Below are 46,287 nucleotides of genomic sequence, written 5' to 3'. Positions count from 1 at the left end.
GGCCGGGCGGGAAACGTCCCGTCAGAAGCCGAGGCGGCGGAGCTGCTTCGGGTCGCGCTGCCAGTCCTTGGCGACCTTGACGTGCAGGTCGAGGAAGACGGGCGTGCCCAGCAGCGCCTCGATGTGGTGGCGGGCCTTGCTGCCGACCTCCTTCAGGCGCTGGCCCTTGGGGCCGATCACGATGCCCTTCTGGCTGCTGCGCTCGATGAAGAGGTTGGCGTGGATGTCGAGCAGCGGCCGGTCCGGCGGCCGGTCCTCGCGGGGCAGCATCTCCTCGACGACGACGGCGATGGAGTGCGGCAGTTCGTCGCGTACGCCCTCCAGCGCGGCCTCGCGGATCAGCTCCGCGATCATGACCTGCTCGGGCTCGTCCGTCAGCTCGCCCTCCGGGTACAGCGGCGGGCCCTCGGGCAGCAGCGGCACCAGCAGGTCCGCGAGCAGGCCGACCTGCTGCCCGGACACGGCCGAGACGGGCACGATCTCCGCCCACTCCAGGCCGGTTTCCTTGCCGAGCTGGTCGACGGCGATCAGCCGCTCCGCGAGCGTGTCGCCATCCACCAGATCGGTCTTGGTGACGACGGCGATCTTCGGGGTGCGGGTGATGCGGGCCAGCTCGCGGGCGATGAAGCGGTCGCCGGGCCCGGTCTTCTCGTCGGCGGGCAAGCAGAAGCCGATCACGTCGACCTCGGCCCAGGTGGCGCGGACCACGTCGTTCAGCCGCTGGCCCAGCAGGGTGCGCGGCCGGTGCAGGCCCGGGGTGTCCACCAGCACGAGCTGGGCGTCGGGCCGGTGGACGATGCCGCGCACCGAGTGGCGGGTGGTCTGGGGGCGGTTGGAGGTGATCGCGACCTTGGTGCCGACGAGGACGTTGGTCAGGGTCGACTTGCCCGCGTTGGGGCGGCCGACGAAGCAGGCGAAGCCCGAGCGGTGCTCGGCGCTGGCCGGAGGGGGAATGGTCATGACCCGGTGATGGTCGCACGGAGCTGGCCGTCCGGGCCAGCCAGCAGCACGGGGGTGGCCGGGCCGCCGAGTTCGCGCACGGCGGCGAGGTCGGCGTCGGTGACCGTGTCGGCCTCGGAGACCACGGCGGCGGCCTCCAGCGAGGTGGCGCCGCTGGACACCGCCATGGCGACCGCCGCCTGGAGGGCGCTCAGCGGCAGCGAGTCGAGGGTGACGGTGCTGGCGGCGTAGGTGCGTCCGGCGCCGTCGCGCACGGCGGCGCCCTCCGGCACGCCCTGGCGGCGGGCGCGGGCGCTGCGCGCCAGCGTGATGATCTTGCGGTCCTCCGAGGTGATGTCCGTCATGAGGGCGAGCCTATGCGGTGGTCAGCGCCGCCCCGGCGGCGCCTCAGAGTTCCGTGGTGCCGGGCTGGTGGGGCTCGGGGGTGGGGGTGTGGCCGTCGCAGACCTGCTGGAGCTTCTCCACGGCCCGGGCGGCGATCGCCGCCACGCTGCCGGTGCCCGCGTCGTCGCGCCCGGCCTGGGCCACGCGCACGGTGTGGGAGCCGACGCGGACGATCACGACCTCGGCGATGACGGGCGTGCCGCCGGTGCCGCCGTCGAGGCGGCGGTGGTAGCGCAGGGCCGCGCTGTCCTCGGCGTCCGCGCCGAGGCGTTCCAGCTCGGGCCGCATCTCGGCGGGCTCGCCCGCCTCGTAGGCGACGGTGAGGGAGTTGCCCTCGGGCCCCTCGCGGGTGTGGAAGGTGGCGCAGTCCGTGGCCGCCCGCTGCCGGAACGCCGCGACCGCGCGCCGCGCGTCGGCCGGGCCGGCGTGGGCGGCGGCGACGGTGGTGACGAACGGCCCCGTCTCGGTCCGGGCGAACCCGGCGCGCGCCGTGGTCTCCTCCCCGCTCTCGAAGAGCTGCCGGCACGCCTCCTCGTCGGGCCGGGGAACGCCGATCCCGCGCTCGGCGGCCGTGCGCCTGCTGTCGCTGGCCCAGCCGGCGGGAAAGTCCATGTGATCCAGCAGTGCGGCGCGCAGCCCCCGCTCGTCGAGAACGCGCCCGCCGGCGTCGTCCCGACCCGCGGCGGCGCGGGCACCGATGGCCCGCAGCAGTGCGTCGGCGGCCGAGGCCGCCGTGGCGTCCGCGACGCCGGGCGAACGCCCGGCACCATCAGCGGACGCCGGGACCGGCGCGGCGGCGGCCGTCGCGGGCCCGGCGCCGAGGGCCGGGGGCCGCGGGGCCCCCGCGACCGGGAACAGCCCATCGAGAGCCGACGGCGGCGCTGCGCCGCTGGTCACCGACCCGCCACCGGGATCGGGCGGCGGCACGACGCCCATGGCCCGCAGCAGCGGGTCGTCGGCCGAGGCCGACGCGGTCTCGCGGTGGGCGGCCCTGCCGCCAAGGGCGGGAGGCCGCACGGCGCCCGACGCCGGGAACAGCGCGTCAGCGGCCGAGGGCGCCGCGGTCGCTCGATCGCGGGCCCCGTCCGACCCGTCTCCAGGGCCGGCCGGTGGCTCGGCGTTGGCGCCCGTGCGCGGCGGCGCGTCAGCCGCCCAAGGCGACACGTCAGCAGCTGCCGTCGCGGGCCCGGCGCCGAGGGCCGGGGGCCGCACGGCGTCGACGGCCGTGGCCGCCGGGGCGGCCGGCGTGGTCGGCAGCGGCAGGCAGGCCGCGGCGAGCAGGGCCGCGGCCGCGAGGCGGCGGGTGCGCGGCCGGGGGCCCGCGGGGTGGCTGGTGCTCCGGGTGGAGTACATGCGTTCCATGGCGCCACCGGGGCGGGGCCGTGGCCAGCGCCGTTCGGCCGTTCGGGTGAACGCGGGTGAGCGGGGGCGTCAGCCGTCCGGCTCGGGTTCGGCGGGCACGGGCTCGACGCGGACCCACTCGATGCGGTTGCGGCGGCCCGTGGGTGCCTCGGCCGTCAGGCGGAGCGCGGCCAGCGGGCGGCGGACGTGGCCCTGCTGGTCCTCGGGGAGGTCGACGACGGCCTCGGCGCCGGCGATGGGGACGCGGCCCAGGGCCTTGGTGAGGAAGCCGCCCACCGTCTCCACGTCCTCGTCGTCCAGCTTCAGCCCGTACAGCTCGCCCAGGTGCCCCAGGTCGAGGCGGGCGGTGACGCGGTGAACGCCGTCGCCGAGGTCCTCCACGGGCGGCAGGCCGGTGTCGTACTCGTCGGTGATCTCGCCGACGATCTCCTCCAGGATGTCCTCGATGGTGACGATGCCTGCCGTGCCGCCGTACTCGTCGATGACGACGGCGACGTGGATGCGGTCGCGCTGCATCTCGCGCAGCAGGTCCCCGGCGTTCTTGGTGTCGGGGACGAACGTCGCCGGCCGCATCCCGGTCTCCACCAGCTCCTCCTCGGCCTCCCGGCTGAGGTGCACGGCGTGCGCCACGTCCTTGAGGTAGACGATGCCGACGATGTCGTCGTCGCTCTCGCCGGTGACGGGGATGCGGGAGAAGCCGGAGCGCAGCGCGAGGCTGAGGGCCTGGCGGAGGGTCTTGTGCCGGTCGATGGAGATGACGTCCGTGCGCGGCACCATCACCTCGCGCACCAGCGTGTCCCCGAGCTCGAAGACGGAGTGGACCATGCGGCGCTCGGCGGGCTCGATCAGCGACTCCCGCTCCGCGAGGTCCACCATGGCGCGCAGCTCGGCCTCGGAGGCGAACGGGCCCTTGCGGAAGCCCCTGCCGGGGGTGACGGCGTTGCCCAGCAGGATCAGCGCCTGGGGCAGCGGGCCGAGGACGCGGGCGAGCGGGACGAGGACGTACGCCGCGGTGATGGCGGTGATGACGGGATGCTGGCGGCCGATGGTGCGGGGGGAGACGCCGACGGCGACGAAGGACAGCAGCACCATCGCGGCGAAGGCGGCGGTCAGCGCCTGCCAGACGTCGTCGAACTCCTCCAGACAGGCGTGGGTGACCAGCACCGCCGCGCCCGCCTCGCTGGCGACGCGCAGCAGCAGGGCGAGGTTGAGGTACCGGGTGGGGTCGGCGGCGAGGCTGGCCAGGCGGGACGCGCCGCGCCGCCCGGCGCGCTCCGCCTCCTCGGCGCGGTAGCTGGTGATCACGGCCAGGGCAGCCTCGGCGCAGGACGCCAGCCAGGCCGCGGCCAGCAGCGCCAGCACCGAGAGGAACAGCGCGACTGTCATCTCATGCCGTTCGTGTCTTCATGTCGTTGGTGTCGTTGGTGTCGTGTGTGTCGTTCGGGCGGGGCGCTCACGTCATCGTGGGGGCCGGGGAGGGGCCGGTCAGGCCCTGCTCCTCGCGCCAGCCGTCCACGATGGCCTTCTGCAGGTGGAACATCTCGGCCTTGGCCGCTGGCTCGTCGTGGTCGTACCCCAGCAGGTGGAGCACGCCGTGCACGGTCAGGAGCTGCAGCTCGGCGTCCATGGAGTGCCGGGTGGGGGCCTGCTCCCCCTGCCGGCGGGCGACCTCGGGGCAGAGCACGACGTCCCCGAGGAGACCCTGCGCGGGCTCCTCCTCGTCGCGGCTGGGCGGGCGCAGCTCGTCCATTGGGAAGGACATCACGTCCGTCGGCCCGGGCAGCTCCATCCACTGGAGGTGGAGCTGTTCCATGGCCGCCGGATCGACCGCGATCACCGACAGCTCGGAGAGGGGGTGGATGCGCATCCGGGCCAGGGTGTAGCGGGCGATGTCGAGCAGGGCCCGCTCGTCGATCTCCAGCCCGGATTCGTTGTTGACCTCGATCGCCATGGTCAGCGGTGGCTACTTTCCGTTCTGCCCGTCCCGGCCGTTCCCGTCCTCGTACCGGTCGTAGGCGTCGACGATGCGGCCGACCAGCTTGTGGCGGACGACGTCGTGGCTGGTGAGCCGCGAGAAGTGGACGTCGTCCACGTCGTGCAGGATCTCCTGCACCTGCTTCAGGCCGCTCTTGGTGCCGCCGGGCAGGTCGATCTGCGTGACGTCGCCGGTGACGACGACCTTGGACTCGAAGCCGAGGCGGGTGAGGAACATCTTCATCTGTTCGGCGTTCGTGTTCTGCGCCTCGTCGAGGATGATGAACGCGTCGTTCAGCGTCCGGCCGCGCATGTACGCCAGGGGAGCGACCTCGATCGTGCCCGCGCTGAGCAGGCGCGGGATGGAGTCGGGGTCGAGCATGTCGTGCAGCGCGTCGTAGAGGGGGCGCAGGTACGGGTCGATCTTCTCGTAGAGCGTGCCGGGCAGGAAGCCGAGCCGCTCCCCCGCCTCGACCGCCGGCCGGGTCAGGATGATGCGGGTGACCTGCTTGGACTGCAGGGCCTGCACCGCCTTGGCCATGGCCAGGTACGTCTTGCCGGTGCCGGCGGGGCCGATGCCGAAGACGATGGTGTGCTGGTCGATGGCGTCGACGTACCGCTTCTGATTGAGCGTCTTGGGGCGGATCGTCTTGCCGCGGTTGGACAGGATGTTCTGCGTGAGAACCTGGGCGGGGCTGGTCGGGGAGCCCGTGCCGTCGGCGCTGCCGCGCAGCATGGCGATGGACCGCTCCACCGCGTCCTCCGTCAGCGGCTGCCCGGTGCGCAGCACCAGCATCATCTCGTCGAAGAGCCGCTGCACGAGCTCCACGTCGGCGGAGGAGCCGGTGGCGCTGATCTCGTTCCCCCGGACGTGGATGTCGGTGTCCGGGAACCCCTTTTCGATGACCCGCAACAGCGCGTCACCGGAGCCGAGGACGGTGACCATCGGATGCTTGGCCGGCACGGTGAACCGGGCGGTGGCCTGTGCCTGGTGTGTCGGTGTTTGTGTCATGGGCGGCCCGCCGTGGACCTGCTCATCCCTCTCTGTACTGGACTGCCAGGATCCAAGCGTACGACGCGGGACCGACAGAGCTGTAGGAAATTCACGCCGGTCATCACGAAGAGTCAGGCCGGGGCGTCGGTCGCCGTCAGCCGCGGAAGCCGAGGGTGGGCACGGCCCGGCGCCGCGGCCAGGGCGGCGTGTCGTCGGGTAGCAGCTCCCCCAGGAAGGCGTAACGCTCCAGGGTCGGCGCCAGCGGGTGCCCGTCACCGTGCGCGAGGGTGCGCACACGCTGCCACCAGGCGGCGACCTCGCCCCAGCCCGGCGCGGAGAGCGAGCCGCCGAACTCCTGCACCGACAGCGCGGCCGTCAGCCCGGCCAGCGCCAGCCGGTCGGCCAGCGGCCAGCCCGCCAGCGTCCCGGTGACGAAGCCGGCCATGAACACGTCTCCCGCGCCCGTGGTGTCCAGCGGCTCCACCAGGATCGCCGGTACCTCGGCGCTCTCCCCCGTGCGCCCGTCCACGGCGCAGGCGCCCTCGGCGCCCATGGTGACCACGGCCAGCGGCACGTGCTCGGCCAGCGCGCGGGCGGCGTCGTGCGGCGCGTCGATGCGGGTGTAACGCCGGGCCTCGTCGGCGTTGACCAGAAAGGCGTCGCAGTGGGCGAGGCCGGGCAGCGCGGCCAGCTCCCAGGCGCCGGTGGGGTCCCAGCCGGTGCTGGCGAAGATCAGGCTGCCGGCGCGGGCGGCCTTCTCGATCCACTCCTGCGGCCGGCCCGGGCTGAGCGAGGCCACGCAGGACCGGGCCGGCGGCGGCCCTGCCGCGCCGGTCGGCACCGGCGCCTCGTGGCCGTGGGAGATCATGGTCCGCTCGCCGTCGTACGCCATCGACACGGTCACCGGCGAGTGCCAGCCGGGGACGGTGCGCGACAGCGACAGGTCGATGCCCTCGCCGCGCTCCAGGGTCTCCCAGCAGTACTCGCCGTACATGTCGTCGCCGAACGCCGCCGCGAGGCAGGTCCGCAGCCCGAGGCGGGCCAGGGCCGTCGCCATGTTCGCCACGCCGCCGGGGCTGGAGCCCATGCCCCGGGCCCAGGACTCGGTGCCGCGCACGGGCGCGGACTCCAGGCCGGTGAAGATGATGTCGAGGAAGACCGTCCCGGTCAGGTACACGTCGCACGCGGGGTCCGAGGCCGTGCGCATGGCGGCGAGCGGGTCGAGCGCGCAGCGGCGCGCCTCCCCTCTCCCGGAGCCCCCCTTGGCGCTCGCCCCGCCGCTCATGCTGTGCTCCCGGTCGTCCTGCATCGTCCTGATCTGTGCGGAATCACTCCTACGTTACGTGCTCGTGCGCGCGGGCACGCCGCCGCGGCGCCGCGACCGCACCCGCCGCCGAGGCGCCGGTACGTGACGCACCGTCAGCGCGCGTACGCACCAATGCCCATGGCCGCGCGCCGGCCGTCCCGGCAGGATCGGTGGCGTCGCCTCCCCGGCCTCCGCCATATCCCATGACACCCCTCCCTCAGGGGCGTTCCGGGCCGGGGAGGCGTTCGGCGCGGCGCTTGGGAAACGGGACGCGCGTCAGGTCCTCGGCGATGGTCAGCTCGCCGGTGAAGCCGGCTTCCCGCGCCTCCTCGGCGAAGGCGGCGGGGTCGGCGTACCGCTGCGAGAAGTGGGTGAGGACCAGGTGGCGGACGCCGGACTCGGCGGCGACGCGGGCGGCCTGACCGGCGGTGAGGTGCCCGTAGGCGCCGGCCAGGGCGGCGTCGGCGGCCAGGAAGGTGGCCTCGATGACGGCCAGGTCGCAGCCCTCGGCGAGGGCGAACGCCGCGTCGCACAGCCGCGTGTCCATGATGAACGCGAAGCGCTGCCCGGTCCGGGGCACGCTCACCTCCTCCAGCGCGACGCCGCGCAGCGAGCCGAGGCGCTGGAGCTCGGCGATATCCGGCCCGTGGATGCCGTGGGCGGCGAGGCGTTCGGGCAGCATCCGGCGGCCCTCGGGCTCGGCGAGGCGGTAGCCGACGGCGTCCAGGGTGTGGGAGAGCGGGAGCGCGGTGAGCGTGAAGCCGCCGGGCCCGTCCGTCGTCGTGGCTGCGAGGCCGCCGCCGTCGGGCACGGGCGCGGGGACGACGTGCGCGGTCTCGTGGTACGCCGTGGCGTGGCGCAGGCGTTCGAAGTACGCCTCGCCGCTGGCCGGGTAGTGCACGGCGATCGGGTGCGGCACGCGGTCGAGGCTGGCGCGCTGGAGCACCCCGGCGAGCCCGAGGGAGTGGTCGCCGTGGAAGTGGGTGACGCAGATCCGGGTCAGCTGGTGGGCGGTGATCCCGGCGTGCAGCATCTGCCGCTGGGTGCCCTCGCCGGGATCGAAGAGGATGGTCTCGGCGTCCCAGCGCAGCGCGTAGCCGTTGTGGTTGCGGTGGCGCGTGGGGACCTGGCTGGCCGTGCCGAGGATGGTCAGCTCGCGGGACGCCAAGGGATCAGCCCGGGGGCCATTCCAGGCCGCGCCCGCCCAGCACGTGCGCGTGGGCGTGGAAGACGGTCTGGCCCGCGCCGGCGCCGGTGTTGAACACCACGCGGTAGCCGGTGCCGTCCACCTTGTCCTCGGCGGCGACCTCCGCCGCCTCGCGCAGCACGTCGGCGACGAGGCCGGGCTCGGCGGTCGCGAGGGCGGCGGCGTCGGGGTAGTGGGCGCGAGGGATCACCAGAACGTGGGTCGGCGCCTGCGGGTTGATGTCCCGGAAGGCGACGGTGGTGTCGGTCTCCCGGACGATGGTGGCCGGGATGTCTCCCGAAACGATCTTGCAGAACAGGCAGTCGGCCTGGGGTTCTCCCGCCATCGGGTCGGGCTCTCCAATGCAGTGGTTTCCGGTACGCACGGGATGGTACTCCGGGGCGGGGCGGGCATCCGTTCGCCCGGCCTGAAGGGCTGACACTCCTGATGCTGGTGATCCGGGCGCTCACGCTGGACGGCGCCGCCGACGGCCTCGACGCGCTCTTCTCCCCCGACTGGGACGCGCTGGGCGAGGGCAGCGTGTGGGTCGCGGCGTACGGGCAGATCTTCTTCTCGACCTCGGTCGGCTTCGGCATCATGATCACCTACGCCTCCTACCTGCACCGCCGCGCCGATCTCTCCGGCTCCGCGCTGGTGGCCGGCTTCGCGAACAGCTCGACCGAGATCCTGGCGGGCATCGCCGTCTTCGCCACCCTCGGCTTCATGGCGGCGCAGGCCGGCGTCGGGGTGGACGAGGTCAGTGACAGCGGGATCGGGCTCGCCTTCGTCGTCTTCCCGCAGACCATCTCCGAGATGCCGGGCGGCGCCTTCTTCGGGGTGCTGTTCTTCCTCTCGCTGGTGGTCGCGGGATTCGCCTCGCTCATCAGCGTGGTGCAGGTGGTCGTGTCGGCGGTGGAGGACCGGACCGGGCTCGGCCGGCGGGCGGCGGTGCTCGGCGTGGGGGGCGCGGTGGCCGTCATCTCGGTCCTGCTCTTCGCCAACGACAGCGGGCTGTACATCCTGGACGCCGCCGATCACTTCATCAACCAGTACGGCATCGCGCTGGCCGCGCTGGCGCTGGTGGTCACCGTGAGCTGGGTGACCCGCAAGCTGGCGGCTGCTGCAGCGGGAGGCGGACGCCACCTCGGTGGTCGGCCTGCGGGGCTGGTGGCGGGTCTGCCTGGGGATCGTCACGCCGCTGGTGCTGGGCTGGATGATGTGGGACAGCCTGACGGACGAGTTCGACGAGAACTACGGCGACTACCCGACGTCGTTCCTGATCTGGTCCGGCTGGCTGGTGGCGGGCGGCACGCTGGTGGCCGGTGTGGCGCTGTCCCTGGTGCGGTGGCGGCGTACGCCGACGGCGCCCGAGGACGAGAGCGAGGAGGTCCGCTGATGTCGGGATCGGCGATCGTGATGATGATCACCGCCATGGTCATCGTGTGGGGCGGCCTCATCGCCGCGATCGTGCAGCTGGCCCGCCATCCCGACGAGCGCCCGTAGAGCGCCCGCAGACGCCCGCTGTCCCCGCCGCCGCCGTGCGGCGAAACCGCACGGCGGTTGGCGGCGTCTCCGGTGCCGGGGCCTGGGGAATCCGCTCAACTCCCTGCGCGGATCAGGGTTGTTCGCCACACTGATCACCGGCCGTCGACACGGGAGGGGCACGGGCAGATGGAGAGCGTTCGCCGGGTTCACCGGCTGGGCTTCGTGTGGGAGCGGCGGGACGCGGGCGAGCTCGTTCTGAAGAACGCCCGCCACGGCGACGACGCGCGGCCGGGGCTCGGCGAGGAGCTGACGCCCCTGCTCGGCCTGGCCGCGCCCGTTGCGGGCGGCTCCCTCAGCTACATCCGGCTGCCCGGCGGGGACGCCGTGGTGTGCCAGGCGGGCCCCGGGGACGGGGCTCCGGGGGAGCTGGAGGTGATGTATCTCCCGGGCGGCGCACGCGCGTTGGACCGGATGTGGCCCATCGACCTGTGGGAGTCCCCCTCCTGGGGAGAGGCGGGGAGCCGGGCGCCGCAGCCGGGGGTGGGCGCGTTCGGCAAGGAGCTCCTGGTGGAGTTCGCGCGGGAGAACCGGGAGCGGCTGGCGCCGTTCCTCGCCGACGTGCGGCGCCTCTTCGCGCGGCCCGCCGGGCGGCAGATCGTCCTCGCCGAGCCCGATCCGGGTGCCGTGGCGCGCTGGATCGCGCTCGCCTGCTACTCGCTGGACGAGGAACGCGCCCGGGCGCTGACCTTCACCACCCGCACCGATCGCCCGGACGACGCCCCGCAGCAGATCCTCGGCATCGATCCGGACGCAGGGCTCCCCGGGTTCGGCCGCGAGGACCCCGGCACCGTGCGGCACCGGTACCGGGTCCACGACGGCGTGGGCGGCGAGAGCAGCCCGCCGCGCGACGACGACTGGGCGAGGCGGGCGGCGGAGTGCTGGCTGGCGGGCGAGGACCCGCCGAGGTTCACGCCGCCGGGGGCCGAACCGAAGGCCGCGCCGACGGCGGAGACGACGGCGGGGACGACGGCGGGGACGACGGCGGGGACGACGGCGGGGCCGTGGCCCACGGCGGAGCCGGAGCCGCCGAGGCCTGCCGGGCCTCGGCCCGAGCCGAAGCCCGCGTGGTACCAGGATCACCAGGAGTACGCGGCGCACCCGGAGTACCCGGCGTACCCGGCGCACGCCCCCGGGCCCGCCGCCGCGCCGCCGGCTCCCCGCCCTCGGCCGGTCGATCTCCCGAGTCTCCCCGGCGAGATGGCGAGCCGCGCGCACCGGCTCCGCAGCGGGGCCCACAGGGAGCACTACGCGGACGACGTCACGCTCTACGCCGCGCTGACCAAGCAGCTCCCCCAGCACAGGCCGGTCACGGGCGGCGAGCTGCGCGCGGTGTGGGACGCGATCTGGGGGAAGCGCGACAAGCCGTCCAACGCCGCCGCGCTCGCGATCGTCACCGGCTGCCCCGTCGCCCTCGTCATCGAGGCGGGTCTGCGCGGCCCGCTCAAGCACGTGCTGAACACCGCCGTCAACGACGAGAATCGCATCCAGCTGGCCAGGGAGCTGCTGGCGCGCGACGGGCCCGGGGCGTACGACCTGAACTCCCTGGAACGAGCCCGCGCCGAACTGCTCGTCAGCTGCAAGGACGCCAAGGCGGGCACGATGATCAGCCCGGACGCCTTCCACCGCGCGCGCGAGCTCCTGGACGACCGCAGCCTGGTCTTCTCCGACGAGCTCCGCGCCTGGGCCGAGGCGATGCTCCGCTAGGCGCCGGGACCGGAGCCGGGGCCGGGGACAGGGCCGGGGACGGGACCCCTCCCGCTCCGCCGGACCACACTGCTATCCACTGCTATCCACTGCTGTCCACTGCCACCCACTGCCACTCGACGAACCCACACCCACCAGACGACCGTCTCCCGGAGAGGACCCGTGAGCGAGATACCCGGCGGCCCCATGGCCAACCGCCCGCTGCACTTCATCTGGCTGCTCGACTGCTCGACGTCCATGGCGATCGCGGGCAAGATCAACCAGCTCAACTTCGCCATCCGCGAGGCGATCCCCGAGATGCGCAGCGCCGCCGACGACAATCCGGCCGCCTCGCTGGTCGTGCGGGCCATCACCTTCTCCAGCGGCGCGTACTGGCACATCCGGACCCCGACCCCGGTCAAGGAGTTCGAGTGGCGGGACGTCCAGGCCAGCGGCGGCACGGACCTCGGCAAGGCGCTGAAGCTGGTGTCCAAGGAGCTGACCTCGCCGCCCATGCCGCAGCGGGCGCTGCGCCCGGTGCTCGCCCTGGTCTCCGACGGCCTGCCCATGGACGACTGGCGGGCCGGGCTGCGCTCGGTGGACGCCACGCCCTGGGGCAAGCGCTCGGTGCGCGTGGCGATCGGCATCGGGGACGACGCCGACAAGGGAATGCTGAAGGAGTTCCTGGGCAACCCCGAGCTGGAGCCGCTCCAGGCGAACAACCCCAAGCAGCTGGTGGCGGCGATCCGCTGGGCCTCCACGGTGGCGGTGACCACCGCGTCGACGCCGATGGCCGAGGGGGACCGGCTGCTGCACGACGCGCAGACGGTGGTGAAGTCGCCCACGAAGGTGGCCGACGACGACGATGACGTCTGGTGATGCCGGACGATGCCTGGGTGCTCCTTCACGAGGACGTCACGGGCCGGGGGAAGGAGCACAGCCAGGACTACCACTGTGCCCGCCGGAGCGCGAAGGAGCGTGCGGTGGTGCTCGCCGTCGCGGACGGCCACGGCTCGGCGGCCCACTTCCGCAGCGACCTGGGGGCCCGCTGGGCCGTTGAGGAGTTCTGCCGCTGCGCCAAGGAGTTCACCGACCGCTGGGAGCGGGACGGCGGCCCGCCGTGGCGCTGGCTCCACGACGCGCTCAGCGAGCTGCCGCGCCGCCTGGCGTGGAGCTGGCGGCGGCGGGTGGCGTTCCACGAGGCCAACTCCCCCGCCGACGGCACCCGGATCGGGGCCGTGAGGGCTGTCGGGGCCGTGAGGGCTGTCGGGGCCGTCGGGACCGTTGGGGCCGTCGGGGACGCGGCGCGGCCGCCGGAGCCGGAGTACGAGGCCTACGGCACCACCATCGTCGGCGCCGTCGTCACCAGCCGGCTGCTGATGTGCTGGCAGCTCGGCGACGGCGACATCGCGCTGGTGTGGTCAGACGGCAGCGCCGAGGCCCCCCTGGACGCGGGCCCGCAGATCGGGGACGAGACGGAGTCGCTGTGCCAGCCCAGGGCGTGGGAGCGGTTCCGCACGCACTGGCGGCCCCTGACCGGGAGCGGCCCGCCCCCGGCCGTGCTGCTCTCCACCGACGGCCTGTCCAAGAGCTTCACCGATCACTCCGGATTCCTGGGCTTCGCCAGCGGCGTACGCGAGCGGGTCGAGCGCGAGGGCATCGAGTCGGTGCGCAAGCAGCTCCCCGGCTGGCTGGCGACGGCCTCCCACCACTCCGGCGACGACACCACGCTGGTCGGCGCCTTCCCCGTGAGGAAGAAAGGGACAACGACATCATGATCGGCATGCTGGAGGCCGGGCAGGAACTGTGGACCGAGGACAACGAGCGGATCGTCGTCGGGCGGTTCCTCGGCTCGGGCGGCGAAGGCGAGGTGTACCAGGCGAGCACCCCCTCCGGCACCTGGGCGCTCAAGTGGTACCTGCCGCAGCTCGCCACGCCCTACCGGCGGAAGATCCTGGAGACCCTGGTGTACCGGGGCTGGCGGGACGATCGCTTCCTGTGGCCCCGCAGCATCGTGACCAGCCGGGCGGCCCGGGAGCCGGGGCTCGGCTACCTGATGCCGCTGCGCCCGCCGAACTTCCGGGACCTCCAGGCGCTGCTCCGCCGCGACCCCTCCGTCAAGGCCACGCCGCGCTCGCTGGTCACCGTGGCGCTGCACACCGTCGAGGCGTACCAGGCGCTGCACGCCAAGGGCATCGCCTACCGCGACATCAGCTGGGGCAACGTCTTCTTCGACCCGGGCACCGGGGACGTGCTGGTGTGCGACAACGACAACGCGGTGGTGGAGGGCGAGGCGGCGGGCATCGCGGGCACCATGACGTTCATGGCGCCGGAGCTGGTGCGCGGCCAGGCCGAGCCCCGCATCCAGACCGACCTGCACTCGCTGGCGGTGCTCCTCTTCATGATGCTGATGAACCACCACCCGCTGTGGGGCGCCATGGAGTCCCGGATCCACTGCTGGGACGAGAAGGCGGAGAAGAAGCTGTACGGCACCGACCCGGTGTTCATCTACGACCCGAGGGATGACCGCAACCGGCCGGTGCCCGGCGAGCACGAGACGGTGATCACGACCTGGGGGGTGCTGCCGCAGGTGCTGCGCGAGCTGTTCGTGCAGACCTTCACCGACGGCCTGCGGGACCCCGGCCGCCGGGTGCGCGAGGCGCAGTGGCGCGACGCGCTCAGCGCGGTGCGGGACGCCATCGTCGTGTGCGCCGCCTGCGGCAGGCAGAACCTCACCGAGCCGGGCGGCGGGGCGCCCCGCTGCTGGAGCTGCCAGCGGACGGTCGCGCTGCCGCTGCGCCTGGAGCTGGCCACCGGCACGGGCGGGCGGCGCGGGCGGCGCGACATCCGGATGCAGCGCGGCGGGGCGGTGTACGCGCACCACCTCCAGCCGGCGCCCGACCGGCACGACTTCACGGCGGTGGTGGGTGAGGTCACCGAGCACCCGACGTCGCCGGGCAGGCTGGGCCTGACCAACCGGAGCGCGGCGCCGTGGACCCTGCGGCGGCCGGACGGGGTGGAGCGCGAGATCGAGCCGGGCAGGACGGCCGCCCTGCGCCCTGGCATCATGCTGGAGTTCGGCGGCGGCGCCGAGGGCTGGGTGCGGGACAGCTGACCGCTGCCGGTGGCCCGTGGAGTGCCCGCGCGTGGCTCGCTCGCGGAGGGCTTCCCTCAGGGTCAGGGCTCACGGAGGCTCACTCAGGGCTCGCTCAGGGCTCGCTCAGGGGCTGCCGCCGCCCGCGCGCGGGGAGCCGGTCACCGAGCCGATGACCCGGGCCCATCCCCGGGTCGCGGCCATCCCGGCGCGGCGGGCCACGGGCCGGGCGAGTGTCCAGGCCCTGGCGAGCACGGCCGCGGGCAGCGGCATCGCCGGAAGGCGGACCTGGGCGGTGCCGCACTCGGCGAGGTCGGCGTCGGGCCGCGCCACCGGGGTGATCGTGACCAGGTGCTCGGCGCGGCTGACGGGGATCTCCACCAGGCCGCCACCGCCCGGGTACTGGCTGCGCGCCAGCCGGCGTTCCCCGGCCCGGTCGCCGCCGCGCCACGTCAGCCGGGCCAGCACGGCCGGCTCCGGCCACCGGAAGCGGACCTCGGCGCGGCGCGCGTCCAGGCGGCGGACGTGCAGTCCCTCGGCGGTGCCGGGGGTCTCCAGGACGACGGCCGGGCCGGCCACCGCCCGTTCGCCGAGCACGCTCACCGCCATCAGCCGGGTCACGGCGCGCGGCGGCGGGGCGAGCGTGACACGCGGCGGCGCCTCGCCGTCAACGCCGTCGGACGCCGGCCCTCGGGGCGCGGACGCCACCAGGGCGCAGACGTCCTCGCCCGGGTGGGGCGGCGGGCCGCCGGGCCAGGGCACCAGGCGGGTCTCGCCGCGCGCGGGACGTGGCCAGCTGAGCTCCACCCGGCCGTCCGGCAGGCGCCGAAGGACGAGCTTCCCCTCGATGGGCGCGGGCCACTCCTCGGCGCGCGCCACCGCCAGACGCCAGCCGGACCACAGCGTCCTTCCGTCCGGGCCCGGGTAGCCGCACCGCACCCGGTAGTGGTGGGCGCCGGCGGGCAGCGGCCGGTCCGTCAGCTCCTCCCGCCGCGAGGGCACCTCGGCCTCCGCGCGGCCAGCCCCGGCCAGCCGCATCGCCTGGCTCCGCACGGCCGCCGGGTGGGCCCGCCACGACAGCCGCACCCCGTCCGGCACGGCGTGGGAGCGGAACCCCTCGGGGGCGGGCAGCAGCGGGTCCGGGCCGGGGCCAGCCTTGGCGACGCCGGCCATGCGGTCGCCGCGCCAGGGGATGACGGCGTACCGCAGCGGGGTGGCGACGGGCGGCGCGGGGTCCTCGGCGGCGTTCTGGGTGACCATGGCGACCTCGACGGCCTCCCCGGGTGCGCCGTCGGGGAAGCGCAGCACCTGGTAGCGAACGCCGGACGCGGCGGCCGCCCGCCACGACAGCCGGACCGTCCCGGACTCCAGGACGGCGGTGACGCCGGGCCGCCGTGCGCCGGGCGGCGCCTCGTCGGCGTGCGCGGCCCCGGGCGTCCGCGGGCGCGTTTCCGCGTCGGCGGCGGAGACGGCCGTGGCGAGGAGAGCGGCTCGCGCGCGTGGCTCGTCCACGGCCTGCCTGCACGCCGCCAGGCAGGCCTTCGCGGCGGCGCGGTGCTCGCCGCGCTCCCGCAGCCGCCGCGCCTCGTCCAGGAGCCGGCCCGTGGCCTCGGCCGCGTCCCGCATCTCCTCCCGGAGCGCGGCGAGGAAGGGGTCGGCGTGCGGCGCCTCGTCCGGGAACGCCGGCAGCCGCTCGGCCAGTTCGAGGGAACGCCGCAGCCGGCCGGCGCGCCAGGCGTCGGCGATCTCCTCGGCGGCCTCGCGGGCCGGGCCGGGCCCGGGGAAGTGCGCGGCGACCGCCTCGGCCAGCGGCCGGGCCTCGGCGGCGTCCACGCCCAGCGCCACCGCCGCCGCCTCGTCCACCGCCGGGGAGTCCTTCAGGCGGCAGCAGAGCTGGTAGAGCACGAGCCGGCGCAGGGCCGCCGGATCGTCCGCCGCCACCTCGCCGAGGCGGGCGGCGAGGCGTGCGGCCCCGCCGGCCCGGGGCGCGCCCGAGCCGCGCCACGCCTCGCCCGCCGCGCGGCAGTGGCCGGCGTCGGCCCGGTGCCACAGCATGCCCCGGCCCGGGAACCACAGGCCGTCCAGCACGCGGAAGCCGTCGGCGGTCCCGCTCGCGTCCGGCTGGAGCACGTCCATGGCGTGCCGGAAGCCGAGGTGGCGCAGCTCCTCGTCGAAGTCGCGGTAGCCCGGCAGGCCGGGAAAGAGCGGCAGCGGGAACAGGGGCGGTGGGGCGCCGCCCTCGGCGCTCCGCTGTCCGGGTCGCCATCGCTCCGTCGTCGCGTACACGTGTCAGCCCCCGGTCACGTCGGTGAGGTGTAGAAGTACACCCACAGCTCGGCGGTCTGGGCCGGGTCGCTGAGGGCGTGGAAGTTCTCCGTCGTCGTGCGCTCGGGGAACATGAGCGGACGCGCCTCGTGAAGCAGCGAGTTGACGCGCTCCGCGTAGGTGGTGCCGGAGGCGCTGCCGCCGAAGGTGAGCACGATGGCGGCGACCTGCCCCTCCCACCGCTCGGTCTCGCGCCTGATCTGGCGCACCAGTGCCGCGTCGCTGTCGCCCCGCACGCTGAACTCCACGCGCTCCTGGTCCACGGAACGGGGCCGCGGTGGCTCCTCCTCCCCTTCCTCGGGCGGGGTCTCCTCCTCGGGCGGGGTGGAGGCGCAGGACGCGGACGGATCCGGCGAGGCCGAGGCCTCGGCCGGGGACGGTGACGGAGACGGGGACGGCGAGGCGAGCGGCGTACGCGGGCAGTCGTCCGGCGGGCCGATGGGGTCGGGCTGGCCGCTCATGGAGACCAGCGCCAGCATCAGCAGCAGGTCGGCGAAGAGCCAGCCCGCCAGCACCATCGGTGCGAGCCGGCTCCGGCGGGGCGGGCGCGGCGGCAGGGTCACCGACCCGCTCCCGGGTCGGCCGGCCAGCCGTCCGCCGTCGGCGGCGTCCCTGGCGCGGTCCCGGGCGCGGTCGCCGGCGGGGCGACGGGCGGCGCGGCGGGGGGCGTCGGCCCCGGCGGCAGGGGTGTCCCGTTGGGCGGCTCCGGTCCCCACGGGGGCGGGTCCCCGGTGATCCGGTGGACGCCGGTGTTCACGCGGTGCGCCGCGTCCTGCCAGTGCGCCGCCGCCACATCCCACCGGTCGGCGGCCTCCCGCATCCGGTCCACGGCGTCGTTGGTGCGGGCCGAGCTGGCCACCATCGCCTGCGCGGCCTGGTCGGTGGCGCCCACCACGTCCCGCGTGGAGCCGAGCAGCTCGCGCTGAACGCCCGTCAGCTCCTTGACGGCGTGCTCGATCTGCTGCCCGAGCAGGCCGATGCGGTCGCCGACGGACCGCACCTCGGCGGCGTTGACCCCGCTGAGGCGGGCGGTCTCGGCCTGTCCGGCCTTCACCACGGCCTCCAGCCGGTCGGTGGCCGTGCCGAGCGGGGCGCTCGCGTCGGCGACCCGCCGGCTGGCGGTCTCCAGGGCGGAGGTGGCGTCGCGCACGGCGCCGGCGGCCGTGGCTAGCTGCCGCTGGCCGTCGTCGGCCTTGCTCACCACGGACTCCAGGCGCCGGGACGCCTTGCCCAGCTCGCCCGCGAAGCGGCGCGGCGAGGCGGCCAGATGCGTGGTCAGCGCGAGCTGGGCGCGGGCCAGTACGGCGGTCAGCTCGCCGAGCAGGTACTCGCGCTCCTCGCGCTGCCGCTCGCGCTCCCGCTCCTCCCTGGCCCGTGCCCAGGCGTGCCAGACGGCGGTGATCAGGAGGGCCGAGATCGCCACGAGGGCCAGGAACGCCACGTTGTCGAACCGCCCCAGCGCCCCCGCGCGCCCCTCGAAGCCGGACTGCCACAGCTGGAGGAAGGGGCGGGTGGCCTGCTCCTCGTCCTCCTCGCGGAGCTCCGCGTAGGCCTGGCTGGCCTCCCACAGCCCCCACCAGGTGAACAGCAGCGGCGCGAACACCAGCACGCCCAGGATGCCCTCCACGAGATCCTCGCGCACGGCGCGCTTCCGCAGGCCGCTCCAGAGGCGGCCGGCCAGCGCGCGCGGCTGCTGCCAGGGGCGGGAGCTGAGGAACCGGCTCAGGCGGCGCAGCGGACCGAGGCGGGCGGGGCGCGGGCGTACGGCCAGGCTCTCGGGCCGGGCGAAGCTGGCTATCAGGTCCACCTCCGCCCACGAGGCGAGATCGTGACCCCCGCTCAGATCCTCGGCCAGGCTGTTCAGTTCGTCGCGTCTGAGTTCGAGCTCGTCCCTCCCGGCCAGCTCCCTCAGTTCGTCCGCGAGCTTGCCGGTGTTCACCAGCTCCGGCTGTGGCACGTCGTGTTCTCCCTCGCCCCTCATATGAGATGCGTCACCTTAGGGTGGCGGATCGTGAGACGCCAATTCGCCGCCCAGGGTTTCGCGTTGGGCGGGGGAGGGGTCCCGCGTACCCGCCCTCGGGGCTCCGCCCCGTCCCCCGCTGGAGGGCTCAGCCCCAGCGGCCGGTGCGGGCGAGGATGACGGCCGCGGCGGCCGTGCCGGCGGTCGAGGTGCGCAGCACCGTCGGCCCGAGGCGGTACGCCCGCGCGCCGGCGTTCGTGAACGCCGCCAGCTCCTCGTCCGTGATGCCGCCCTCGGGGCCGACGATCACCGTGATGTCGCCGGTCTCCGGCAGCTCCGCCGTCGCCAGCGGCTCGGCCGCCGCCTCGTGCAGGACGGCCACGAAGCCGCCCAGCTCGCGCGCGACCTCCCGCGTCGTGTGCGCCTCCCCCACCTGCGGAAAGCGAACACGCCGCGCCTGCTTCCCCGCCTCCCGCGCGGTCGCGCGCCACCGCGCGAGGGACTTCGCGCCGCGCTCGCCGCGCCACTGCGTCACGCAGCGCGCGGCCGCCCAGGGCACGATGGCGTCGACGCCGGTCTCGGTCATGGTCTCGACGGCCAGCTCGCCCCGGTCGCCCTTGGGCAGCGCCTGCACCACGGTCAGCCACGGCCGCGGCGACGGCTCCTGCCAGACCCGCGCGAGCGCGACCTTGAGCGCCTCGCGCCCCTCCACGGCGGCGACGGTCCCGGCGGCGGCGTTGCCCCGCCCGTCCGTCAGCACGATCTCCTCGCCCGCCCGGAGCCGCCGCACCGACGCGGCGTGACGGCCCTCGGGCCCGCCGAGGCGCAGCACGCCGCCGACGCGGGCGCCCATCAGGCCCTCGTAAACGAAAACCGGCGCCGTGGTCACGATCCCCACGCCCGCCTAGCGCCCGTTGAAGGCGTCCTTGAGGCGGGAGAACAGGCCCTGCTGGCCCGGCTGGAACTGGCCGGTGGGCCGCTCCTCGCCCCGCAGCTTCGCCAGGCGGCGCAGCAGCTCCTCCTGCTCCGGGTCCAGCTTCGCCGGCGTCTGCACCTCCACGTGCACCACGAGGTCGCCGCGCCCGTTGCTCCGCAGGTGGGTGACGCCGCGGCCGTGCAGCGGGATGGACTGCCCCGACTGGGTGCCCGGCCTGATGTCGACCTCTTCCATGCCGTCGAGCGTCTCCAGCGGCACCTTGGTGCCGAGGGCGGCGGCCGTCATCGGGATGGTGACGGTGCAGTGCAGGTCGTCGCCCCTGCGCTGGAAGACGGCGTGCGGGGTCTCGCGGATCTCCACGTACAGGTCGCCGGCGGGGCCGCCGCCGGGGCCGACCTCGCCCTCGCCCGCGAGCTGGATGCGGGTGCCGTTGTCGACGCCCGCCGGGATCTTCACCGTCAGGGTGCGGCGGGTGCGGACCCGGCCGTCGCCCGCGCACTCCGGGCACGGGTTGGGCACCACGGTGCCGAAGCCCTGGCACTGCGGGCAGGGCCGGGAGGTCATGACCTGGCCCAGGAAGGAGCGGGTCACCTGGGAGACCTCGCCGCGGCCCCGGCACATGTCGCAGGTCTGCGCGGAGGTGCCGGGCGCGGCGCCCTCCCCGTTGCACGTGCCGCAGACGGTGGCGGTGTCGACCTGGATCTCCTTGGTGGTGCCGAAGGCCGCCTCGTTGAGGTCGATCTCCAGGCGGATCATGGCGTCCTGGCCGCGCCGGGTGCGCGACTTCGGGCCGCGCTGGGTCGCGGTGCCGAAGAAGGCGTCCATGATGTCCGAGAAGTTGCCGAACCCGGCTCCGAACCCGGCGCCCGGGCCCGCGCCGGCGCCCGGACCCAGGGGGTCGCCGCCCAGGTCGTACATCTGCTTCTTCTGCGGGTCCGAGAGCACCTCGTAGGCGGTGTTGATCTCCTTGAACCGCTCCTGGGTCTTCGGATCCGGGTTCACGTCCGGATGCAGCTCGCGCGCCAGCCTGCGGAAGGCCTTCTTGATCTCCTCCTGCGAGGCGTCGCGCGGCACACCGAGGATCGCGTAGTAGTCCGCCGCCACTTAGTTCTCCGCGAGGATCTGTCCGACGTACCGTGCCACTGCGCGCACCGCTCCCATCGTTCCGGGGTAGTCCATGCGGGTCGGTCCGACCACGCCCAGCTTCGCGACCGCTTCGTCACCCGAACCGTAGCCCACCGAGACGATCGATGTTGAGGTGAGGCCCTCGTGTGCGTTCTCGTGACCGATACGCACCGTGACGCCCGAGTCGGTGGCCTCTCCCAGCAGCTTCAGGAGCACCACCTGCTCCTCCAGCGCCTCCAGCACCGGCCGGATCGTCAGCGGGAAGTCCTGGGCGAAGCGGGTCAGATTGGCGGTGCCGCCGATCATCAGCCGCTCCTCGGTCTCCTCGACGAGGGTCTCCAGCAGGGTGGAGAGCACCGTCTGCACCGTGCCGCGCTCCTCCGTGTCGAACGCCTCGGGCAGGTCCTGCACCAGCCGCGGCACGTCCGTGAACCGCTCGCCCGCGATCCTGGCGTTGAGCCGGGCCCGCAGGTCGGCCACGGAGGTCTCGCCGAACGGGGCGGGGCAGTCGATGAGGCGCTGCTCCACCCGGCCGGTGTCGGTGATCAGCACCAGCATCAGGCGGGCGGGAGCCAGCGGCAGCAGCTCGACGTGCCGCACCGTGGAGCGGGTCAGCGAGGGGTACTGCACGACGGCGGCCTGGCGGGTGAGCTGCGCGAGCAGCCGCACCGTGCGCGCCACCACGTCGTCGAGGTCGACGGCGCCGGCCAGGAAGTTCTGGATGGCGCGGCGCTCGGCGGCGGACAGCGGCTTGACGTCGGCCAGCTTGTCGACGAAGAGCCGGTACCCCTTGTCGGTCGGCACGCGGCCGGCGCTGGTGTGGGGCTGGGCGATGTACCCGTCCTCCTCCAGGGCGGCCATGTCGTTGCGCACCGTGGCCGGTGAGACGCGCAGGTTGTGCCGCTCGGTGAGGGCCTTGGAGCCGACGGGCTCCTCGGTGCCCACATAGTCCTGGACGATGGCCCGCAACACCTCAAGTCTGCGTTCGCTGAGCATGTGCGCACCTCCCGTCCCGGCCGTGTGGTTCGCCCGCCGCACTGGCACTCATCCGTGTGGAGTGCCAATCCCTGCTCCAGTGTACGGCCGGGTAGCTCGACGAGGGAAAGCGCGACGGAAACGACGGTACCGCGCGACCGGCGTGAACAGGAGGGCGCGAGGGGCGTTTAACGTCGACCTGTGGTGAGCGAACAGGGCGTTCCCGGCCAGGCCTGGGAAGACGTGGCGGCCGGGGTGTGGCGGCGGAGGCTGCCGGGGTGGGACGAGACGGTCGGGGTGGTGGCGGGCGAGGCGGGGCTGCTGCTGGTGGACGCGGGGCCCTCGCCGCGGGCGGGGGCGGCGCTGCGGCGGGAGCTTGCCGGGATCCCGGGTGCCGGCGGGCTGCCGGTGCGGTGGCTGGTGATCACCCACCCGCACTTCGACCACGTGCTCGGCGCGGCGGCGTTCGCGGGCGCCGAGGTGTACGGGGCGGCGGGCCTGTCCGGGCACCTGGCGCCGGCGGCGCTGGCGGCGGACGCGGTGCGTCACGGAATGGACGAGGCGGAGGCGGCGGAGGCGGCGGAGGCCCTCCGGGCCGCTGTGCCGGACGTCGTCGAGGTGGCGGGGGGCGGAGAGCTGGTGCTCGGCCTCGGCGGCGGCCGGGAGGTGGTGGTGGCGAACGCCGGGCCGGGGCACACGGGCCACGACCTGGCGGTGGTGGTTCCGGGGGAGCCGCGGGTGGTGTTCTGCGGCGACCTGGTCGAGGAGTCCGGCGAGCCGCAGGCGGGGGAGGACGCCCGTCCGGCGCGGTGGCCGGCGGCCCTGGACCGGCTGCTGGCCCTGGGCGGCGAGCGGGCGCGGTACGTGCCGGGCCACGGCGCGGTGGTGGACGCCGCCTTCGTCCGGGCGCAACGGGGGGCGCTGGCCCGCCGGTTCGGAGTGGTTGACTGACGCCATGCGACAGTACGACCCCGATCTGACGCCGCCGTGGAAGCGGCCCAGGCCCGTCCCGGAGGTGGCGGCCGAGCCGGGCATGGTGGTGGAGGAGGTCACCACCGGCTTCTGCGGGGCGGTGATCCGCTGCGAGAAGACGGCGCAGGGCCCGACCGTCACGCTGGAGGACCGCTTCGGCAAGCCGCGGGCGTTCCCCATGGACCCGCGGGGCTTCCTGCTGGAGGGCAGGGTCGTCACGCTGGTCCCGCCGCGCCCGCGACCCGGGGAGGGCTCCGGCGGCGGCCGCGCCCGGACGGCGTCCGGATCGCTCGCCGTGCCGGGGGCCCGCGCCCGCGTGGCACGCGCCGGGCGCATCTACGTCGAGGGGCGCCACGACGCGGAGCTGGTCGAGAAGGTGTGGGGCGACGACCTGCGCGTCGAGGGCGTGGTCGTCGAGTACCTGGAGGGCATCGACGACCTCCCGGCGGTGGTGCGCGCCTTCGGCCCCTCCCCCGGGGCCCGGCTCGGGGTTCTCGTGGACCACCTGGTGCCCGGCTCCAAGGAGTCGCGGATCGCGGCGGAGGCCGGCGGGCCCGACGTGCTGGTGCTCGGGCACCCGTTCATCGACATCTGGGCGGCGGTCAAGCCCGCGGCGGTCGGCATCGCCGCCTGGCCGGAGGTGCCGCGCGGCCAGGACTGGAAGACGGGGGTCTGCCGGGCCTTGGGCTGGCCGGAGAACACGGGCGCGGCCTGGCGGCGCATCCTCGGCAGCGTCCGCGACTACCGCGACCTCGACCCCGGGCTGCTGGGGCCGGTGGAGCACCTGATCGACCACGTCACGGTCGGCGGACCCGGCGGGCCCGGCGGACCCGGCGCCTGAGCCGGGAGGCACGGGCGGATGGGGGACGACGATTGCCGGACGACGAATGCCGGACAATGGGGACCATGCCCAGCGTCCAGCCCGACGGCGAGCCGGTGCCCTCCGACGGCGCCCTCCCGGGGCACGCCCTCGCCGGGGCCGCGGACCGCCCCCTCGCCTTCTACCTGCACGTGCCGTACTGCGCGACGCGCTGCGGCTACTGCGACTTCAACACCTACACGGCGTCCGAGCTGCGCGGCTCGGGCGGGGAGCTGGCCTCCCGCGAGAACTACGCCTCGGTGCTCGCCGAGGAGGTGCGGCTGGCCCGCAAGGTGCTGGGGGACGACCCGCGCCCGGTGGCGACGGTCTTCGTCGGCGGCGGCACGCCCACGCTGCTGCCCCCCGCCGACCTGGCGCGGATGCTGGCGGCGGTCCGGGAGGAGTTCGGCCTCGCGCCCGGCGCGGAGGTCACCACCGAGGCCAACCCGGACTCGGTCACCCAAGCCTCGCTGGCCGCGCTGCGCGAGGCGGGCTTCACGCGCGTCTCGTTCGGCATGCAGAGCGCCCGCCAGCACGTGCTGGACGTGCTGGAGCGCACCCACACCCCCGGCCGCCCCGAGGCGTGCGTGCGGTGGGCGCGCGCGGCGGGCTTCGAGCACGTCAGCCTGGACCTGATCTACGGAACGCCGGGCGAGACGGACGACGACTGGCGGGCCTCGCTGGACGCGGCGCTCGGCGCGGGCCCCGACGGTCCCGATCACGTCTCGGCGTACTCGCTGATCGTGGAGGACGGCACCCGGCTGGCGCGGCGGGTGGGGCGCGGCGAGGTGCCGATGACCGACGACGACGTGCTGGCCGACCGGTACCTGATCGCGGAGGAGACGCTGAGCGCGGCGGGCTTCGCCTGGTACGAGGTCTCCAACTGGGCCGCCTCGCGCGAGGGCCGCTGCCGCCACAACGAGCTGTACTGGACCGGCGCCGACTGGTGGGGCGCGGGCCCGGGCGCGCACAGCCACGTCGGCGGTGTGCGCTGGTGGAACGTGCGGCACCCCGGGGCGTACGCCGCGGCGCTGGCGGCGGGCCGCTCACCGGGGGCGGGCCGGGAGGTGCTGGCTCGTGAGGACCGGCGGGTGGAGCGGATCCTGCTGGAGCTGCGGCTGGCCGAGGGCTGCCCGCTGGCGCTGCTGCGCCCGGAGGGGCTGGCCGCCGCCCGGCGGGCGCTCGCGGACGGCCTGCTGCGGCCTGAGGCGTACGCCGACGGGCGGGCCGCGCTCACCCTGCGCGGCCGCCTCCTGGCGGACGCCGTCACCCGCGAACTGGTCGACTGACCCCGGCCCCGGCCGGTGCGGCGCGGCGTCGGGGCGGCGTCAGCGCGACGGGGCCCGGCCGGCCCGGGGGACGCGCATCGCCAGCAGCGCGATGTCGTCGCGCCCGCCGGGCCGCACCTGCTTGACGATCTGGTCGCAGAAGTCGTCCAGCGGACGCTCGGCCAGCTCCGTGGCGTGGCTGCGCAGCCGCTCCAGCCCCGCGTCCAGGCTGATGCCGGGCTCCTCGATCAGGCCGTCGGTGTACAGCAGCACCGTGCTGCGCGGCGGCAGCCGCTCGATGACGTCGTGGCGCTGGAGCGAGCCGGCGAGCTGGGTGCCGAGCATCGGATCCTGGTGCTGTTCCAGGTAGCGCGCCTGCCCGTCCGCGGTGACCAGCAGCGGCGGGGGGTGCCCGGCGCTGGTCCACTGCAGCCGCCAGGTGCCCGTCTCCGGCAGCTCCTCGACGCGCGCGAGCAGGGCGGTGGCCATCGTGACGGTGGTGATCGCGGGGATGGCCCGGTCGAGCCGGTCGAAGATCACGCTGGGCGCCTCGCGCCGGTCCCACGCCAGGGAGCGCAGCATGTTCCGCAGCTGCGCCATCCCGGCGACGGCATCCAGGTCGTGGCCGAGGACGTCGCCGATGATCAGGGCCGTGACGCCGTCGCCCAGCACCAGGGCGTCGTACCAGTCGCCGCCGACCTCCGCGCCGGCGCCGGCCGGCAGGTAGCGGGCGGCGAGCTGGAGCTCGCCGACCCGCGGCAGCGGCGTGAGGAGGTGGTGCTGGAGGGTGACGGCGATGTCCCGCTGCTGCCGGAAGAGGCGGGCGTTGTCGATGGCGAGCCCGGCGCGGTAGGCGATGTCGGACAGCAGCGCCTCCTCGGTGCCGTCGAACGGGCGGGTCGGGTCGTTGCGCACGGCCGTCAGGGCGCCGAGCACATGCCGGGCGGTGCGCAGCGGCGCGATGACGGCCGAGGCGGCGCCGCGCGCCGCCAGCAGCTCGCGATGGGCGGCCGTCAGCGGGCAGTCGACGGGTGTGGAGATCTCGTCGGGGCCGAGCGTGGAGAGCTTGCCCCGGCGCAGGACGTTGGCGAGCGGGGTGGTGGCGCTCTCCGCGGCGGGGGGCAGCGGGGCGCTCCAGCGCACCTCGGCCTCTCCCCCGGCTCCCTGGGCGTCGTCACCGCCCTCGCCCTCGCCGTTCCGTGTTGGGCGGTCGGAGGGCAGCACGGCCATCCGGTGCTCCCGCTCGTCGTCGCCGCGCAGCACGACGACGGCCCAGTCGGACAGGCGCCGCGTCACGATCCGGCCGAGCCGGCGCAGCGTCTCCTCGACCTCCAGCGACTGGGTCAGCACGGTGGTGACCTCGGCCAGCAGCGCGAGCCGCTCGGTCCGGTCGCGCAGCTCCGCCAGCTCGCGCTCGGCGCGGTACTGGCTCTCCAGGCGGTTGGTGACCTCGGTGAAGAGCACCGCGGCGCCCGCCACCCCCTCCCGCCCGCGGATGGGCGCGGTCGACCACTCGACCGGCAGCAGGTGGCCGTCGCCCCGGAGGAAGGTGTCCAGGTCGCCGGAGGTGGTGCGGTCCTCGTCCATCGCGGCCAGCATCCGGCAGTCGGAGCGCGCCACCGCCTGCCCGACGCGGTCGCGGTGCAGCAGGTCGTGGGCGTCCGCGCCGCGCATCGACGCCACCGACCGGCCCAGCAGGCGTTCGGCCTCGGCGTTGACGTTCATGATCTGCCCGGCCCGGTCGATGAGCACGGCGCCGGCGGGCAGGACGTGGAACGCGGCCCACAGGATGTCGTGGTCGCCCTCGAAGCCCTCCGGCCGCCGCTCCTCCGCCTCGCCGGCGCCGGCGCCTGCATCGGCATCGGCGCCTGGTCGCGTCACCGCACTCTCCTGCCTGCCGCTGGGTCAGCACTCCCTGTCATCTGATGGTGCGTACCCGGCAGGGCCGATGCCACCCGCGCGGGGCAGCCGCCGTCACGTCTCCGGGTACATGTCGGCGATCAGCTCACGATACTCGGCCTCCACCACGGGCCGCTTCAGCTTCAGGCTGGGCGTGAGCTCGCCGTGCTCCACGTCGAGGTCGCGCGGCAGCAGTCGGAACCGCTTGATCGTCTGCCAGCGCTGCAGCCCGGCGTTGAGCTGCTCGACGTATCCGTCGATGAGCGCGCGGGTCCGCTCGTCGGCCACGACCTCGGCGTACGCCCTGCCCCCCAGGCCGTTCTCCTTGGCCCAGCCCATGATCGCCGGCTCGTCGAGGGCGATCAGCGCGGTGCAGTAGTTCCGCCCGTTGCCGATGACGACCATGGTCGAGACGTAGGGGCAGACGGCCTTGAAGCGGCCCTCGATCTCCGTGGGGGCGACGTACTTGCCGCCGGAGGTCTTGAACAGGTCCTTCTTCCGGTCGGTGATCCTCAGGTACCCGTCGTCGGACAGCTCGCCGATGTCGCCGGTGTGGAACCAGCCGTCGGGCTCCAGGACATCGGCCGTCTGCTCGGGCAGCCCGTGGTACCCGTCCATGATCGCCGGGCCGCGCAGCAGGATCTCGCCGTCGTCGGCGACCCGCACCTCCAGGCCTGGCACCGCCTTGCCGACCGCGCCGGTGCGGAAGGAGTCACGGAGGCTGACGAAGTTCGCCGCGGCGGACTCGGTGAGGCCGTACGCCTCCAGGATGGGGATGCCGACGCCGGCGAAGAAGTACCCGATGTCGGGGTCGAGCCGGGACGCGCCGGAGACCATGCCCTCCATCCGGCCACCGAACGCCGCCCGCAGCTTGCCGTAGACGAGACGGTCGGCGAGGGCGTGTCGGGCCCTCAGCCCGAAGGGCACCGAGGCGGTGCCGGTGCGGCGCTTGCTCTCCTGCGAGACGCGGGCGTACTCCTTGGCGACCTCCGCAGCCCAGCTGAAGATGCGGTACTTGGCGGCGCCGCCGGCCTTGGCCTTCATGGCGGCGCCGCTGTAGACCTTCTCGAATATCCGCGGGACGCCGCACATCTTGGTGGGGCGCGTCACGGGCAGGTTCTCGATGATCTTGTCGACCCGGCCATCGACCGTCATCAGGTGCCCGACCTTGATGTGGGAGGCGACCAGCACCTTGCCGAAGACGTGCGAGAGCGGCAGCCACAGGTACTGGTCGTCCTCCGGGCCGATCAGGTTGAGGGCCTCGATGGCGTACCCCATGTACGACCAGGTGTCCTGCCGCAGCCGCACGCCCTTGGGGCGGCCGGTGGTGCCGGAGGTGTAGATGAGGGTCGCGAGCTGGTCGGGGCGCAGCGCGGCGACGGTGTCGGTGACGCAGTCGGGGTTCTTCTCCAGGTACGCCGCGCCGCGCTCGGCCAGCTCGGCCAGCGAGAGGACCCAGCCCTCGGGGTCGCCCCCGGCGGGGCCGGCGCCGTCGGGGTCGATGACCACGACGTGTCTCAGGTCCGGGAGCTGCGCGCGCCGCTCGCGGGCCTTGGCGAGCTGGGCGGCGTCCTCGGCGATCAGCACCTTGCTGCCGGAGTCGGCGAGGATGAACGCCGTCTCGTCGGCGTTGGTCGTCGGATAGACGGTCGTGACGGCGGCGCCGGCGCACATCGTGCCCAGGTCCGCGAGCATCCAGTCCACGCGGGTGGTGGAGGCGATGGCGACGCGCTCCTCGGGCAGCACGCCCAGGTCCATCAGGCCGGCGGCGATGGCGTAGACCCGCTGGGCTGCCTCCGCCCAGGTGTAGCCGCGCCAGTCGTCCGGCCCGCCGCCCGGGGCGGCGACGGGGTAGCGGAACGCCTCCCGGTCGGGTGTGGCCGCGACCCGGTCCAGGAACAGGTGCGCCACGGACGGCGGCCGGTTCTCGATCGACTGCTGTGTCTCGGTCACGGTCTCGCTCACGACTTCCTCCGGGTGCCGCACTGCAACGGGAGCGACTGACGAGTAACTCATGGGTGGCGCTCAGAGTACGACCCTGGCCCGCCGCACGTAAGGGGTCTTTGTAGTTCTTACCCGCGCTCTTGGCCGCGTCTCAGCCGCGGCCCTTGCCGGACTCCTTGCCCGAGCCCGAGCCGGAGCCGGGGCCGGGGCCCGAGTCGGAGGCGAGCGCCGCGATGAACGCCTCCTGCGGCACCTCGACGCGGCCCACCATCTTCATGCGCTTCTTGCCTTCCTTCTGCTTCTCCAGCAGCTTGCGCTTGCGGGAGATGTCGCCGCCGTAGCACTTGGACAGCACGTCCTTGCGGATGGCCCGCACGGTCTCGCGGGCGATCACCCGGGAGCCGATGGCGGCCTGGATGGGCACCTCGAACTGCTGCCGCGGGATGAGCTCGCGCAGCTTGCCGGCCATCTTGACGCCGTAGGCGTACGCCTTGTCCTTGTGCACGATCGCGGAGAAGGCGTCCACCTTGTCGCCATGGAGCAGGATGTCCACCTTGACGAGGGAGGCGGCCTGGTCGCCGACCGGCTCGTAGTCGAGGGAGGCGTAGCCGCGGGTCTTGGACTTCAGGGCGTCGAAGAAGTCGAAGACGATCTCCGCCAGCGGCAGGGTGTAGCGCAGCTCGACGCGCTCCTCCGACAGGTAGTCCATGCCCTGCATGGAGCCGCGGCGGCTCTGGCACAGCTCCATGATCGCGCCGACGTACTCGCTGGGGGCGATGAGCGTGGCGCGCACGACGGGCTCGCGGACCTCGGCGATCTTGCCGACGGGGAACTCGCTGGGGTTGGTGACCGTGTGCTCGGTGCGGTCCTCCATCGTCACCTGGTAGACGACGTTGGGCGCGGTGGCGATGAGGTCGAGGCCGAACTCGCGCTCCAGGCGTTCGCGGATCACCTCCAGGTGCAGCAGCCCGAGGAAGCCGACGCGGAAACCGAAGCCGAGGGCGGCGGAGGTCTCCGGCTCGTACACCAGGGCGGCGTCGTTGAGCTGGAGCTTCTCCAGGGCGTCGCGCAGGCCCGGGTAGTCGGAGCCGTCGATCGGGTAGATGCCGGAGAACACCATCGGCTTGGGGTCCTTGTAGCCGCCGAGCGCCTCGGTGGCGCCGTGGCGCTGGACGGTGACGGTGTCGCCGACGCGGGACTGGCGTACGTCCTTCACGCCGGTGATCAGGTACCCGACCTCGCCGACGGCCAGGCCGTCGGCCGGGGTCATCTCCGGGGAGTTGGTGCCGATCTCCAGCAGCTCGTGGGTGGCGCCGGTGGACATCATCTGGATGCGCTCGCGCTTGCCGAGGCCGCCGTCGACGACCTTCACGTAGGTGACGACGCCCCGGTAGGAGTCGTAGACCGAGTCGAAGATCATGGCGCGGGCGGGGGCGTCGGCCTCGCCGACGGGCGGCGGCACCTGACGGATCACCTCGTCGAGAAGCGCCTCGACGCCCTCGCCGGTCTTGGCGGAGACGCGCAGCACCTCGTCGGGCTCGCAGCCGATGAGGTGGGACAGCTCGGCCGCGAACTTCTCCGGCTGGGCGGCGGGCAGGTCGATCTTGTTGAGGACGGGGATGATCGTGAGGTCGTTCTCCATCGCCAGGTAGAGGTTGGCGAGGGTCTGGGCCTCGATGCCCTGGGCGGCGTCCACCAGCAGGATGCAGCCCTCGCAGGCGGCGAGGGAGCGGGAGACCTCGTAGGTGAAGTCGACGTGCCCGGGGGTGTCGATCATGTTCAGGACATGGGCGGTCTCCGAGCCGGTGGGGGCCCAGGGCATGCGGACGGCCTGGGACTTGATCGTGATGCCCCGCTCGCGCTCGATGTCCATGCGGTCGAGGTACTGGGCGCGCATCTGGCGCTGCTCGACCACACCCGTGAGCTGCAGCATCCGGTCGGCGAGGGTGGACTTGCCGTGGTCGATGTGCGCGATGATGCAGAAGTTGCGGATCAGGGCCGGGTCGGTGCGGCTTGGCTCCGGCGCGTTCGTAGGGATCGCGGGCACGCGGGGTCCTGTCGGGTGATGGTCTTCGTCGGTGACGGGCGTCGGTGACGGGGGTCAGGGTCATCCCCATGGTCCCACGGTCGCGGGGCGGGCCGCGGATTGGGAGGGCGGCGGGTGCCGCTGGTAACCTGGCCGACTGCGTCTATCCCGAACCTGTCCCGAATCTACTGAAGGCTTCTTTCGTGGCGAACATCAAGTCCCAGATCAAGCGGATCAAGACCAACGAGAAGGCCCGGCTGCGCAACCAGTCGGTCAAGTCCGAGGTCAAGACCGCGATCCGCCGTACCCGGGAGGCGGTGGCCACCGGCGACTACGACAAGGCCGAGGCCGCGCGCCGGGTGGCGGCCCGCAAGCTCGACAAGGCCGTGAGCAAGGGCGTGCTGCACCGCAACAACGCCGCCAACAAGAAGTCGGCGCTCGCCCACCAGGTCAACGCGCTCCAGAGCTGATCCCCGGGCGGGCCTGTCTCCGGCGTTTCCCGGCTGGCCCCTCGGGCTGTTCTCCGCCTCGCGGCAAGGCTGTTGAGCCCCGCGCGGGCCCTCGCTCCCCCGGTCGGGACACGGTACGTTACTGACATGTCCATACCGGGGGGGAGCAATCCCTACATGCAGCCGGGCCGGCCGCAGCCCGCGCCCGACAATCCCTACGCGCGGCCGCAGCCCCAGCCACACCCCCAGCCGCATCAGCCGGGCCCGCCCGGCTACGGCTATCCGCAGGACGCGGCGTCCCAGGCCACCGGTGGCTACGGCCCGATGACGCCGCCGAACGCGGCGCGGCCCTCGCGCGGCCCCGGCGGCGGGCTGCCGAGCTGGCTGTGGTCGGTGCTGGGCGTGGTGGTGGCCTCGGCGGTGTGGGGCGGCGTGCTGGTGGCCACCAGCGGCTCCGGCGACTCCGGGAAGGAGCCTTCCCCGCCCTCCAAGCCGCAGCCGAACCTGGCCGGCTACGAGTACAGCGACGACATGTGCGCCACTGCCGACATCTCGGCGTTCGACGGGGACTACGAGCAGCCCGACGGCTACATGGACCCCAGCCTGCTGGCGTACGAGCACCGGGCGGTCGACCGCAGCTCCTGCACCTTCTACCTCGCACCGATCGAGGACGACACCTACAGCTTCATGTACCTGACCCATGACGCGGTCTGGCACAAGGGGAGCGATCCGGCGGGCGAGTTCGAGGCGCTGTACAGCGAGCAGGAGCAGTACGCGGACGTCAACTACGACTACCGGGTGGAGCCCGTCGAGGGGCTGGGCGACGAGGCGTTCATCACCTTCCAGCGGACGACGGAGGACGACCGCCTGAGCCGGGTGATCCTGGGCGTCCGGGACGGGTGGTTCGAGTACTCGCTGACCTGGGACGCCTACATCGACACCTACTCGAACTCCTCCCTCTCCCGCCTGGTCGAGGAGGACTACGTGTCCGAGACGATGCGCCAGTCGACGGAGGCCACGCTGGCCGCACTGCGGGAGGAACAACCGGCGGGCGAGGTCGAGGGCGACCCCGACGCATAGCGCTCGCCGCGCCGGCCGAACCACGGCTGGGGCTCCGCCCCAGACCCTACCCGGCCAGGGCGGAGTCCCTGCCGCGGCCTTCACCCCGGCCGGGGCGGAGGGTGGGCACACCCCCCGGGGGGAGGCCACGGCCCGTCGGCCGGGGTGCGGGTCAAGGAGCCCCCAGCGGCCAGTGGCCCGTGGCTATCGGCCGCGCGCGAAGCGCGTGGCCGATGCGATCGTGATGACCGCGCGCTCCAGGGCGTACGCCGGATCGTATCCGCCGCCCTTCACCGCCGCGTCCGCCTCGGCGACCGCCCGCACCGCTGTCGCCACGCCGTCGGCCGTCCAGCCGCGCGTCTGCTGCCGCACCCGGTCGATCTTCCACGGCGGCATGCCGAGATCGCGGGCCAGGTCCGCGGGCCGCACGCCCGGCGGGGCCGAGGCCAGCTTGCCGATCGCGCGCACGCCCTGCGCGAGGGCGCTGGTGACCAGCACCGGCGCCACCCCGGTGGCCAGCGCCCAGCGCAGCGCCTCCAGCGCCTCCGCCGCGTGGCCCTCGACGGCCAGGTCGGCGACGGTGAAGCTGGAGGCCTCGGCGCGGCCGGTGTAGTACCGCGCGACGACGGCCTCATCGATCGTGCCCTCGACGTCGGCGGCGAGCTGGGCGCAGGCCGAGGCCAGCTCGCGGAGGTCGCCGCCTATCGCCTCGACCAGGGCCTGGCAGGCGGCGGGCGTCGCGCCGACGCCCGCCGCGCGGAACTCGCCGCGCGCGAACGCCACCCGGTCGGCGGGCTTGGTCATCTTCGGGCAGGCGACCTCCCGGGCCCCGGCCTTGCGGGCGGCGTCCAGCAGCCCCTTGCCCTTGGTGCCGCTGCCGGTGAAGAGCATGACGAGCGTGATCTCGTCGGCCGGCGAGGCCAGATACGCCTTGACGTCCTTGACCGTGTCCGCCGCCAGGTCCTGGGCCTGGCGCACGACGACGACCTTCCGCTCGGCGAAGAGCGAGGGGCTGGTGAGCGAGGCGAGGGTGCCGGGCGCGAGTTCCCCGGGGTCGAGCTCCGTCAGGTCGGTGTCGGGGTCGGCGGCGCGGGCGGCGGCCGTGACCTGCCGCACCGCGCGGTCGAGCAGCAGTTCCTCCTGCCCCACGGCGATGGTCACGGGCGCGAGCGGGTCGTCGGCGTTCGCCCTGGTCGTCCTGGTCGTCTGTCTGGCAGCCATCAACGCCCAGCATCCCACGCGCCGGTGACAACGCCGTTGACGCGGCGGCGGAAGACGTGGCGGTAGGTCTGGGGCGTGATCGTCGTCAGCCGCCCGAAGTGGTGGCGGAGGTTGGCCGCGCTGCCGAACCCGGCGTGGCGGGCGATGGCCTCCACCGGCTCGTCGGTGGTCTCCAGCAGTTCCTGCGCGAGCCGCACCCGCTGCTGGAGCAGCCACTGCAGGGGCGTGACGCCGAGGGCGTCGCGGAAGCGGCGGGCGAAGGTGCGTTCGCTCATGTGCGCCTGGCGGGCCAGCCTCGGCACGGTCAGCGGCTCGTGGAGGCGTTCGCGCGCCCAGCGCAGCACGGGCGCGAGATCGTCGCCGCCGCCGCGGGTCGCGGGCCTGAGCGGCTTGGCGTACTGGCTCTGCCCGCCCTCCCGGTGCGGCGGCACCACCATGCGGCGGGCGACCTCGTTGGCGACGGCGGAGCCGTGGTCCCGGCGCACGAGGTGGAGGCAGGCGTCGATGGTGGCGCCGGTGCCGGCCGAGGTCAGGATGGTGCCGTCCTCGGCATAGAGCGAGGAGGGGTCGACGTCGACGTCGGGGAAGCGGTGGGCGAAGTCGGCGGCGGACATCCAGTGCATCGTGGCCCGGCGTCCCGCCAGCAGCCCGGCGGCGGCCAGCACGTAGACGCCGGAGCAGAGGGAGACGATCCGGCGGCCCCGCGCGTGGGCGGCGCGGACCGCGTCGAGCAGCGCGGGCGGCGGGTCGAGCTGGATGTGGCGGGCGCAGGCGGCGATCACGACGGTGTCGGCGTCGGGGAGGTCGTCCAGGCCGTAGGGGGTGTGGACGGCGAGCCCGGCGGTGGTGCGCGGCGGCCCGGGGTCCGGTCCGGCGGCGCACAGCCGCAGCTCGTACCAGGGGTCGGCGAGGTCGCTGCGGTCGATGCCGAAGACCTCGCAGGGGACGGCGAGTTCGAAGACCGGGGCGCCGTCGGTGACGGCGACGGCCACGACGTGCGGGCGGCGACGGCGAGCGCTCATGGCGGAATTTTAGCGGTGGCTGGCATTTCTGCCGATGGCCGTCGGCGGGGCCGGGCGAAAGCCTGTCCGCATGACAGAGACCGTCCGCCAGCCCGGCGCCGCTCCGGGCGCCACGCCCGGCCCCACGTCCGGCCCCACGCCTGGCCCTGCGCCCGGTGGCCGGTTCACCGCGCCGCAGGCGACCGCGCTGTACGTGGGCGCGGTGCTGGGCACCGGCGTCATCACGCTGCCCGCGCTCGCCGCCGACGCGGCCGGGCCCGCCTCGCTGGTGGCCTGGGCCGCGCTGGTGCTGCTGTCCGTGCCGCTGGCCTCGGCGTTCGCGGCGCTGGGCGCCCGGCATCCGGATGCCGGGGGCGTGTCCACCTACGCGCGCCTCGCCTTCGGGGAGCGGGCGGCGGCCGTGGTCGGCTGGTGCTTCTACCTGGCGGTGCCGCCGGGCGCCGCGGCGGCGGCGCTGTTCGGCGGCGCCTACGCCGCCGAGGCGCTCGGCGGCGGGGACGCCACCGCGCTGGGCACCGCCGCCGCCCTCATGGCGGCCGTCACCGCAGCCAACGCCGCCGGGCTGCGGGTGACCGGACGGATCCAGCTCGCCCTGGGCGGGCTGCTCGTGACCCTCCTCGTCGTGGCGGTCGCGCTGTCCCTGCCGCACGCGCGGCTGGACAACCTCCAGCCCTTCGCCCCGCACGGCTGGGCCGCCGTCGGCCCGGCGGCCACGATGCTGGTCTGGAGCTTCGCGGGCTGGGAGGCGATCACCCACCTCGCGGCGGAGCTGCGCCGCCCGGCCCGCGACCTGCCCCGGGCGACGGGGGCGGCGGTGGTGATCGTCGGGGTGCTCTACCTGTCGGTGGCGTTCGCCGTCATCGCGGTGCTCGGCGCCTCGGCGGCGGACACCGAGGCGCCGCTCGGCGAGCTGATGGCGGCGGGCCTGGGCGGCGACGCGCGCCACCTCGCTGCCGTCGCGGCCGTGCTGCTGACGTTCGGGACGATGAACGCCTACTACGCCGCCGCGGCCAAGCTCGGCGCCGCCCTGGGGCGGGACGGCGCGGCCCCGGCGTGGCTGGCGCGCGGCAGCACGGTCGGCGAGGTGCCGCGCCGCAGCCTCGCCCTCGTCTCCGGCCTGGCGCTGCTCGCGCTGGGCGCGGTCACGGCGGCGGACATCGGGGTGCGCCCGCTGGTGCTGCTGACCACGGGGTCGTTCGTGACGGTGTACGCCGTCGGCGTGGCCGCCGCGCTCCGCCTGCTGCCCCGGCGTTCCAAGGGCCATGCGGCGGCCTGTGTGGCGCTGGTCGCGATCGCCGCGCTGCTGGCCATGTCCGGGGTGTACCTCCTGTGGCCGCTGGCGGTGTCCGGCGCGGCACTCTTGTACCTGGGGCTACGGAAGGGGTCCCGAAGCGGGGTGAGCACAATGGGCCGGTGACCGACGAACGACACGACGCACCGCACATCCTGGTGCTGCCCGACCGCGAGGCGGCCGCCGAGGTGGCCGCGGAGCTGTCCGACCGGCTCGCACTGTCCGAGGAACCCCGGCTGGTCCGCGAGGCCCTGGCCGGGGAGGACGACGCCGAGGACGCCCAGTGGCTGGTGGTGCTGGAGGACCCGGACGGCTCCTGCTGCCGGCCGGAGGCGCAGGCCGCGCTGGCGGCCCTGGCCGAGGCGCACGAGGGTTGGCTGGAGCGCGGTTGAGCTTACGGGCGCTGCCGCAGGCGGGGCTCCGCGTCCAGCTCGATGCCGAAGTGACGGCGGTACGCCGCGAGCACGGTCGTCCCGTCCTCCAGTTCGGCCGTCGTGCGCCGCCCGTCCCCGGTGACGATGAGCTTCCGGCCGCTGAGCGAGATCCGCCCCGTCTCCGTCAGCCGCGAGCAGATCAGCGACCGCGTGAAGTGGGAGCGCGGCGAGGTCTGCTGGTACCAGCAGGCGACCTCGAAGTCGGCGAGCGCGCGCGGCCGGGTCTCGACGCGGTACTGCGGCGTGCCGTCCCGCAGCACGTCCAGGTCGCCGTCCGGGGCCTCGACGACGCGGAAGACTCCTGCCGGGTCGGGCTGTTCGCCGGAGGCGTCCAGCCGCAGCGGACGGTGGCTGTGGTCGCCGAAGCCGACGTCCGCCAGCCACGGCCCGCCGGACTCGCCGGGCGCCGCCACCCGCAGGGCCATGTGGTCGTACGGCGGCCCGAGCGTCTCGCCGTCGAAGACGCGGGCGTTCAGCAGCTCCACCGAGAACCCCAGCGTGCGCAGCAGCGCGGCGAACGCCCCGTTCAGCTCGTAGCAGAAGCCGCCCCGGCGCCGGCGGACCAGCTTGTCGACGAGGGAGCTCTCGGCCAGCTCGACCTCCTCGCCGAGGTGGATGGCGAGGTTCTCGAAGGGGACGGCGCGCAGGTGCCGCAGGTGCAGCTCGGCCAGCGCCGCCCCGTCGGCGACGGCGGGCCGGGCGGCTCGGATACGCCGCAGGTAGGCGTCAGCGTCCATCCGCCCATGGTCCCACCCGCGTGGCCTACGCCGATCGGCCGAGGCCGAACGCCCCATGCGCGGCCGGGTCCGGCGCCGTAGGGTGACCCGCCATGGCGAAGGAGAAGCCCCCGGCTCGCAGCGGGGGACAGCGCAGGGCGGACGTGCTGACGCGGCTCGCGGAGGACGTGGACGCCTGGGTGTCCACGGCCGGCGCGGACGGGGAGCCGTGCCTGGTGCCGCTGTCCTTCGTCTGGCACGACGAGGCGCTCGTCATGACGACGCGCACCGCCAACCCGACGACCGTCAACATCGCCGGGAACGGCCGGGCCACCGTCGCCCTCGGGCACACCCGGGACGTCGTGCTCATCGAGGCGGCGGCCGGGGTGCTGGCCGGGGACGAACTGCGCGCCGCGGCCGACGCGTTCGCCGCCAAGAACAACTGGGACACGCGGGGCCGCCCGGACTGGTGCTACCTGCGCTTCCGGCCGCGCACGGTCCGCGCCTGGCGGGAGGCGAACGAACTCGCCGGCCGCTACCTGATGAAGGACGGCGCCTGGCTGTTCTGAGCGGCCGGGACCGGCCGAGGCCCCGGCGTGCGACGCCGCGCGGGCCCTCGTCGGTCTCGGTGACGGCCAGGGCGCCGTGGCGGTCGGTGCGCAGCACGACGGCGCCGGCCGCGCGGAGGGCGGCGAGGGTGCCGGGGGCGGGGTGGCCGTAGTCGTTGTCCGCGCCGGCGGAGATCAGGGCGAGGCGGGGACTCAGGCGCGCAAGGAGCGGCGGGTGCTGGCCGGCCGAGCCGTGGTGGGCGACCTTCAGGACGTCGACCGGGGGCAGTTCGGGGTGCTCGGCCAGCAGCCGACGCTGCGCGGCGGGCTCCAGGTCGCCGGGGAGGAGAACACCGAGGCCGCCGGTGCGCAGCAGCAGCGTGACGCTGGCGTCGTTCGCCTCGTACCCCAGGCTCGCGGCGTCCGCGGGCGGCCACAGCACCTGCCAGCTCAGGCCCTCCCCGATGCGGCGCCGCTCGCCGGGCACGGCCGGGATCACCCGCACACCCGCCTCGGCGGCGACGCGGTCGACGAACGCCGCCTGCTCCGGCGAGTCCCGCACGGTGGAGGTCTGGATGGCGCCCACCTCCCGGCCGCGCAGCGCGCCGGGCAGCCCCGCGACGTGGTCGGCGTGGAAGTGGCTGAGGACCAGCAGCGGGATGCGGCGGACCTCCAGCTCCCGCAGGCAGCGGTCGACGGCGGCCGGGTCCGGGCCGGTGTCGACGACGAGCGCGGCGCCGTCGGCGGCGGCGAGCACCAGGGCGTCGCCCTGGCCGACGTCGCACGCGACCACGCGCCAGCCGGCCGGCGGCCAGCCGGTGAGGATGCGCGGCAGCGGCGCCGGGCGGAGCACCGCGAGCAGGAGCAGCAGCACGCCGACGATGCCGAGCCAGGGGCTGCGCAGCGAGCGGCGCACCAGCACGAGCACGGCGAGGGTGACGGCGGCGAGCGACGCCGCGCCGGACCAGCCGCCGGGCCAGCCGAGTTCGGCGCCCGGCAGCGCCGCGCCGGTGCGGGCCACGCCCGCGATCCAGCGGGTGGGCCAGCTCGCCAGCCACGCCAGCGCGGCGCCGGCCGGCAGGCAGACGGGTGCGGTGACCAGCGCCAGCCAGCCGAGCACGACGGCCGGGGCCACGGCCGGTGCGGCCAGCAGGTTGCAGGGGATGGCGACGAGGCTGGTGCCGGGGGCGAAGACGGTGACGACGGGCGCGCAGACGGCGTGGGCGGCGGCCGCCGCGGCGATCGCCTCGGCCAGGGGTCTGGGCGTGCCGCGTCGTCGCAGCGACCCGCTCCAGCGGGGGGCGAGGGTGAGGAGGGAGCCGGTGGCCAGCACGGACAGGAGGAAGCCGAAGGAGCGGGCGAGCACCGGCTCCCACAGCAGGAGCAGCATGGTCGCGGCGGCGAGGGCGGGCAGCAGCGAGCGGTGGCGGCCGGTGGCGATGGCGAGCAGCGCGACGCCGCCGCAGACGGCGGCGCGCAGCACGCTGGGCTCCGGCCGGCACACCAGGACGAACGCCAGCAGCAGCACGCCGCCCAGCACGGCGGTGGTGCGCAGCGGGATCCCGAGGCGGGCGGCCAGCCCGCGCCGTTCCGCGAGCGAGGCCAGGCCCACCGGGCCGATCAGCACCCCGAGGACGATCGCGACCTGGGCACCGCTGACCACGACGAGATGGGTCAGCCCGGTGGCCCGCACCGCCTCCTCCAGCTCGGGCGTGATGCCGGAGTCGTCGCCGATGACCAGGGCGGGCAGCAGGGCCCCGGCGTCCCCGGGCAGACCGGAGGAGGCCTCGCGCAGCGAGTCGCGCAGGTGACCCGCGATCCGCTGCGGGAGGTTCGGGGAGGCGGTGACGCCGGGCGGCCCGGCGTCGGTGACGCGCAGCACGGCGGCCAGCTCCGCCGGTGTGTGCCCCGGCATGGGCTGCGCGACACGGGCCGTCAGGCGCAGCCGGGTGCCGGGCAGCAGCCGCAGCCAGGCAGCGGGCCGCTCGGTCTCGGCGACCACGAGGACGGGCGTGCGCACCGCCTGCCAGGATCCGGTGCCGGTGCGGACGCGGGCGGCCTCGGCGGACAGCAGCACGGCCCGTGGCGCGTCGGGTCTGCCGGGGTCGGCGGCGGCCTGCCGGGGATCGCCGCCGACCGTCACCTCGGCCTCAACGGCGGCGCCTCCGCCGGTGCCGGCGAGGCCCGGCAGCGGCCCGGACCGTGCCGCCGCCGTGTGCAGCGCGGCGACGGCCGCACCGGCCGCCGCGCACAGCAACGCGGCGGCGAGGGCCGGGGCGATGCCACGGCGGGACCGGCACAGGACGGCCGCTGCCGCCGCGCAGCATGCGGCCACGACGGTGGCGGCGAGCCGGGGCGGAGCCCCCAGGGCCCAGGCCGTCGCTGCCCAGGTCGCCGCGGCGGGCGGAACGAGCCGCAGGTCGGCCGGGCCCCGGCGCCGCGGGTTGGAGGCGCCCAGCCGGTGGCCGGAGGCGGCGTGCACCGGGTGGCGGACCAGGGCCGTGGCCGAGGGCTCGGGGGGCTCGGGGAGCTCAGAGGGTGACATGGTCCCTCAGCTCGGAGAGGCGGCTCTCGCCGATGCCGGAGACGTCGAGGAGTTGGTCGACGGTGGTGAAGCCGCCGCTCTCCTCGCGGTAGGCCACGATGTTCGCGGCCAGGACGGGCCCGATGCCGGGGAGTGTGTCGAACTGCTCGGCGGTGGCGGTGTTGAGGCTCAGCGCGGCGATCGCGGTGGCCGTGGCGGCGGGACCGGCCTCCGGGACGGGGGCGGTGGGTGCGGGTGTGACACCCACGAGGATCTGCTCGCCGTCGGCGAGCGGCCGGGCCCGGTTGAGTGAGTCGGTGTCCGTGCCGGGCCTGCTGCCGCCCGCCGCCTCGATCGCGTCCGCGACCCGCGACCCGGCGGGCAGCGTGTAGACGCCGGGGTCGCGGACCTCTCCCCCGACATCGACCACGACCGTGTTCTCCGCCGCCGCCTCCTCTGTCTCCGCTGTCTCCGCGGCGGGTAACGCCGCGGCGGAGGGCCCGGCGGCGGTGGGCACGGGCTCGGCGGCGACGACGCCCTGCGGGCGCCCGGTCCAGAAGTGGTGCACCGCGAAGACGACGGCCGCCAGCAGCACGACGCCGAGCGCGGCGAGTGTCTTCCACTCCATGCCGAAGCGCGACCGCAGCACGCCCGAGCGGGGCGAGGTCAGGGCCGCCGCCCGCTCACGCGCGCGCCGCGCCAGCACGGCCCAGCCGGCCCTCGGCTGTGGTGGCGCCGGCGCGGGCCTGTGGCGTTGCGCCGGACCCACGGTGCCGGCGGCGTCCGAGCCGAGGGCGCTGGCGGGCGCCGGGTCCGAAGGCGTGGCGCGGGTGTGCGCGAGGCCGATCGTCCGGGCACGCTCCGGGCGTTCCGCCGCTTGCGTCGCCGGGGCACCGCCCGCGCCCTCCGCAGGGGCGGCGGGCCCGGCCCTGCCGGGTGGCGGTGCCTGCCGGGAGCCGAACGCCGGGGAGCGCCGCGGACGTTGAGCGGGATCCGCCGTCGTGGCGCCGCCTGAGCCACCGGCGGGGCGCGTCGTCCGGCCGGGAGGCGCGGGCCCTCGGTCGGGAGCAACGCCGGTCAGGGGTCCGCTGACCGGATCGGTTGCCGGGGCGGGACTCGGAGGGCCGGTCCGATCCCGCGCCCGGGCAGCCGCCTGGGCACGGGCCGGGCCAGTGGTGGGCGCATGGGCCGGGCCGAACGCCGCCTCGGCGTTCTCCGCCCGGGCGGGAACGGGCCCGAACAGGGCCATGGCGCGGGTGTGCGTGGTGGTGGTGGCGGCGGTGCGCTGGGGTGCCCGGCGGGTGGTGGGGTGGCGGCGGTGGCGGCCGGGGGGTCTGCCGGGGCGTGGGGGGCGGCGGGGTGGTCGGGTGGTCTTCATGGCCACGACCGTAGGCGAATATCACGCTCCGTGATGATCCCAGGCCAAATCTGTGGATGGGGGCGGCGTTGTGGAAAAGCCGCTCGCCCGTGTGGGTGACGCGGGTGAGCGGCTGACCAGGGGCAGGCGCTCAGCGCGGGGAGACCACCGCGCCGAGCAGGCCCGGGCCGGTGTGGGCGCCCAGGACCGCGCCCACCTCGCTGACGTGGAGGGCGGCCAGGCCGGGGAGCCGTTGGCGCAGCCGGTCCGCCAGCTGGGCGGCCCGTTCCTCCGCCGCCAGGTGGTGGACGGCGATGTCCACCGGTCCCGCGCCCGCCTGGCTCGCCGCCAGTTCCTCGAGGCGGGCGATGGCGCGCGACGCGGTGCGGACCTTCTCGCGCAGCTCGATGCGCCCCTCGGCCAGCTCCAGCAGCGGCTTCACCGCGAGCGCCGAGCCCAGCAGCGCCCGCGCCGTGCCGATGCGGCCGCCGCGCCGCAGGTGTTCCAGGGTGTCGACGTAGAAGTAGGCGCGGGTGGACTCCGCCCGCTTGACGGCGACGGCGACGGCCTCGTCGAGGCTGCCGCCCGCCTCGGCGGCCTCGGCCGCCGCCAGGACGCAGAAGCCCAGCGCCATCGCGACCATCCCGCTGTCCACGACCCGCACCGGCACCGGGGCCTCGCGGGCGGCGAGCACCGCCGCGTCGTAGGTGCCGGAGATCTCGGCGGAGAGGTGAAGGGAGACGATGCCCCGGGCCCCGGCCTCGGCCGCCTCGCGGTAGGCGGCGGCGAAGTCCTCCGGGCTGGGCCGGGAGGTCGTGACCGGCTGCCGCTGGTGCAGCGCCTGCGCCAGCCGCCGCGCCGACTCCTCGGTGCCGTCCTCGAAGGGCCGGCCGCCGAGCACCACCGTCAGCGGCACGACCGTGATCCGGTGACGGGCCGCCGTGGCGGGAGGGAGGTAGGCCGTGGAGTCGGTGACGAGGGCGATGGTGCGGGGCATGGCTGGAGGGTAGCGAGCCGGTCAGCCCTCGGCGTTCTCGGCCCTGGGCCCGGACCTGGGCCCGGACCTGGGCTCGGAACGCGGTGCGCGCGGGACGCGCAGCCCTCGCCGCAGGCGCTGCGAGGGACCCTTGTCCAGACCGGGCGAGGGAGCGGGCTCGGCCGCCGCCTCCGCCGCCGGCGCCCAGTGCCGCAGCGCGCTCGCCTCGATCTCGATCTGCTGGTGCAGCGTGTCGAGGGCCACCGCCTCCCCGTCGTGGTGGGCACGGTCCTGCGCGGCGGTGCGCAGCGAGTCCGCCGACCGCGTGATGCGCCGCGCCCGCTCGCGCAGCTCGGGCAGGCGGGAGGCGACCAGGCCGCGGTCCGGCTCGCCCACCGTGAGCATGGCCAGCTCCGAGTCGAGCCGCCCGGCGTGCACCCGCAGTTGGCCGAGGAGCGAGAGCGCCTCGCGCAACGCCGGGTCCTGCTCGGAGCCGACCAGCAGCGCGTCGTGGGCGCTGGTCAGGCTGGTCCGCAGCGACCGGCGCAGCCGCGCCACCTCGCCGACGGCGCCCGGCTGCACGGCGCGGGCCGCGAGCGTGACCTCGGTGACCGTGTGGCGCACCTGCCGCCGTGTGCGGTCCACGGCGCGCCCGACCGCGCGCGTCACGCGGATCACGATCGTCACGAAGATCAGCGTCGTGACCGCGAGCACCACCAGCGCCGCCATTTCCATGGACCGCACCCCATTTCGTCCAACGCCGTGGCTACCAGGGTAGGGCTGGCCCGGCGTTCCGCGTCATGCCGTGCCGGGTCGCGCCGTCCCGTGCCGTGCCCGGCCGCGTCAGGCGGCGTCAGTCGGCGTCAGGCGGGGACGACGTTCACCAGCTTCGGGGCGCGCACGATCACCTTGCGGATCGCGGCGCCGCCCAGCGCGGCCGTCACCGCCGGCTCGGCCAGCGCCCGCTCCTCCAGCTCGGCGTCGGCGATGCCGGCGGGCACCTCCAGCCGGGCCTTGATCTTGCCCCGGACCTGCACGACGCACGTCACGGTCTCGTCGACGGCGTACGCCGGGTCGGCGACGGGGAAGTCGGCATGCGTCACGCTCTCGTCGTGCCCCAGCCGGTGCCACAGCTCCTCGGCGATGTGCGGCGCCAGCGGCGAGACCAGCAGCACCAGGGTCTCGGCCACCACGCGCGGCACGCGACCGGGACCCAGCCTCACGGCGTGGTTGTTCAGCTCGGTGATCTTGGCGACGGCGGTGTTGAAGCGCAGCGCGCCCAGGTCCTTGGTGACGCCGTCGATCGCCTTGTGCATGGCGCGCAGCGTGGCCTCGTCGGGCTCGGCGTCGGCGACGACGATCTCGCCGGTCGTCTCGTCCAGCACGTTGCGCCACAGCCGCTGCAGCAGCCGGAACTGGCCGACCACCGCCCGGGTGTCCCAGGGGCGGGAGACGTCCAGCGGGCCCATCGCCATCTCGTACAGCCGCAGCGTGTCCGCGCCGTACTCCTGGCACACCTCATCCGGGGAGACGACGTTCTTCAGCGACTTGCCGATCTTGCCGATCTCGCGCGTGACGGTCTGGCCCTGGTGGACGAAGCGCCCGTCCACCTCCTCGACCTCGGCGGCCGGGACGGGGAAGCCCCGCTCGTCGCGGTAGACGAACGCCTGGACCATGCCCTGGTTGAACAGCTTGTGGTACGGCTCCGCCGACGAGACGTGGCCCAGGTCGAACAGCACCTTCTGCCAGAAGCGGGAGTACAGCAGGTGCAGCACGGCGTGCTCCTGGCCGCCGACGTACAGGTCGACGCCGCCGGTCGTGGCGCCCTCGCGCGGGCCCATCCAGTACCGCTCGACCTCCGGGTCGACCAGCTTCTCGTCGTTGTGCGGGTCCAGGTACCGCAGGTGGTACCAGCAGGAGCCGGCCCAGTTGGGCATGGTGTTGGTCTCGCGCCTGAACCGCCGCGGGCCGCGGCCGTCGCCCAGGTCCAGGGTGACGCTGACCCACTCCTCGTTGCGCGACAGCGGCGTCTCGGGCTGGGTGTCGGCGTCGTCCGGGTCGAAGGTGCGCGGCGAGTAGTTCTCGACCTCCGGCAGCTCCAGCGGCAGCATCGACTCGGGCAGGGCGTGGGCGATGCCGTCCTCGTCGTAGACGATCGGGAAGGGCTCGCCCCAGTACCGCTGGCGGCTGAACAGCCAGTCCCGCAGCCGGTAGGTGACGGTGCCCTCGCCCTTGCCCTCGGCCTCCAGCCAGGCGTTGACGCGGGCCTTGGCCTCGGGGACGCGCAGCCCGTCGATCGACAGCGCGTCGCTGGCGGAGTTGGTGATCACCGCGTCGGAGGAGACGAACGCCTCGTCCCAGGTGGCCGGGTCGGTGCCGCGCCCGTCGCCGGCCGGGGGCTCGACGACGCAGCGCATCGGCAGCTCGAAGGCGCGGGCGAAGGCGAAGTCGCGGACGTCGTGGGCCGGGACGGCCATGATGGCGCCGGTGCCGTAGCCCAGCAGCACGTAGTCGGCGATGAAGACGGGGATGCGCTCGCCGTTGACGGGGTTGGTGGCGTAGGCGCCGGTGAAGACGCCGGTCTTCTCCTTGGCCTCGGCCTGCCGCTCGACGTCCGACTTGGCGGCGGCCTGCTTGCGGTACGCCGCCACGGCCTCGGCGGGGGTGGCGTGGCCGCCGGTCCACGCCTCGCGCGTGCCTTCGGGCCAGGCGGCGGGCACGATGGCGTCGATCAGGTGGTGCTCGGGGGCCAGCACCATGTAGGTGGCGCCGAACAGGGTGTCCTGGCGGGTGGTGAAGATGTCGACGTGGCCGCCGTCGCCCTCCTCCCCCACCAGGAAGCGGGCGCGGGCACCCTCGGAGCGGCCGATCCAGTTGCGCTGCGCCAGCCTGATGGCCTCGGGCCAGTCGACGGTCTCCAGGTCCTCCAGCAGCCGGTCGGCGTACGCCGTGATCCGCATGTTCCACTGGCGCAGCTTGGCGCGGAAGACGGGGAAGTTGCCGCGTTCGGAGCGGCCGTCGGCGGTGACCTCCTCGTTGGCCAGGACGGTGCCCAGGCCGGGGCACCAGTTGACGGGCGCGTCGGAGGCGTACGCCAGGCGGTGGCCGCTCAGCACCTCGGCCTGCTCGGCGCGGGTCAGCTCCGCCCAGGGGCGGCCGTCGGGGGTGGGGCGGGCGCCGGAGGCGAACTCCTCGACCAGCTCGGCGATGGGGCGGGCGCGGCGGGCCTCGGTGTCATACCAGGAGTTGAAGATCTGCAGGAAGATCCACTGGGTCCACCTGTAGTAGCCCGGGTCGATGGTGGCGAAGGAGCGGCGCTGGTCGTAGCCCATGCCCAGGCGGCGCAGCTGGGCGCGGTAGGCGCGCATGTTCGCCTCGGTGGAGACGCGGGGGTGGGTGCCGGTCTGCACGGCGTACTGCTCGGCGGGCAGGCCGAAGGCGTCGAAGCCCAGCGGGTGCAGCACGTTGTGGCCGGTCATGCGCAGGAAGCGGGCGTATGCGTCGGTGGCGATGTAGCCCAGCGGGTGGCCGACGTGCAGGCCCGCGCCCGAGGGGTAGGGGAACATGTCCATGACGAAGGCGTGGGGCTTCGCCACCTGGGCGGGGTCGCCGGCCAGGTCGCCGTCGCCGGGGTTGGGCGTCTCGTAGGTGCCGTGCCGCTCCCAGTAGTCCTGCCAGCGTGCCTCGATCTCGCCGGCCAGGGCGGCGTCGTACCGGTGGGGTGTCTCGCTCGTCTTCTCGGGCATCCTCGGTAGCTCCATCGGATCGTCTCTGCTCACGGCCACGGCCACGGCCATGAAAAAACCCCTCACACAGGAGGGGTCAGCCGCGCTGAACGGTGCTTCGCCGGTCGGTTCAGCGCGGCCGCGTAAGCAGAAGGCGTGCGGCACGCATGGCGTCAGGGTACCGCAG

The 46,287-nt window shown here is 74.8% G+C and carries 38 protein-coding genes and 2 pseudogenes; 14 read left to right on the top strand and 26 right to left on the bottom strand.

Annotated elements, in window-relative coordinates; genetic code table 11:
- Positions 1 to 21: 21 nt before the first annotated feature.
- The 9 genes from era to ACTWQH_RS27040 all read right to left on the bottom strand — a co-directional run bounded on the left by era (position 22) and on the right by ACTWQH_RS27040 (position 8,512).
- On the bottom strand, positions 22 to 960 hold the full coding sequence (gene era, locus ACTWQH_RS27080; RefSeq protein ID WP_443289380.1) for a GTPase Era: 939 nt from the start codon (positions 958 to 960) through the stop codon (positions 22 to 24).
- Positions 957 to 1,304, bottom strand: coding sequence for a cytidine deaminase (locus ACTWQH_RS27075; protein ID WP_443289379.1), 348 nt, complete (start codon positions 1,302 to 1,304; stop codon positions 957 to 959). Before ACTWQH_RS27075 ends, era begins: the two co-directional genes overlap by 4 nt.
- 43 nt (positions 1,305 to 1,347) lie before the next feature.
- Positions 1,348 to 2,697, bottom strand: a complete 1,350-nt coding sequence (locus ACTWQH_RS27070; RefSeq protein ID WP_443289378.1) for a hypothetical protein — start codon at positions 2,695 to 2,697, stop codon at positions 1,348 to 1,350.
- A 78-nt stretch (positions 2,698 to 2,775) separates the two neighbouring features.
- On the bottom strand, positions 2,776 to 4,092 hold the full coding sequence (locus tag ACTWQH_RS27065; protein WP_443289377.1) for a hemolysin family protein: 1,317 nt from the start codon (positions 4,090 to 4,092) through the stop codon (positions 2,776 to 2,778).
- Between the two features lie 67 nt (positions 4,093 to 4,159).
- Complete coding sequence (gene ybeY, locus ACTWQH_RS27060) at positions 4,160 to 4,657, bottom strand: rRNA maturation RNase YbeY (RefSeq protein ID WP_443289376.1); 498 nt, start codon at positions 4,655 to 4,657, stop codon at positions 4,160 to 4,162.
- Positions 4,658 to 4,669: 12 nt separating this feature from the next.
- The gene (locus ACTWQH_RS27055; RefSeq protein ID WP_443289375.1) at positions 4,670 to 5,692 is read right to left on the bottom strand and encodes a PhoH family protein; all 1,023 of its coding nucleotides are present in this window, start codon (positions 5,690 to 5,692) and stop codon (positions 4,670 to 4,672) included.
- A 136-nt stretch (positions 5,693 to 5,828) separates the two neighbouring features.
- Positions 5,829 to 6,959 carry a PfkB family carbohydrate kinase gene (locus tag ACTWQH_RS27050; protein ID WP_443289374.1) on the bottom strand — a complete coding sequence of 377 codons (1,131 nt, stop codon included), beginning with the start codon at positions 6,957 to 6,959 and terminating at the stop codon, positions 5,829 to 5,831.
- 238 nt (positions 6,960 to 7,197) lie between these two features.
- Complete coding sequence (locus tag ACTWQH_RS27045) at positions 7,198 to 8,148, bottom strand: ribonuclease Z (protein WP_443289373.1); 951 nt, start codon at positions 8,146 to 8,148, stop codon at positions 7,198 to 7,200.
- Between the two features lie 4 nt (positions 8,149 to 8,152).
- Positions 8,153 to 8,512: a histidine triad nucleotide-binding protein gene (locus tag ACTWQH_RS27040; protein ID WP_443289372.1), complete on the bottom strand. Its 360-nt coding sequence runs from the start codon at positions 8,510 to 8,512 to the stop codon at positions 8,153 to 8,155.
- Positions 8,513 to 8,613: 101 nt separating this feature from the next.
- On the opposite strand from ACTWQH_RS27040, the pseudogene ACTWQH_RS27035 reads away from it, so the two are divergent.
- The 6 genes and pseudogenes from ACTWQH_RS27035 to ACTWQH_RS27010 form a co-directional block, all read left to right on the top strand.
- A pseudogene (locus ACTWQH_RS27035) lies at positions 8,614 to 9,562 on the top strand (sodium-dependent transporter); the annotation flags it as partial.
- The gene (locus ACTWQH_RS27030; protein ID WP_443289371.1) at positions 9,562 to 9,669 is read left to right on the top strand and encodes a methionine/alanine import family NSS transporter small subunit; all 108 of its coding nucleotides are present in this window, start codon (positions 9,562 to 9,564) and stop codon (positions 9,667 to 9,669) included. The pseudogene ACTWQH_RS27035 and the gene ACTWQH_RS27030, both read left to right, overlap by 1 nt.
- A 168-nt stretch (positions 9,670 to 9,837) precedes the next feature.
- Positions 9,838 to 11,415 (top strand): GAP1-M domain-containing protein, encoded by a 1,578-nt coding sequence (locus ACTWQH_RS27025; RefSeq protein WP_443289370.1) that lies wholly within the window; start codon positions 9,838 to 9,840, stop codon positions 11,413 to 11,415.
- A 186-nt stretch (positions 11,416 to 11,601) separates the two neighbouring features.
- Positions 11,602 to 12,273: a vWA domain-containing protein gene (locus tag ACTWQH_RS27020; protein WP_443289384.1), complete on the top strand. Its 672-nt coding sequence runs from the start codon at positions 11,602 to 11,604 to the stop codon at positions 12,271 to 12,273.
- Positions 12,274 to 12,290: 17 nt separating this feature from the next.
- Positions 12,291 to 13,172, top strand: coding sequence for a protein phosphatase 2C domain-containing protein (locus ACTWQH_RS27015; protein ID WP_443289369.1), 882 nt, complete (start codon positions 12,291 to 12,293; stop codon positions 13,170 to 13,172).
- Positions 13,169 to 14,509 carry a protein kinase domain-containing protein gene (locus ACTWQH_RS27010; RefSeq protein WP_443289368.1) on the top strand — a complete coding sequence of 447 codons (1,341 nt, stop codon included), beginning with the start codon at positions 13,169 to 13,171 and terminating at the stop codon, positions 14,507 to 14,509. The genes ACTWQH_RS27015 and ACTWQH_RS27010 overlap by 4 nt, the downstream gene beginning before the upstream one ends.
- 105 nt (positions 14,510 to 14,614) lie before the next feature.
- Here the strand turns inward: ACTWQH_RS27010 and ACTWQH_RS27005 are convergent, their stop codons facing one another.
- The 6 genes from ACTWQH_RS27005 to hrcA form a co-directional block, all read right to left on the bottom strand.
- Positions 14,615 to 16,774 carry a hypothetical protein gene (locus ACTWQH_RS27005; protein ID WP_443289367.1) on the bottom strand — a complete coding sequence of 720 codons (2,160 nt, stop codon included), beginning with the start codon at positions 16,772 to 16,774 and terminating at the stop codon, positions 14,615 to 14,617.
- Between the two features lie 14 nt (positions 16,775 to 16,788).
- Positions 16,789 to 17,376 (bottom strand): hypothetical protein, encoded by a 588-nt coding sequence (locus tag ACTWQH_RS27000; protein WP_443289366.1) that lies wholly within the window; start codon positions 17,374 to 17,376, stop codon positions 16,789 to 16,791.
- Complete coding sequence (locus ACTWQH_RS26995) at positions 17,373 to 18,770, bottom strand: hypothetical protein (protein WP_443289365.1); 1,398 nt, start codon at positions 18,768 to 18,770, stop codon at positions 17,373 to 17,375. Before ACTWQH_RS26995 ends, ACTWQH_RS27000 begins: the two co-directional genes overlap by 4 nt.
- 151 nt (positions 18,771 to 18,921) lie before the next feature.
- Entirely contained in the window at positions 18,922 to 19,626 is a 705-nt protein-coding gene (locus ACTWQH_RS26990) for a 16S rRNA (uracil(1498)-N(3))-methyltransferase (protein WP_443289383.1), read from the bottom strand.
- A 51-nt stretch (positions 19,627 to 19,677) separates the two neighbouring features.
- Positions 19,678 to 20,814, bottom strand: a complete 1,137-nt coding sequence (gene dnaJ / locus ACTWQH_RS26985; protein WP_443289364.1) for a molecular chaperone DnaJ — start codon at positions 20,812 to 20,814, stop codon at positions 19,678 to 19,680.
- The gene (gene hrcA / locus ACTWQH_RS26980; protein ID WP_443289363.1) at positions 20,815 to 21,831 is read right to left on the bottom strand and encodes a heat-inducible transcriptional repressor HrcA; all 1,017 of its coding nucleotides are present in this window, start codon (positions 21,829 to 21,831) and stop codon (positions 20,815 to 20,817) included.
- A 180-nt stretch (positions 21,832 to 22,011) separates the two neighbouring features.
- Between hrcA and ACTWQH_RS26975 the strand changes: the two genes are divergently transcribed.
- From ACTWQH_RS26975 to hemW, 3 genes are all read left to right on the top strand, one after another.
- The gene (locus ACTWQH_RS26975) at positions 22,012 to 22,761 is read left to right on the top strand and encodes an MBL fold metallo-hydrolase (protein ID WP_443289362.1); all 750 of its coding nucleotides are present in this window, start codon (positions 22,012 to 22,014) and stop codon (positions 22,759 to 22,761) included.
- Positions 22,762 to 22,765: 4 nt separating this feature from the next.
- Complete coding sequence (locus ACTWQH_RS26970; protein ID WP_443289361.1) at positions 22,766 to 23,623, top strand: DUF3097 domain-containing protein; 858 nt, start codon at positions 22,766 to 22,768, stop codon at positions 23,621 to 23,623.
- A 65-nt stretch (positions 23,624 to 23,688) separates the two neighbouring features.
- Positions 23,689 to 24,930 carry a radical SAM family heme chaperone HemW gene (hemW, locus tag ACTWQH_RS26965; protein ID WP_443289360.1) on the top strand — a complete coding sequence of 414 codons (1,242 nt, stop codon included), beginning with the start codon at positions 23,689 to 23,691 and terminating at the stop codon, positions 24,928 to 24,930.
- A 39-nt stretch (positions 24,931 to 24,969) separates the two neighbouring features.
- On the opposite strand, the gene ACTWQH_RS26960 is transcribed toward hemW, so the two are convergent.
- The 3 genes from ACTWQH_RS26960 to lepA form a co-directional block, all read right to left on the bottom strand.
- A complete protein-coding gene (locus tag ACTWQH_RS26960; protein WP_443289359.1) occupies positions 24,970 to 26,790 on the bottom strand; it encodes a SpoIIE family protein phosphatase in 1,821 nt (606 codons plus the stop codon).
- 93 nt (positions 26,791 to 26,883) lie between these two features.
- Positions 26,884 to 28,761, bottom strand: coding sequence for an AMP-dependent synthetase/ligase (locus ACTWQH_RS26955; protein WP_443289382.1), 1,878 nt, complete (start codon positions 28,759 to 28,761; stop codon positions 26,884 to 26,886).
- A 142-nt stretch (positions 28,762 to 28,903) separates the two neighbouring features.
- Positions 28,904 to 30,799, bottom strand: a complete 1,896-nt coding sequence (gene lepA / locus ACTWQH_RS26950) for a translation elongation factor 4 (RefSeq protein WP_443289358.1) — start codon at positions 30,797 to 30,799, stop codon at positions 28,904 to 28,906.
- A gap of 182 nt (positions 30,800 to 30,981) precedes the next feature.
- Between lepA and rpsT the strand changes: the two genes are divergently transcribed.
- Together rpsT and ACTWQH_RS26940 are read left to right on the top strand one after the other, a co-directional pair.
- Positions 30,982 to 31,248 carry a 30S ribosomal protein S20 gene (gene rpsT / locus ACTWQH_RS26945; RefSeq protein WP_443289357.1) on the top strand — a complete coding sequence of 89 codons (267 nt, stop codon included), beginning with the start codon at positions 30,982 to 30,984 and terminating at the stop codon, positions 31,246 to 31,248.
- A gap of 126 nt (positions 31,249 to 31,374) precedes the next feature.
- Positions 31,375 to 32,307, top strand: coding sequence for a hypothetical protein (locus ACTWQH_RS26940; RefSeq protein ID WP_443289356.1), 933 nt, complete (start codon positions 31,375 to 31,377; stop codon positions 32,305 to 32,307).
- A 183-nt stretch (positions 32,308 to 32,490) separates the two neighbouring features.
- Here ACTWQH_RS26940 and holA read toward each other — a convergent pair whose 3' ends face one another.
- A complete protein-coding gene (holA, locus tag ACTWQH_RS26935; protein ID WP_443289355.1) occupies positions 32,491 to 33,507 on the bottom strand; it encodes a DNA polymerase III subunit delta in 1,017 nt (338 codons plus the stop codon).
- Positions 33,507 to 34,529 (bottom strand): GlxA family transcriptional regulator, encoded by a 1,023-nt coding sequence (locus ACTWQH_RS26930; RefSeq protein ID WP_443289354.1) that lies wholly within the window; start codon positions 34,527 to 34,529, stop codon positions 33,507 to 33,509. The genes holA and ACTWQH_RS26930 overlap by 1 nt, the downstream gene beginning before the upstream one ends.
- Positions 34,530 to 34,599: 70 nt before the next feature.
- Between ACTWQH_RS26930 and ACTWQH_RS26925 the strand changes: the two genes are divergently transcribed.
- Both ACTWQH_RS26925 and ACTWQH_RS26920 read left to right on the top strand, forming a co-directional pair.
- Positions 34,600 to 35,946, top strand: a complete 1,347-nt coding sequence (locus tag ACTWQH_RS26925) for an APC family permease (protein WP_443289353.1) — start codon at positions 34,600 to 34,602, stop codon at positions 35,944 to 35,946.
- Positions 35,947 to 35,972: 26 nt separating this feature from the next.
- Complete coding sequence (locus ACTWQH_RS26920; RefSeq protein ID WP_443289381.1) at positions 35,973 to 36,212, top strand: hypothetical protein; 240 nt, start codon at positions 35,973 to 35,975, stop codon at positions 36,210 to 36,212.
- Positions 36,213 to 36,214: 2 nt separating this feature from the next.
- Here the strand turns inward: ACTWQH_RS26920 and ACTWQH_RS26915 are convergent, their stop codons facing one another.
- Complete coding sequence (locus tag ACTWQH_RS26915; RefSeq protein ID WP_443289352.1) at positions 36,215 to 36,991, bottom strand: arylamine N-acetyltransferase family protein; 777 nt, start codon at positions 36,989 to 36,991, stop codon at positions 36,215 to 36,217.
- 92 nt (positions 36,992 to 37,083) lie between these two features.
- Between ACTWQH_RS26915 and ACTWQH_RS26910 the strand changes: the two are divergent.
- Positions 37,084 to 37,419, top strand: a pseudogene (locus tag ACTWQH_RS26910) (pyridoxamine 5'-phosphate oxidase family protein); the annotation flags it as partial.
- Here the strand turns inward: ACTWQH_RS26910 and ACTWQH_RS26905 are convergent.
- The 5 genes from ACTWQH_RS26905 to leuS form a co-directional block, all read right to left on the bottom strand.
- On the bottom strand, positions 37,337 to 40,063 hold the full coding sequence (locus tag ACTWQH_RS26905) for a ComEC/Rec2 family competence protein (protein WP_443289351.1): 2,727 nt from the start codon (positions 40,061 to 40,063) through the stop codon (positions 37,337 to 37,339). The pseudogene ACTWQH_RS26910 and the gene ACTWQH_RS26905 overlap by 83 nt on opposite strands.
- A complete protein-coding gene (locus tag ACTWQH_RS26900; RefSeq protein ID WP_443289350.1) occupies positions 40,050 to 41,420 on the bottom strand; it encodes a helix-hairpin-helix domain-containing protein in 1,371 nt (456 codons plus the stop codon). Before ACTWQH_RS26900 ends, ACTWQH_RS26905 begins: the two co-directional genes overlap by 14 nt.
- A gap of 130 nt (positions 41,421 to 41,550) precedes the next feature.
- Positions 41,551 to 42,396 (bottom strand): DegV family protein, encoded by an 846-nt coding sequence (locus tag ACTWQH_RS26895; protein ID WP_443289349.1) that lies wholly within the window; start codon positions 42,394 to 42,396, stop codon positions 41,551 to 41,553.
- A gap of 21 nt (positions 42,397 to 42,417) precedes the next feature.
- Positions 42,418 to 43,110: a hypothetical protein gene (locus ACTWQH_RS26890; RefSeq protein ID WP_443289348.1), complete on the bottom strand. Its 693-nt coding sequence runs from the start codon at positions 43,108 to 43,110 to the stop codon at positions 42,418 to 42,420.
- A gap of 128 nt (positions 43,111 to 43,238) precedes the next feature.
- Positions 43,239 to 46,121: a leucine--tRNA ligase gene (gene leuS / locus ACTWQH_RS26885; protein WP_443289347.1), complete on the bottom strand. Its 2,883-nt coding sequence runs from the start codon at positions 46,119 to 46,121 to the stop codon at positions 43,239 to 43,241.
- Between the last annotated feature and the right edge of the window lie 166 nt (positions 46,122 to 46,287).

The organism is Streptomyces sp. 6N223 (genome assembly GCF_052246635.1).
GTDB lineage: Bacteria > Actinomycetota > Actinomycetes > Streptomycetales > Streptomycetaceae > Streptomyces.
The sequence above is the reverse complement of the archived record's forward strand: the minus strand, read 5'-3'. Positions and strand labels throughout refer to the sequence as shown.

Excerpts from the sequence above, each read along its gene's own strand:
- era (WP_443289380.1), bottom strand. The coding sequence starts at position 960 with ATGACCATTCCCCCTCCGGCCAGCGCCGAGCACCGCTCGGGCTTCGCC.
- ACTWQH_RS27075 (WP_443289379.1), bottom strand. The coding sequence starts at position 1,304 with ATGACGGACATCACCTCGGAGGACCGCAAGATCATCACGCTGGCGCGC.
- ACTWQH_RS27070 (WP_443289378.1), bottom strand. The coding sequence starts at position 2,697 with ATGTACTCCACCCGGAGCACCAGCCACCCCGCGGGCCCCCGGCCGCGC.
- ACTWQH_RS27065 (WP_443289377.1), bottom strand. The coding sequence starts at position 4,092 with ATGACAGTCGCGCTGTTCCTCTCGGTGCTGGCGCTGCTGGCCGCGGCC.
- ybeY (WP_443289376.1), bottom strand. The coding sequence starts at position 4,657 with ATGGCGATCGAGGTCAACAACGAATCCGGGCTGGAGATCGACGAGCGG.
- ACTWQH_RS27055 (WP_443289375.1), bottom strand. The coding sequence starts at position 5,692 with ATGACACAAACACCGACACACCAGGCACAGGCCACCGCCCGGTTCACC.
- ACTWQH_RS27050 (WP_443289374.1), bottom strand. The coding sequence starts at position 6,959 with ATGAGCGGCGGGGCGAGCGCCAAGGGGGGCTCCGGGAGAGGGGAGGCG.
- ACTWQH_RS27040 (WP_443289372.1), bottom strand. The coding sequence starts at position 8,512 with ATGGCGGGAGAACCCCAGGCCGACTGCCTGTTCTGCAAGATCGTTTCG.
- ACTWQH_RS27030 (WP_443289371.1), top strand. The coding sequence starts at position 9,562 with ATGTCGGGATCGGCGATCGTGATGATGATCACCGCCATGGTCATCGTG.
- ACTWQH_RS27025 (WP_443289370.1), top strand. The coding sequence starts at position 9,838 with ATGGAGAGCGTTCGCCGGGTTCACCGGCTGGGCTTCGTGTGGGAGCGG.
- ACTWQH_RS27020 (WP_443289384.1), top strand. The coding sequence starts at position 11,602 with ATGGCCAACCGCCCGCTGCACTTCATCTGGCTGCTCGACTGCTCGACG.
- ACTWQH_RS27010 (WP_443289368.1), top strand. The coding sequence starts at position 13,169 with ATGATCGGCATGCTGGAGGCCGGGCAGGAACTGTGGACCGAGGACAAC.
- ACTWQH_RS26990 (WP_443289383.1), bottom strand. The coding sequence starts at position 19,626 with ATGGGCGCCCGCGTCGGCGGCGTGCTGCGCCTCGGCGGGCCCGAGGGC.
- hrcA (WP_443289363.1), bottom strand. The coding sequence starts at position 21,831 with ATGCTCAGCGAACGCAGACTTGAGGTGTTGCGGGCCATCGTCCAGGAC.
- ACTWQH_RS26970 (WP_443289361.1), top strand. The coding sequence starts at position 22,766 with ATGCGACAGTACGACCCCGATCTGACGCCGCCGTGGAAGCGGCCCAGG.
- hemW (WP_443289360.1), top strand. The coding sequence starts at position 23,689 with ATGCCCAGCGTCCAGCCCGACGGCGAGCCGGTGCCCTCCGACGGCGCC.
- ACTWQH_RS26940 (WP_443289356.1), top strand. The coding sequence starts at position 31,375 with ATGTCCATACCGGGGGGGAGCAATCCCTACATGCAGCCGGGCCGGCCG.
- holA (WP_443289355.1), bottom strand. The coding sequence starts at position 33,507 with ATGGCTGCCAGACAGACGACCAGGACGACCAGGGCGAACGCCGACGAC.
- ACTWQH_RS26930 (WP_443289354.1), bottom strand. The coding sequence starts at position 34,529 with ATGAGCGCTCGCCGTCGCCGCCCGCACGTCGTGGCCGTCGCCGTCACC.
- ACTWQH_RS26925 (WP_443289353.1), top strand. The coding sequence starts at position 34,600 with ATGACAGAGACCGTCCGCCAGCCCGGCGCCGCTCCGGGCGCCACGCCC.
- ACTWQH_RS26915 (WP_443289352.1), bottom strand. The coding sequence starts at position 36,991 with ATGGACGCTGACGCCTACCTGCGGCGTATCCGAGCCGCCCGGCCCGCC.
- ACTWQH_RS26905 (WP_443289351.1), bottom strand. The coding sequence starts at position 40,063 with ATGTCACCCTCTGAGCTCCCCGAGCCCCCCGAGCCCTCGGCCACGGCC.
- ACTWQH_RS26900 (WP_443289350.1), bottom strand. The coding sequence starts at position 41,420 with ATGAAGACCACCCGACCACCCCGCCGCCCCCCACGCCCCGGCAGACCC.
- ACTWQH_RS26895 (WP_443289349.1), bottom strand. The coding sequence starts at position 42,396 with ATGCCCCGCACCATCGCCCTCGTCACCGACTCCACGGCCTACCTCCCT.
- ACTWQH_RS26890 (WP_443289348.1), bottom strand. The coding sequence starts at position 43,110 with ATGGAAATGGCGGCGCTGGTGGTGCTCGCGGTCACGACGCTGATCTTC.
- leuS (WP_443289347.1), bottom strand. The coding sequence starts at position 46,121 with ATGCCCGAGAAGACGAGCGAGACACCCCACCGGTACGACGCCGCCCTG.